A 57,671-nucleotide genomic window follows, 5' to 3' on the forward strand; every position below is an offset into this window, starting at 1 on the left:
GTCAGGCTGAAGCGCTTGCGCAGCCGCTCGTGCACCTGCAGGACCAGCAGCGAGTGGCCGCCCACCTCGAAGAAGTTGCTGTCGGGGCCGAAGGCGTCGCTGCCCAGCGCCTCGCGCCAGGCCTGGGTGACGAGCCGGGAGATCTCGCGGCCCGGCAGCTGCCTGGGCGCCTCGTCCCCGCGCATCGCCGCGGCGAGAACCTGCTGGAGGTCGGCCACCAGGCCGCGGATCGTGCCCGACTGAAACAGGTCCGTGTTGTACTCCACGAGCCCGTCCAGAGTCTCGCGGACCCCCACGGTCAGGTCGAACTTGGCCGTGCGCTCGGGGATCTCCACGGGGGTGACCGCCAGCCCGGCCAGCTCCAACGCCGCCGTGGCCTCGGGCAACATGTTGAACATCGTCTGGAACACCGGGCTGCGGTCCAGGTGGCGCTCCGGATTGAGCTCCTCCACCAGCCGCTCGAAGGGCATCCCCTGGTGGTCGTGGGCGTCGAGCACCGCCTCCTTGACCCGCTCGACCACCTCGGGGAACGACGGCTCGCCCGACAGGTCGGCGCGGATGGCCAGGGTGTTGGTGAAGAACCCGATCAGGCCCTCGTACTCGACCCTGTCCCGGTTGGCGATGGGCGTGCCCACCACCAGGTCCAGCCGGCCGGAGCGCCGGGAGAGCACCACCAGGTAGGCCGCGAACAGCACCATGTACGGCGTGGCGCCCAGGCTCCGGCAGTATGCCTTGAACTCCTCGCGCGGCAGGTCGAGGGAGAAGGGCACCTCGGCGCCCGCGTACGTCTGGACCGCCGGACGGGGCAGGTCCGCCGGCAGCTCGGTGACCGGCGGCGCGTCCGCCAGCGCCCCGCGCCAGTAGTCCAGTTCCCGGCTGTAGTCATTCTCCTGCTGCCAGATCGCGTAGTCGGCGTACTGCCGGGACAACGCCGGCAGTGCCTGGCCGTTGTAGAGCGCGCCGAGCTCCCGGCGCAGCACGTCCAGCGACCAGGCGTCGGCGACGATGTGGTGGAGCGTGAGATGCAGGACGTGCCGCTCGGCGCCTTCGCGCACCAGGTGCGCGCGGATGAGCGGGCCGGTGGTCAGGTCCATCGGCGTGCCGTCCGGGGCGTCCGCCAGGTCGATCGTGAGCGATTCGGCCACGATCTGGTAGGGGCCGTCCTCGTCCATGGCGAACGTGGTGCGCAGGCTCTCGTGCCTGGCCACCAGGGCGTTCAGCGCGCGGTGCAGCGCTTCGCGGTCGAGCGGGCCCTCGATGCGAAAGGCGAGCGGAATCAGGTAGTGCGCGGCGCCGGGCGCCATCTTGTCCAGATACCAGGCGCGAACCTGGGTGAAAGACATCGGCAGCCGGCCGGGCCTCGTCCGCTCGGCCTGCTGCTGCTTCTTCTTCCGTAACGCGTCCAGGAGCTGGCGCTGCTGGGCTGACAGGCTCATGAATCACCTTCCATCGACCGCAACAGGGCCTCGGTCTCTTCCTCTGAATACATGGCGACCATGAGATAGAGCTCGGCGGCCGCCTCCACGTCCGGTGACGTGAGCTGCGCGCCGAGCTCGGCGACGGTCGGGTGCTCGAAGATCGTGCGCAGCGGCACCTGCACCTCGAGCGCCTCGCGCAGCCGGGAGGCGATCTGGGTCGCGTTGAGCGAGTGACCGCCCAGGTCGAAGAGGTTGTCGTGCCGTCCGACTTCCCCGCCCAGCACCTCCTGCCAGATGGCGGCGATGACCTGCTCCACCGGGGTGGCCGCAGGCGTGACGGTCCGCACGCTCTGGTCGGGGTCCGGCAGGGCGGTCCTGTCCACCTTGCCCGAAGGGTTCACCGGCAAGGAGTCCAGCGCGACGAACGTGCTCGGCACCATGTACTCGGGCAGCCGCTCGGCCAGGTAGGCACGCAGCTCGGGGGTGCCGTCGGCGACGACGTAACCCACCAGCCCGCCCTCCCGGGCCATGACGAACGCCTCGCGCACGGCGGGGTGCCCGGTCAGCACCGCGGCGATCTCTCCGGGCTCGACCCGGTAACCGCGGATCTTGACCTGGTCGTCCGCGCGGCCGAGGAACTCGATCTCCCCTGCCTCGTTGCGGCGGGCCAGGTCCCCGGTCCGGTAGAGCCTGCGCCCGTCCCGCCAGGTGATGAAACGTTCCCGCGTCAGCTCGGGCTGGCCGTAGTAGCCCCTGGCCAGGCAGGCGCCGCCGAGGTGCAGCTCGCCGGGCACGCCGTCGGGCGCCTCGTGGCCCAGGCGGTTCAGGATCAGCGCCTGGATGCCCGTGACCGGCTTGCCTATGGGCGGCAGCCGCGGCCAGTCCTGCGGAGGGCCGGTGAGCGTGTGGGCGATGTCGATGATCGCGCCTTCGGTCGGGCCGTACTGGTTGTGGAGCGTCATCCACGGCCTGATGAACCGCTCGAGCTGCGGGGTCACCTGGAGCTGCTCCCCCGCGGTGATCACCTCGCGCAGCGTGGCGGGCGGCTCGATCCCGGCGCCGGCCAGCGACTGCAGCGCCACGAACGGCAGGAAGATGCGTTCCACCCGGTTCCGGGCGATGTGGTCGAGCAGGGCAGCCGGGTCGCGCCGCATCTCGTCGCTGACCATGACCAGCGTCCCGCCGTACGCCCAGGTGCTGAAGATCTCCTGCACCGAGACGTCGAAGCCGAGCGCGGTGAACTGCAGGCTCCGGTACGCGCCGCTGTGCCAGGCCATGAGGTTGGCGACCGGGCGGTGCGGCATCGCCACGCCCTTCGGCTGGCCGGTCGAGCCCGAGGTGAACAGGATGTAGGCCAGGTTGTCGGGCGTGACGCCGCTGTCCGGCCGGTGTTCCGGCTGGCCGTCGAGCTCGCTGTCGACGTGGACGGGCCGCTCGTGCGGCAGGCCGCCGGCCAGCGCCCGGTGCGTCACCAGGACCGGCGTGTCGACCCGGTCGAGCACCTGGGTGAGGCGTCCCTCCGGGTAGAAGGGGTCGAGCGGCACGTACGCGCCGCCCGACTTCAGGATCCCCAGCAGCGCCACGGGCAGGTCGAGCGAGCGCCGTACGTGCAGGGCGACCGGCACCTCGGGGCCCACCCCCAACCCGCGCAGCAGATGAGCCAGCCTGTTGGCCCGCCGGTCGAGCTCGGCGTAGGTCAGCGTGGCGCCGTCGAACTCGACGGCGACCGCGTCGGGCGTCCTGTCGGCCTGCTGTTCGAAGAGCCGGTGCAGGCACTGGTCGGGACCGTGGCCTGGGGGCTCGTGCTCCCGGGCGAGCAAGGCGGAGATCGGCGCCGCCGGGTCGGCCGCCACCTGCTCCAGGACGCGCACGTAGTGCCCAAGCAGGCGCTCCGCCGTGGCGCGCTCGAACAGGTCGGTGGCGAACTCCAGGCTCATCTCCTGCCCTTCGGCGTAGAGCACCAGGTCGGCCTTGGCGCCGCCGTTCTCCACCTCCTCGAGCATCCGGAAGGTCACCCCGTCGCCCCGCTTGGCGCCCGGCGGCTCCTGCATCGCGAACATCACGTCGAAGGGCGGCCGGCCGTCAAGACAGAGCTCCCGTACGATCTCCTCGAGCGGCACGTCCGTGGGCGTGGCCAGGACCGTCGCCCGCACGTGTGACAGCAGGCGCTCGAAGGAGGGGTCGCCCGCCAGTCCGGTCCTGATCGGCAGCGTCTCCACGAAAAAGCCGATCGCGGAGTCCGCGCCCGGCGCCTCCCTACCGGAGAACGGCACGCCCGTCACGATGTCGTCCTGGCCGCTGTAGCGGTGCAGCAGTGCCTGGAAGGCCGCGAACAGCACCATGAACGGGCTGGCCTGAGCGCGCCTGCCCAGCGACTCCAGCTCGGCGAGCAGCCCGTCCGGCAGCGTGGCCCGGACGCGGGCGCCGCGCCGCAGCGGCTCCGCCGATCGCGGGCGGTCGGCGGGCAGCCCCAGCCGCTCGGGCGCCGGTTCCAGGGCCTTCCTCCAGTACGGCAGGCCGTCACGCCCCTGCCTGCGCACGTACGGCCCGTCCACCGGGGGCAGCTTCTCCCCCGCGTAGAGCCGCGCCAGCTCGTCCAGGAAGACCCCGGCCGACCAGCCGTCGAAGGCGATGTGGTGGACGTTCACCAGCAGCCGGTGCCTGTCGTCGGCGAGCCGGAGCAGCAGCGCCCGCAGCACGGGACCGTTCCGCAGGTCGAAGGGGTCACGGGCGGCGTGCTTGGCCAGCGCCTCCGCGCCACGCGGGGTGGCGTCCATGATCTTCAGCTGTACGGGCTGCGCCGGCATGACCACGGGCACCGGCTCGCCGTCGTGCTCTTCGTAGCGGGTACGCAGGGACGGATGCCTGTGCACGATCTCGTTGATCGCGTTCTCCAGACGCCCGGCGTCGAGGGGGCCGTCCAGGGCGAACAGGATGGGCACGTTGTACTGCGCGCCCGGCGCCACCTGGTCGATGAACCAGAGCCGGCGCTGTGCGGGCGTGAGGAAGCTCTCGACCGAGGTCTCCGCCGCCACCGCGGGTAGGACGTCGATCGCGCGGGCGAGCGCGGCGAGCGTGGAATGCTCGAAGAGCATCCGGGGCTCGACCGGCTTGTCCAGCCTTTCCCAGGCACGGGCGGCGATGCGCATCGCCAGCAGCGACTGCCCGCCCAGTGCCAGGAAGTCGTCGTCGGCGCCGATCGGCCCGGCGTCGAGGACGTCCTGCCAGATCTCGGCGAGCAGCGTCTCGGTCGGGGTGCCGGGCGGCGTGATCGAGCGGGGCGCGCGGACCGGGTCGGGCAGCGCGGAACGGTCCAGCTTGCCGTTGCCGGTCAGCGGGAGCTCGTCCAGGAAGACCCAGGCGGTGGGGATCATGTAGTCGGGCAGGAACGGGCGAAGGTGGGCGCGTACCTCCTGCTCGGTCGCCGTGCCCACGATGTAGGCGACCAGCTCGTGGCCGCGCACGGCGGTGGTGGCGGCCCGGACCCGCGGGTGACGGCCGAGCACGGTCTCGATCTCGCCGAGCTCCACCCGGTTGCCGCGGATCTTGACCTGGTCGTCCTCGCGGCCGAGGAACTCGATCTGCCCGGCCTGATCACGGCGGGCCAGGTCCCCGGTGCGGTAGAGGAGCCGCCCGTCCTGGTCGCGGACGAAGCGATCGGCCGTGAGGTCGGGCCGGTCGAGGTAGCCGAGGCCGACGCACACGCCGCCGAGGTAGATCTCGCCCTCCTCGACCGGGCGCATCGCCTCGTCCAGGAGGTGGACGGTGACGCCGGGCAGCGGCGAGCCGAGCGCGGGCGGGCGGCTCTGGCCGTCGTACACCGGCACCGTGCCGGCGATCGCGTTGACGGCGCATTCCGCCGGGCCGTAGAGGTTGATCAGCCGGAAAGGCAGCTCGGGTCGCGGGTAGGTGGTGAGCCGGTCGCCACCGGTGCTCAGCGTCGCCAGCTTGGTCCCCTCCGGCCAGGACAGGCCGAGCAGGCCCTCAGCGATGGGAGTGGGCGCGTAGCAGGTGGTCAGCTCCTGATCCACGATCCAGTCGCGTAACGCGGGCAGCGAGAGCCTGGTCTGCTCGCTGGGGATGACCATCGTGGTGCCCGCGGTCAGGTACATCCAGATCTCCCAGACCGACGGGTCGAAGTTGGGGCTGGTGAGCAGCGGGGCACGGCCGCCCAGCCCGAAGGTCTCGTGCGACCACCTGATCAGGTTGGTGAGCGCGCGGTGCGGGACGAGCACGCCCTTGGGGGTCCCCGTCGAGCCGGAGGTGTGGATGACGTACGCGAGATCGCCGGGCTCGACGTCGGGGGTGGGTGACGCGTCCGCCTCGGCGGGCGTGTCGATCACCGGGACGCCGTCGGGGACCAGGGATCTCCACTCCGGCGCCGTGACCACGGCCGCGGCCCCCGCCAGCATGGCGTGAATTCGCTCCGCGGGCGTGGCCGGGTCGATCGGTGCGAAGGCAACGCCTGCCTTCATCGCACCGAGCTGGCCCGCGACCAACCGGATCGATCGGCCCGCGAGCACAGCCACCCAGCTCTGCTTGGTCATCGTGAAGTGACGCAGCTGAGCGGCGATGCCGTTCGCCAGGCGATCTAGATCACGATACGTGAGGTGTTCTTGATCATCCGAAACCGCGATCCTTTCCGGGGTCGCAGCCAGCTGATCGTGGTAAAGCCGCAGAACAGATGCCAGGTTTGCCGCATCTGACGTCATTGTCACGCCTGCCGATTGTTGAGTTTTATGGGCCCTTATGGGCGCCGCGGAAAAGGATGACCTTGCCACCAGATCCGTGTCAACTCTGATTAATCCCGCAGAAGCGCCATAACAGAGCGCCCTATAATCCCGCTACAAGGCTGCTACAGAGACGAACTCCAGCCGGTGCGGGAGCGCCGCACGCTCGGCGCACCAACGGTTGCTCACCGTCGTCGGTAGCGGGAAGGCTCGGCGCCGACATGACGGAACGGGGAGCCGAGTTCGCCTCGACTCCCCGTTCTGAAGGGTTATTTCACGCCTTCACGGCGCACAGAACCGCTCAGCTGCAACCGCTCGTCGAGCCGCAGCCCTCGCAGACGTAGCAGCTTCCCGCCGGGCGCATCTTGGTGCCGCAGGTCATGCAGAGCGGCGCGTCGGCCGTGAAGCGCTGGTGGCTCTCCAGCGTCAGCTCCTTGACCGCCGGCTGCTGTGCCGCCTCCGCCTTCGGCTTCTCCTCGATGGGCGCCGACTGGGCCAGCGCCTCGCGGTCGACCGCCTCCTGCAGCGCCGCCGGGTCCTCGCCGCGCTGCTGCGCCGCGCGCTCGGCCGCCGAGAAGATGCCCAGGGCCGCCCTCTCCTCATAGGGGAGGTGGTCGAGGGCCAGGCGGCGGAAGATGTAGTCCATCACCGACGTCGCCATCCGGATGTCCGGGTCGTCCGTCATCCCGGCGGGCTCGAAGCGCATGTTGACGAACTTGCTCATGTACGTCTCCAGCGGCACGCCGTACTGGAGGCCGATGGAGATCGCGACGGAGAACGCGTCCATGACGCCCGCCAGCGTCGAGCCCTGCTTGGACATCTTGAGGAAGACCTCGCCGAGCCCGTCGTCAGGGTAGGACGAAGCGGTCATGTAGCCCTTTGCGCCGCCCACCGTGAAGCGGGTCGTCGTGCTCGGCCGCTGGTTGGGCATGCGCCGCCTGGTCGGCCGGTTGACCTCGATGACCTTGACCTCGGGCTCCTTGACCTCCTTGGCCTCTTCCTTCTTGGCGCCGTTGCCCGCCGACAGCGGCTGGCCGACCTTGCAGTTGTCACGGTAGACGGCCAGGGCCTTGAGCCCCAGCCTCCAGCCCTCCTGGTAGACCTGCTCGATGTCGTCGATCGTGGCCGACTCGGGCAGGTTGACCGTCTTGGAGATGGCCCCGGACAGGAACGGCTGGGTGGCCGCCATCATGCGCACGTGGCCCATGGGCGCGATCGCCCGCTCACCCATCGCGCAGTCGAACACCTCGTAGTGCTCCTGCCGCAGGCCCGGCGCCTCGACGACGTGGCCGTGCTCGGCGATGTACTCGACGATGGCCTCGATCTGCTCCTGCTGGTAGCCGAGCTGCTTGAGCGCCCTCGGGATCGTCTGGTTGACGATCTGCATGGAGCCGCCGCCGACGAGCTTCTTGAACTTGACCAGCGCCAGGTCCGGCTCGATGCCGGTGGTGTCGCAGTCCATCATCAGGCCGATGGTCCCCGTGGGGGCCAGCAGGCTGGCCTGGGCGTTGCGGTAGCCGTTCTTCTCGCCGAGCTTGAGGCACTCCGACCACTGGCGCGACGCCTCGGAGTGGATCTTCGCGTCCATGGAGCCGATCGTGCGCAGGTTGTCGTTGGCCGCCGCGTGCTTGCGCATGACGCGCTTGTGCGGCTCGGCGTTCCTGGCGTAACCGTCGTACGGCCCGACCACCCCGGCCAGCTCGGCGCTGCGGCGGTAGGACACGCCGGTCATCAGCGACGTGATCGCCGCCGCCACGGCGCGACCGCCGTCGGAGTCGTACGCGTGGCCCGTCGCCATGAGCAGGGCGCCGAGGTTGGCGTAGCCGATGCCGAGCTGCCGGTACGCCCGCGAGGTCTCGCCGATCTTCTCGGTCGGGAAGTCCGCGAACGTGATCGAGATGTCCATCGCGGTGATGATCAGCTCGGTCAGCTTGACGAAGTCGGCGACATTGAAGGAGTTGTCGTCCTTGAGGAACTTCAGCAGGTTGATGCTGGCCAGGTTGCAGGAGGAGTTGTCCAGGTGGACGTACTCGGAGCACGGGTTGCTGGCCGTGATCCGCCCCGTCTCGGGGGTGGTGTGCCAGTCGTTGATCGTGTCGTCGTACTGCAGACCCGGGTCGGCGCACTCCCAGGCGGCCTTGGCCATCTTGCGGAAGAGCTCCCTGGCGTCCACCGTCTCGATGACCTCGCCGGTCAGGCGGGCGCGCAAGCCGAACTCGCCGCCCTTCTCCACCGCGCGCATGAACTCGTCGGAGACGCGCACGGAGTTGTTGGCGTTCTGGTACTGGACGGAGACGATGTCCTTGCCGCCCAGGTCCATGTCGAAACCGGCGTCACGCAGCGCGCGGACCTTGTCCTCCTCGCGCGCCTTGGTCTCGATGAACTCCTCGATGTCGGGGTGGTCGACGTCGAGCACGACCATCTTGGCCGCCCTGCGGGTGGCGCCGCCGGACTTGATCGTCCCCGCCGACGCGTCCGCGCCGCGCATGAAGCTCACCGGGCCGCTGGCCGTGCCGCCGCTCGACAGCAACTCCTTCGACGAGCGGATGCGGGACAGGTTGACACCCGAGCCCGAGCCGCCCTTGAAGATCACACCCTCTTCCTTGTACCACTCGAGGATGGACTCCATCTGGTCGTCCACGGAAAGAATGAAACAAGCGCTCACTTGCTGGGGCGACTTGGTGCCCACGTTGAACCAGACCGGCGAGTTGAACGCGAACGCCTGGTGCGCCAGCGCGTGCTTGAGCTCGTGGTCGAAGATCTCGGCGTCCTCGTCGCTGGCGAAGTAGCCGTGCTCGATCCCGGTCTTGGTGTAGACGCCGACGACCCGGTCGATCAGCTGCTTCAGGCTCCACTCGCGCTGCGGGGTGCCCACCGCCCCGCGGAAGTATTTGGTCGTCACGATGTTGGCCGCGTTCACCGACCAGAACGCGGGGAACTCGACGCCCCGCTGCTCAAAATTGACCGAGCCGTCGCGCCAGTTCGTCATGACGACGTCGCGGCGCTCCCACTGGATCTCGTCATACGGGTGCACGCCAGGCTTGGTGAAGATCCGCTTCATCTTCAGCCCCTTGCGCGGACGCTTGCCACCCCGCGCGACTGAACCGCTGGCCGTCTCCGTCATGACTCCCCCTTCTCCGCCTTCAACTGTGAGATCTCGGCCTCGAAGTCCGCCAGGCTCTCGAAACCGCGATACACCGATGCGAACCGCAGGTAGGCCACCTCATCGAGGTCCCGCAGCGGGCCCAGGATGGCCAGGCCCACCTCGTTGGAGGGGATTTCGGCCGCGCCCTTGGCCCTGATGGCCTCTTCCACCCGCTGCCCGAGCTGCGCCAGTGAATCCTCACTTACCGGCCTGCCCTGACACGCCCGCCGCACGCCCGCGACGACCTTGTCTCTCGAGAACGGCTCCGTCACCCCGCTGCGCTTGCTCACCATGAGCAGTACGGTCTCCTGCGTGGTGAACCTGCGCCCGCACTCGGGACAGGTGCGGCGACGTCTGATGGCCGCACCGTCGTCCGTGGAGCGACTGTCGATGACCCTGGTGTCAGGGTGGCGACAGAACGGACAGTGCACGCTTTCGCCCTCCTAGACCTGCGGCCACCACACGCGCGAAACCGTCCTGACGGGACGCTCGCGCACGCCCCATAGTGCTGGCCATGGCGCGGTCACGAAAACACAAGGTGTGGTGAACTACATCGGTGTAACTACTAGATGTTGTGGTCCAACCGTAGAAGCGCGCGACCATGAACGCAAGTTGAGCGGCGGCATCGAAGTGAAGTCGCTGATCAGCCCGCCGTCACCACCAGGACCCGGGCGTGTCGCCCTCAGGGGTGATCTTTGCGCTGCTGGAGGCGTCACATGAGTTGCGCGGGGCCTCGTCCGTGAACGAACCTCACAAAGTTATCCGACGCCTCTACTCCCACGAACGTCACCCACCCACCGGACCGCGGCGCCCAGGCGATCAACGCAAGGCGGCGGCGTCGTCCGGGACGCAGAGTGGGGCGACCAACCGCGGAGACCGGCGACGCCACCGCACACACGGAGGCATCACCCGGCCCAAGGACGCACCGCCACCCTGCACACGGAGGCGCCACCCGACGCAAGGACGCACTGCCATCCTGGACACAGAGGCGGTCAGTCAACCCAAGCCCCCATGTCACCCCTGGACACGGAGGTGGGCGATCAGCCTTGGGACCCGACGCCACCCCCGAGGCCCAGAGGTGGGCGATCAGCGTAAAGCGGCGGTGTCACCTGGGACGTAGAGTCGGGTGCCGGGCCGGATGAGTGAGTCGGGCAGCCCGTTGAGACGCTTGATCTCCTCCACTACAGCACCCGGATCGTCCCCTTGGGTGAGCGCCTCGGCGATGCGCCACAACGTGTCACCCTCACGCACTTCAACCCACGGCAGGCCCGCATGGCTGGTCACGACGACCTGGACCGCCGCGTGCCCGACCGCGCGCGTGCCGAGCCAGAACCCGCCCAGTGACAGCAACGCCATCGCGACCACCAGCACGACGCGCCCGCGCCGGGTCAGCCGCAACGGCGGAGCGGACCGCCGGCGCACTCGCGCCAATGCCCGCCGCTCACGCCACCTCGCGGCCCGGCGACCCCACCGCCGGCCGCTCCGTCTCCCGACGCCTGCACCACGCCGCGGTCGCCCACCCCGCACGACGTCTTCCCCTGCGCCATGAGCGCCTCCCCGCACACCGCCAGTCACACGTTGCCGCATGCCTCGGGTCGCGCCTCCCCGCGCACCACCGGCCACACGTTCCCGCATGCCGCCGACCGTGCTGCCCCGCGCACCGCCGGTCACGCCTCCCCGCGCTCCGGCGACACCTCCGCGCCCGCCCCGAAGATCCTCCGAAGCGCCCTCGCCACCACCCCGCAAACCAGCGACCCCGCGGCTACCCGCCGTCGTCCTTGCCCCGGAAACTCCCAGACCACCCCCTTTCGCAGCTTTCCGCGGCCGTGCGTCGGCGGCCGGCGCGCGTGCCACCCCTCGATCGTTCATCCCCATCCCCCGATCCGCGTCGGCACCACCCCTGGGGCGCCGTTGCCGCCGGCCCTCGCCGGAGCGCCGGCCGGCGGCGGTTTCGTCGCCTGCGTCCGCACGGGCCCCTCCCCTGCCCGGCGGTACGGTCGCGGCCGCGTCGGCGCCAGGACGCGGCGGCGGGACCAATCGCAAATGGGGCCTTCCCCTGCGACTCGAACGGGACCCCAACCTCTTCCCGGAATTCCCGCGGAAACCGGCCTCCGTCCGCGTATTGTCTCGTCGATCGTTACTCTGCGTGGCATCGGCGATGAGTGTGAGTCGTTTGGCGTCTTGGCTGGTCGTGTCCGCTTTTGTGGGCGTTCGCATGGTTGACCTCCTGCCGTGCGGCCTGAGGGAAAGGCCAAATAAAGATCAGCAAATCGAACACGATGTCGATCGAACTCCCGTACGATGTTGTACACCACGCAGGCGACAATTTCGAGGAAGACTCGAACAATTGTTTGAAGATGATCTTCAACGGCGATACGGTCGCTGTGTGCGACATGAGGACCACAGACCGGGAGGTTCGCCGGTGAGGCGGGCCGCCAGGCGAGGAGGAGGAAGAGCATGAGTGAGCGGGATGGCGCAAACGGGGTCAGCGACCTCGCGGTGCGCCGGCGCGATTCCCTGGGCCTGACGCCCAGGCAGCGCAAGATCCTCGAAGTCATCCGCGACTCGGTGCAACAGCGCGGCTATCCGCCCTCCATGCGCGAGATCGGCGAGGCGGTTCAGCTGACCAGCACGTCGAGCGTGTCGCACCAGTTGACGGCGCTGCAGCGCAAGGGCTACCTGCGACGCGACCCGCACCGGCCGCGCGCGCTCGAGGTGCGCCTCCCGGGCGAGCCCGTGCTGTGGGTCGACCCCGACGCGAGCGACGAAGAGCCGACGATCAACCGTCCCACGGCGGCTTACGTCCCGCTCGTCGGCCGCATCGCCGCCGGTGGTCCGATCCTGGCCGAGGAGAGCGTCGAAGACGTCTTCGCACTGCCCAAGCAGCTCGTCGGCGAGGGCACGCTGTTCCTGTTGCAGGTCACCGGTGACTCGATGATCGAGGCCGCCATCGCCGACGGCGACTGGGTGGTCGTGCGGCAGCAGCCGGTGGCGGAGAGCGGCGACATCGTGGCCGCGATGATCGAGGGCGAGGCCACCGTCAAGACCTTCAAGCGCAAGGACGGCCACGTCTGGCTCGTCCCGCACAACTCCAATTACGAGCCCATCCCCGGCGACGAGGCCAGCGTCCTGGGCAAGGTCGTAGCAGTCCTGCGCCGGTTGTAACCAGGCAAGGCTCGTAGGGCCTCGGCGCGCGTCATATCGCACGCGCCGCGCTCCGGCGCGCGCCAAACACACCACCCGCGGGGTACGACAACCTCGCGGGCGCTACCGTGTCGCCACCAACGGCACGCCTTGGCACCGGCTCCGGCGTCCCACGATGCCGTCCGGCTGCACCGTGGTCCGAGTGGGCGGCACTTCGCCGGTGCCCGTCTCGGGCGCCCGGTGCCCGGCCGCTGCCGGGAAGCTCGGCTGCGCCGTCTCACGATGCCGCCGACTGGGCAATGCGCCGCCTCCAACGTCCGCTTCGCGCTCGGCCTCGTCTGAGGCTGTGGCATCGACGGAGTCAGTGGGCCTGGGACGGAAGCTGCGCCGAGGCGGACGTTGTGGCATGGGCGACTGTTCTGGCATTGGCGGACGTTGTGGCATGAGTGGCGTTGTGGCATTGGCGGACGGTGTGGCATAGGTGGCTTTGTGGGTGGGCGCCATCGTGCCGCGAACCGCATGCGACGATCACCCGCAGACGGCGGCCAGTCGCTCACTCCAGTACGAAGCTCGCATTCCCCTTGAAGGCGCTGGTGCCGTCGTTCTGCTCCACCCACACCAGCCCCGCCCGATGCCGCAGGAAATACCCGGGAAAGTTCACGGACTCCAGCGACACCGTGCCCGAACCCGCCAGCCCCGCGCGGCGCGCGAAACTGGCGTCCGCGTCGAAAAGGCCGGTCCCGTCCCGCCGTTCCACCCATGCCTCGAAATTCCGGTGCCGCAGGTAGTACCCGGGGAAGTTGGCCGACTCCAGCGAGACCGTCCCCGCGCCCGACAGCCCCGTGACCAGCCGGAACTGGGAGTCGGCCAGCGGTGAGACGTTGCCCTCGAGCCGCACCCGGTAGTCCCAGTGCCGCAGCGCCTGCCCCGGCGTGTCGTACGACATCAGCCGCACCGGCGTCGCCCCGTCGGGCACCGGGATGCCGAAGTCGGGCGTCCCGTCCGCCCGCCAGTACACCTTCTGCACCCGTGTACGCCGATTCGGGTCGTTCAGCGGGTCGCCTGAGATGTCGCGGTAGTTCCGGTCGTGGTAGACGAGGATGTCGCTCTGCCCGTCCTCCGAGGTCGTGAAGGAGTTGTGGCCGGGCCCGTACTGGCTGGTCGCGGCGCTGCTGGCGAAGACCGGGTTCGGGCTCTTCGTCCAGGAGGACGCCTGCAGCGGGTCAGCCGAGGCGGAGGCGGTCAGCATGCCGAGGCAGTAGTTGGCGTCCGTGGCACTCGCGGAGTACGTCAGGAAGAGCCGGCCGTTGCGCTGCAGCACCGAAGGGCCCTCGGCCACCTTGTAGCCGCGCGTCTCCCAGGCCAGCGTCGGCACGGCAAGGCGGGTCGTGGCGCCGGTGATCGTCCACGGGTTTGCGCCCATGCGGGCGATGTACAGGTTGGAGTTGGTGGCGGTGCCCGGCTCCTGCTGGGCCCAGAGCAGGTAGCGCACGCCGTTCGCGACGAACGTGGTGGCGTCCAGCGAGAAGGTGTCCCAGGGCGTGGCGATGCGGCCACGCTCGGTCCAGGAACCGGTCAGCGGGTTGGCGGCGGTGCTCTCCAGCACGTACATCCGGATCCGCCAGACGTCGTCGGCCCGCCCTGCCGCGAAGTACACGTACCACCTGCCGTTGATGAAGTGGATCTCCGGCGCCCAGATGTGCGCGCCCATCTCGCCGGTGGCGTGCTTGCGCCAGATGACCGTCTCGGGGGCGCTCGCCAGGCCCTGGATGGTGGTGGCGCGGCGCAGCACGATGCGGTCGTATTCGGGGGCGGTGGCGGTGAAGTAGTAGTAGCCGTCGGTGTGGCGGTAGATGTGCGGGTCGGCGCGCTGGGCGGCCAGCGGGTTGGTGTACTGCACGGCGGGCGAGGCGTGCGCGGCGCCCGGCGACAGCAGGTTGGCGAACACGATGAGCAGCGTAGCCACGGCGACGAAGGCCGGTCTCACGGGCATGGGCTCGTCCTCCCGGTCCAGGTTCAGGCCAGCGGCGAGGCGACCGTGAACGAGGCGTCGGAGGCGAACACCGACGTCGACTCGCGCAGGTCCAGCCGCATCTCGTAGTTGTAGTGGCGCAGGTAGCGCCCGGGCAGGTTGTACGACTCGAACGAGGTGCTCCCCCCGCCCGCCAGCCCCGCCCGCCCGCAGAACGTGGCGTCGCCCTTGAAGATCGCTGAGCCGTCGTCGCGCTGCAGGGTCAGCCGCAGGTTGTAGTGCCGCAGGTAGTAACCGGGCTGGTTCACCGACTGGAAGGAGTAGCAGCCGGAATGGGCGAGCCCGGCGGTGACGGTGAACGTGCCGGACTGGCGGTCGGCCGGCGGGCTGGAGGCGGAGAGCGGGTCGAGGTAGGCGAGCTGGTCGCGGTGGCGTACGTACCGGTCGGGGAAGTTGGCCGAGCGCAACGACCGGTTGCCGGTGGGCACCGCCGTCGCGTCGCCGGAGTCCTCGCGCAGCACGGTGAAGTGCCTGGCCGTCCCGGACAGGCCGGGCAGCTCCACTTTGGCCCCGAACGACGACAGGTTCGAGCTGTCGGCGTAGTAGTAGCGCCCGCTGGTGTAGTTGTCGAAGTAGATCCGCCACCTGCCGTCGGGCAGCCGCGTCAACGCCGGGCCCTCCAGGCCCGAGCCCCAGCCCGCCCAGTTCCCCGTGCCGGTGAACGTCCACGGCCCGCTGAGTGAGCCGGCGGTGGCATGCTCGATGTACTTGGTCGTCTCGTTTTTCAGGAAATTGTGGTATGTGGAGCCGACCTTGACGACGAAGCTGTCGATGTAGTTCGCCGGGATGCCCAGCGTGACAGGGGCCGTCCAGGACGACAACGCGCTGTTGGTGGCAGTGATCCGGTACGGCCGGAACTGCCCTGCCGTGCCCGTCGTGGACGCCGAGAAGATCACGTGCACGCTGCCGTCGGAGTCCTTGAACCACTCCGGCGCCCAGGTGCTGCCGGTGGCGCCGTTCAGCCCCACGGTGACGTTACGCAGGAACGTCCAGGTCACGGCGTCGGCGCTGCGGGCGAACCCGATGGTGTCGCCGGTCCAGTTCGTCGTGTGAACGAGGTAGTAGTAGCCGTCGGTGTGCCGCATGACGCTCGGGTCGCGGATCAGCCCGGACGGCGGCGTGTAGGCGTTGGCCCTGATGAGGTTGTAGGTGGTGGCGTTCGCCGAGTCGTAGACGTACATGTTCGACTGACTCGCGTTGGTGAACGCGGTCATCAGGTAGTGGGGCGCGGGCCCGACGGCGTGGGCGGGCGGCGCGAAGGCGATGGCCGCGACGGCGACGAGCACCGCCACGAACGCCCGGCGAACGCTTCGAGGTGTACGCATCCAGCGGCCCTCCGCAGTGTTAGCGTTAACAGCCACGCATGCGCCGAGGATGGCGCGGTGCGGGCATTCGTATCCCGGGCCTCAGCGATCGTCAATGCCCGCATGCCGGACTTGCAGCCCGTGTGCAGTCCTACCGCGCGGCGTGCAGCTCGTGCGCGGCCCTGATCGCCTGGTCGGCGAAGGCGAGCACGTCGCGCCTGCGCTCGAACGGCGAGCCGTACATGGAGGCCCTGGGCGTGCCGAAGTGCTCGCCCAGCCCGCTGAGCGCGCTCGAGATCGTCGGCAGCGCGGTGTCCTCCTCGCGCAGGCGCAGCGCCTCGTTCACCACGCGGTGCCAGCGCTCGGGGAACGCCTCCAGCGCGTGCCTGCCGGCGCCCGTCTTGGACGTGATCTCGCCGGTCGCCAGCGTGTAGTGCAGCCGGGAGACGCCCGTCACGATCCACACGGTGCCGTAGCTCCCCAGGCAGGCCAGCCCCCAGGGCGCGGCCAGGCGGGAGGCCCGGGTCACCAGGCGTCGCCAGTAGCGGTCGAGGTTGCCGTCCGTCCAGGCGGCCAGGGCGGCTGGATCTTGCCAGATGTCCAGCTCGTCCGGCTTGGGGCCGCGACAGGTCAGGCCGTGCCTGGCCAGCGTGTGCCAGGTGACCGGGTTGAGGTAGCCCCGGGGGTGGAGCTTCCCGCCGTACGCCCGAGGGCGCGACCCCAGCTCGGAGGGGTCCCGGCGGAGGTCGTCCCAGGTGAGGTAGCAGCCCTCGAACGGGTACGCGCCCAGCCGGGTGTGAATGCGCTGGAGCACCTCGAACGACGGTTCGGCGGCCGTCACCGCGACGAAGTCCACGTCGCTCGTGCCGGGCCGGTAGTCGCCCAGCGCCGCGGAGCCCTCCAGGTAGAGACCCTCCACCAGCCCGGGAGCCTCCGCGTCGGCCACCGACAGGTAGGTCTCGACAATGGCATCGATCTTGGGGTAGGGCGTCATGGCCGCCCAGCCTGCCACAAGGGGGGTCGCCGCCTCATCACATTCCACAATCCTAGAATTGCCGGGTGAATGAGGCATACACCCCTGAAGACCTCAAGGCAACACACGATGGGATTAAGTGGGCAGATGTCCCGCCAGGTGTCATCCCCGCCTGGGTGGCCGACATGGACCTGCCCACCGCCCCCGAGGTGATCGAGGCCCTCCAGCGCCGGGCCTCCGGCGACCTCGGCTATCCCGCCTGGCTGGACAAGCCCACCGCGGGACCGCTGGCGGAGGCGTTCGCCGAACGCATGACGAACCGGTACGGCTGGCCGGCCGACCCCTCGCACGTGCGCTCGTTCAACGACCTCAACCAGGCGCTCCAGGTTCTCCTCCAAGTCTGGACCCGGCCCGGCGACGGCGTCGCCCTGCACACCCCGGCCTACCACCCGTTCCTGACGACGCTGAACGTCATGGAACGCCCCCTGCGCCCCATCCAGGTCGAGCCCGACGGGGACTCGTGGCGCTTCGAGGTGCCGGATCTCGCGGGCTGCCGCGTGCTCCTCCTCGTCAACCCGCACAACCCGACCGGGCGCGCCTTCACCCGCGAGGAGCTGACCGCGCTGGCCGAGCAGGCCGAACGCCACGACCTGCTGGTCCTCGCGGACGAGATCCACGCGGACCTCACCTTCGAGCCGAACCGGCACATCCCGTTCGCCACGATCCTCCCCGAACGCACCGTCACGCTGACGTCCGCCACGAAGGCGTTCAACCTGGGCGGCATCCGCTGCTCGGTCGCCCACGTGGGGCACGCGGGAGTCCGCAAGGCCCTGGAGGCGCAGCCGCCCTTCGTGTACGGCTCGGCGAACCTGTTCGGCGTGGAGGCAACGGTGGCGGCGTGGCGGCACGGGGACGCCTGGCTGGAGTCCACCCGCGCCCTGCTGGACCGCAACCGCCACACGATCGCCTCCCGCCTGCCCTCGGCCGTCGGCTACCGGATCCCGGAGGCGACGTACCTGGCGTGGCTGCACGTGGGCCGGCCGGGCATGGCCGAGGTGTACGAGCGGGAGGCCAGGGTGCGCCTGGTCGACGGCTCGGTCTTCGGGCCGGGCGGCGAGGACTACGTCCGCCTGAACTTCGCCACGACGGAGTCGATCCTCGCCGAGATCCTCGACCGTATGGCCCGCGTGACCTGAGCCGGCCAGGTCAGGGAAGGGGCGGGAGGTCGGGCGGGGTGGCGGCGGGCTGCTGCTCCAGCGCGGCCAGCGCCAGCTCGACCGCCTTGTCCAGCTGCGGATCCCGCCCCGCCGCCCGGTCCTGCGGCGTGATCACCACCTCGACGTCCGGCTCCACCCCGTGATTCTCCATCCCCCAGCCCTGGCCCTCGATCCAGAACGAGTAGCGGGGCTGGGTGACCCGGGTCCCGTCCACCAGCGAGTACCGTGAGTCGATCCCGATCACGCCGCCCCACGTCCGCGTGCCCACCAGCGGCCCGATCTCGCGGGCCTTGATGCCGGCGCTGACGATGTCCCCGTCGGAGGCCGCGAACTCGTCGGTGACCGTCACGACCGGCCCCCTGGGCGAGTCCTCCGGGTAGCGCATCGGTTCATACCCGCGGGCCCGCTGCCATCCCGTGACCTTGCGCGACAGCTTCTCCAGCACGAGCTCCGACAGGTGCCCGCCGCCGTTCCCCCGCACGTCCACGACGAGCCCGTCGTAGGCCATCTCGGTACGCAGGTCGCGGTGGAACTGCGCCCACCCCGACGCCACCATGTCGGGCACGTGCAGGTAGCCGAGCTTGCCGCCGGAAGCCTCACGGACGCGGGCCCGGCGGCTCTCCACCCAGTCGTGGTAGCGCAACTGGGCCTCGTCCGCGATCGGGGTGACCACGACGCGGCGCGGGTCCCCGCCGGAGGCGGGCCGCACGGTCAGCTCGATGGGCTGGTTCGCCGTGCCCGCCAGGAGGGCGAGCGGGCCGCGTACCGGATCCACCGGGCGCCCGCCCACCGCGACGATCGCGTCGCCGGGACGGACGGCCACCCCTGGCGCGAGCAGCGGCGAGCGGGCGGCGTGGTCGGAGGTCTCGCCCGGCAGGATGCGCGCGACCCGCCACACCCCGTCGTCGTCCCTGGACAGGTCCGCGCCGAGCAGGCCCTGGCGGCGGCGGAAGTCGTAGCCGCCGCCGTTGAAGGAGGCGTAGGCGTGGGAGGTGGCCAGCTCGCCCTGCGTCTCCCAGAGCAGGTCGATCAGCTCCGAGTGTGCGCCGATGCGCTCCACCAGGGGCTCGTAGCGCTCGAGCACGGCCTGCCAGTCGACGCCGTTCATGTCCTCGCGCCAGAAGTGGTCGCGCATGAGACGGCCCGCCTCGCGGAAGCCCTGCCGCCATTCGGCGACCGGGTCGATCTGGACGGTGACCCGGTCGAGGTCGATGTTGGTCACCTCGTCGCCCTCGGTGGCGGCGCGGGTCTGCAGACCGTTCTTGCCGTTGGTGACCAGCCTGCTGCCGTCCCCGCTGACCTCGAACGCCCGCACCTCCCTGCCCAGCTCGGCCCTGGCACGCTTCTTGAGGTCGTAGCGCTCCAGCACGATCTCGCCGGTGGACTCGGTGCCGTCGCCGAGCTGCCCGGCGAGCGGGTAGCGCAGCCAGAGCAGGGCGTCCTTGGCGCTACGCAGGTTGCCGTAGCGACCGGCGGGCACGGGCACCGGCACCACGCGCGAGGAGAGCCCGTCGGGATCGACCTCGGTCCGCGGCGCCTCGTCGTCCTTCTTGTCGTCCTTGGCGGCCTTGTCGTCCTCGCCGTTGAACCCCCGCCCCTGCAACGAGGGGTCGAACGGCGACGGCGTGGTGGCCTGCAGGGGCACGATGTACGGCTTGCACCCGACGGGGAACGACAGGTCGAAGACGTGCGCGTCGTAAATCGGATCGAACGTCCGGACCGACAGGAACGCCAGATGCTTCCCGTCCTTGGTGAAAACCGGGTTGTAATCGGCGAACCGCTCCGGCGTCACGTCGATCACCGACGTCCCGTCGACCCGTCCGATCTTGATCTGCGACAGCGGATCGTGATGCGGATGCACCCAGGCCAGCCAGCCCGAGTCGGGCGAGAACGTCAGCCCGTGGACGTCCCCCTGAGTGGTCCGGTCGAGCTCCCGGACGTTCCCCGATTCGAGGTCGACCACCAGCAGCCGCCCGTCGTGCGTGGCGAGCGCCGCGTGCTTGCCGTCGGGCGCGGCCTCGAGCTCGAGCACCCGCCCGAGCTGACCGGCGGCCAGCGTCCTGATCTCGCCGCCCGGCGTGCCGAGCTCCAGCCCGTCCTCCCCGCTGGCGTCCGACACCCACACGGCACGCCCGTCGGCGCCGAGCGCGCGCGGCAGGCGTACCCGCACGCCCGGCTGCACCCGCAGGGCGCCCGCGGGCCCGTCGCGGTGGGTAACCCAGTGCGCGGTGCCGCGGATCTCCACGGCGCTGGCCCGCCCGGTCGCGTCCGGCGAGAACGAGCCGACCCGCGTGGGCGCGGGGCGCCTGGCCCGCCCCGGTCGCGGCCCGCCCAGCTTCACCTCCAGCCGGTACGGCTCCGCGTCCAGGCTCTCCAGCAACCACAGGTCACCGGCGTGGCTGTAGATGACGCGCTCCCCGTCGCTCACGGCGTGACGGGCGTAGAACTCCTCATGAGAGCTGTGCCGGCGCAGGTCGGAGCCGTCGGGCAGGGCGGAGTAGAGGTTGCCGACGCCGTCGATGTCGGCCAGGAAGACGATCCTGTCCCCCACCCAGCTGACCGACCAGTACTGCGCCGCGCTGTCGGCGAACAACCGGGTGAACTCGCCGTTCCCCTCGGCGTCGACCCAGATCTTGCCGGCAGTGCCGCCCCGGTACCGCTTCCACTGGGACGGCTCGCGCCACAGCGATGACACGGTCGCCACCTGAGCGCCGTTCAGTGCCGCCTCGCTGACCCACCCGTACGGCAGGCGTGTGGCCGGTCCCCCGTCGAGCGGCACCGCGTACGCCCAGTTCCTGGTGCGCTCGCTCTCCCCCGCCGAGCTGATCGCGAGCACGTCGCCCTCGGCCGTCCACCCGCGCACCCCGGTCGTGCCGCTGCCCCAGTAGGTCAGCCGCTCGCCCTCGGGACCGTCGATCTCCGCGGCGAACACCTCGGGCGCGCCCTCCTTGCCGCTCGTCCAGGCGATGCGCGTGCCGTCGGGCGAGAGCCTCGGGTGCGACACCGGCGCCCGGTCGGCGGTGAACCGCCAGGCCCTGCCCCCGGACAGGGGAGCCAGCCAGATATCGTCGTCGGCGACGAAGGTCACCACGTCACCGTGCAAATGCGGGTATCTCAGGTATGCGCCATTTGTCACATGTGCACACTAATGCCAGACGCGAAAAGCCAACCCAAGAATTGTCCCCCGGAGAGCCCCGCCACGTCCCGCGAAAGGCCAAGTGCGGGGAGGTGCCAGAAATGCACGGCAAGGGCGTGCCGTCGCCGGCGGCGGGCGCCGTGCCGACGGAGATCTCCGGTCTGCCGCCGCTAAGGCGGACAAACCCGGGTAGCTCGGGACGCATGGTACAAATCGGCTACACCTTGATGTCCGAACAGACTCCGGCACGGGAGCTGGTCGACTACGCCGCGGCTGCCGAGCGGATCGGTTTCGACTACGCGGTCATCTCCGACCACTACTTCCCGTGGGTCGAGGAGATGGGGCACTCGCCGTACTGCTGGTCGGTGCTCGGCGCCGCGGCCCAGGTCACCGAGCGGATGCCGCTCATGACGTACGTGACCTGCCCGATCATGCGTTACCACCCGGCAGTCGTGGCGCAGAAGGCGGCCACGATGGGCGTGCTGAGCAAGGGCCGGTTCACGCTGGGCCTCGGCGCGGGCGAGAACCTCAACGAGCACGTCATCGGCGAGGGCTGGCCGCCGGTGGACACCAGGCACCGGATGTTCGCCGAGGCCATCGAGATCATCAAGGAGCTGTTCAGCGGCGACTATGTCACCTACCAGGGCGAGTTCTACGACGTGGACTCGGCCAAGCTCTACGACCTGCCGGACCGCCCGGTGCCCCTCGCCATCGCCGCCTCGGGCGGCGAGTCCGCGGAGATCGCGGCCGAGTACGGCGACGTGCTGGTGGTCAACGAGCCGATGCCGGACGTGGTCAACCTGTTCAACGCCGCGGGCGGGCAGGGCAAGCCCGTCTACGGGCAGCTGGCACTCGCGTACGACACCGACGCCGAGGCGGCCAGGCAGCGGGCGCACAAGCTCTGGCGGTGGGCGGCGTGCGGCGGCTGGAAGGTCATGGCGGAGCTGCCAGGCCCGGTGAACTTCGCCGCCGCCGCCAGCACGGTGCGTCCCGAGGACGTGGCCCAGAGCGTGCCGTGCGGCAACGACGTGAACGCGGTGGTGGAGGGTGTCAGAAAGTACGCCGACGCCGGGTACACGCACGTGGCGCTCGTCCAGGTCGGGCACGACCAGCAGCAGCCGTTCTTCGACTGGGCGGAGAAGGAGCTCCTCCCGGCCCTCCGCGACCTCTGACCATCCGCCACTGCCCGCCCGTGGACACCTGCGCGTGGGCGGGGCCGCCCGCGCGCAGGACGCTCTCCAGCCGGTCAGGCCGCCTGCGTGCAGGACGTGCGACCGGACCGGCGGGAGTGGTGGTTACGGGACGATGTTGACCAGCTTGGGCGCCCGGACGATCACCTTGCGGGGCGTGTTCGTCAGGTAGGGCGCCACCTTCTCCGAGGCCAGGGCCAGCTCCCGCAGCTCGTCCTCGCTGATGTCCGGCGAGACCTCCAGCCGGTCGCGCACCTTGCCCGCCACCTGCACGACGCACGTGACCGACTCCTGCACCAGCTGCTCGGGCACGGCCACCGGCCATCCGGCGAAGGCGACGGGACCGGTGCGGCCCAGCCGCTCCCAGCCCTCCTCGGCGGTGTACGGGGCCACCAGCGACAACATGATCGACAGCGTCTCCGCGGCCTCGCGCACCGCCGGGTCCCCTGCGCCGGGACCGGAGTCGATGGCCTTGCGCGTGGCCGAGGTCAGCTCCATCATGCGCGCCACCGCGACGTTGAAGCGCTGCGACTCGATCAGCTTGGTGACCTCGTCGATCGTGCGGTGGGTGACCTTGCGCAGCTCCACGTCGCCGCTCTCGAACGGCACGCCGGGCGCGCTGTCCACCTCCGACATGACGCGCAGCGCGCGGGCCAGGAACTTCTGCGACGCGGCCGGCGAGACGTCGGCCCAGTCGATGTCGTCCTCCGGCGGCCCGGCGAAGATCATGGTCAGGCGCACGGCGTCGACGCCGAAGTCGTCGATCTGCTGACCCAGGTCCACGCCGTTGCCCAGCGACTTCGACATGGCCTTGCCGCCGTTGATCACCTGGCCCTGGTTCAGCATGCGCCTGAACGGCTCGGTGAAGTCGACCATGCCCATGTCATGCAGGACCTTGGTGAAGAACCGCGAGTACAGCAGGTGCAGCACGGCGTGCTCGATGCCGCCGACGTACTGGTCGATCGGGCCCCACTTGCGCACCTGCTCGGGGTCGAACGGGCCGTCGGTGTAGCCGGGCGAGCAGTAGCGCAGGTAGTACCACGACGAGTCGACGAACGTGTCCATCGTGTCGGTGTCGCGCTTGGCCGCGCCGCCGCACTTGGGGCACTCGACGTTGACCCACTCGGTGGCGCTGGCCAGCGGGGAGACACCCTTGGGCGCCAGCGCCTCGCCGCGCATGTCGGGCAGCGCGACCGGCAGCTGGTCGTCGGGGACGGGCACCTCGCCGCAGTCGGCGCAGTGGATGATCGGGATCGGCGTGCCCCAGAACCGCTGGCGGGACAGCAGCCAGTCGCGCAGCCGGAAGTTGACCGCGCCCGTGCCCCGGCCCTCGCGCTCCAGGATCTCGATTATCTTGGCGATGGCCTCGGCCTTGGACAGCCCGTCCAGCGGCCCCGAGTTGACCAGCGAGCCCTCGCCCGGCGTGGCCTCGCCGGTCTCGCCCGGGTCGGCCAGACCGGTGTGCACGACCACCTTCACCGGCAGCCCGAACTTCAGCGCGAAGTCCAGGTCGCGCTGGTCGTGGGCGGGCACGGCCATGATGGCGCCGTGGCCGTAGTCGGACAGCACGTAGTCGGCCGCCCAGACCGGGATGCGCTCGCCGTTGACCGGGTTGATCGCGTAGCGGCCCAGGAAGACGCCGGTCTTCTCCTTGTCGGTGGCCAGCCGCTCGATGTCGCTCAGCTTGGCGACCTCGGCGCGGTAGGCCTCGAAGTCGGCGCGGTGCTCGTCGGTGACGATCTCGTCGGCCAGCTTGGCGTCCACGGCGACCACGAAGAACGTGGCGCCGAACAGCGTGTCGGGCCGCGTGGTGTAGACGTGGACCGGCTCGTCGCGGCCCTCGATCTGGAACAGCACGTCGGCGCCCTCGGAGCGGCCGATCCAGTTGCGCTGCATGGTCAGCAGCCGCTCCGGCCAGGCGTCCAGCTGGTCCATGTCGTCCAGCAGGCGCTGCGCGTAGTCAGTGATCTTGAAGTACCACTGCGTCAGCTCGCGGCGGATGACGTCGGCGCCGCAGCGCTCACACTTGCCCGCCACGACCTGCTCGTTGGCCAGCACGGTCTGGTCGTTGGGGCACCAGTTGACCAGGCCGCCCTTGCGGTAGGCCAGGCCACGCTCGTAGAACCGGTTGAACAGCCACTGGTTCCACCGGTAGTAGTCGGGGTCGCTGGTGTGCAGGCGGCGCGACCAGTCGAAGGAGATGCCGTAGCGCCTGAACGAGTGGGCCTGCGTCTCGATGTTGGCGTAGGTCCACTCGGCCGGGTGGGCGTTCCGCTTGATCGCGGCGTTCTCCGCCGGCAGTCCGAAGGAGTCCCAGCCGATCGGGTGCAGGACGTTGTAGCCCTTCTGCATCCAGTAGCGCGCGACGACGTCGCCGATGGCGAACACCTCGCCGTGGCCCATGTGCAGGTCGCCGGACGGGTAGGGGAACATGTCGAGCATGTAGCGACGCTCGCGCGGGTCCGCCGGGTCTTCGTTCGCCCGGTAGGGTTCCTGCTCCTCCCATCGCTGCTGCCACTTGGCCTGCAGCGCCTGCGGATCGTACTCACTCACGGCTACTGTCCTTCTGGCTTGATTCGGACCCATAAGAAAACCCCCCGTGCACACAACGAGGGGTAGCCGCGACGGCGAGAGACTTCAGGGCCGTCGCGGCCCGCTAAGAAGCAGGGTCGCGGAACGCACGTGTCAAGCGTAGCGCACGTCTTCGGCTGAATGCAGATCCTCGCCTGGGGTCTCCAGGCACAATGGGTTCTTCAGGTCCAGCGAGACCTGATGGTGATGTACCCGTTGTGCCTCATTCGTCCCTGAAGAATACCCTTGTCACCGTGGTGTACCCAGCTGAGCCCGATCGACCGGAGGTAGGCCTGCCGATGCAGGACCCGCCTACGGATCCTCATGGCTTCGCTAGTTTCGCTGCGGAACCACCTGCATCTCCTGGAAAATCCCATGAGATCATGCCTGGCACGTCAAATCCGGATATAACGGGTTATCCGGACACAACCTCGGGAGGCGCGGCAGCAATGGCAGTGGAGAATTCCGGACCCCACCTGCCACCGTCCTGGCCTGACGCGCCTCGCCGCGACGTATCCGGCTCCCCGGCGGACGAGGTCCCCATGTCATGGCCCGAGGCCCCGCGGCCCGCCCACCAGGATCCGTCGTGGCCCGAGCCGCCGCGCAACGACGACGTCTGGCCTGAGCCACCGCGCCGCTCCCGCTCCGAGCCCGCCCGCCACGAGGCCACGGGGCCTTCGTCGTGGCCCGACCTGCCCCCCGGCCCTTCCTCCTGGCCGGAGCCTTCTTCGCCGAGCACCTCTGGACCGTCCTCCTGGCCGGAGCCCTCTTCGCCGAGCACCTCCGGCCCGTCCTCCTGGGCGGACACGCCGCCGCAGGGCAGCACCGAGCCGTCCTTGCTGCCGGGAACGCCGCCACAGGGCGGCACCGGGCCGTCCTCCTGGCCGGACCTGCCGCCGCAGGGCGGACCCGGGGTGCCGGCCTGGCCTGACGCGCCGCGCCGGGACTCCGACCTGCCCGAGGCGCCGCACCGGGAGCCCGGCCTGCATGAGGCATCCCGCTGGGAGCCCGGCCTGCATGAGGCATCCCGCTGGGAGCCCGGCCTGCATGAGGCATCCCGCTGGGAGCCCGGCCTGCATGAGGCGCCCCGCCGGGACTCCGGACTGCACGAAGCGCCGCGCCGGGACTCCGACCTGGCTGACGTGCCGATGTCATGGCCGGATGCGTCCCCGCAGGACGTCCCCACCTCCTGGCCCGAAGCGCCGCCGCAGGGCGCCGCCGAACCCACTTCCCGAGTCGACGACCACCCTCCGGTCCCGGATCCGGTCCCGGCGTGGGCGCAACCGCCGGTCCCGTCCTCCGACTCCTGGTCGAACCTCTCCTCCCCCGCCCCCTGGCCGCCCGCCGAGCGGAACGCGGCCGACTCGCAGGAGGAGCGCACGGCGATGTACCAGATCGACGACCTCCCCCAGGGGGCGCACGCGCCGCCCCAGACCCACCGCGCCGAAGAGCGGACGGTCACGCACGCCCAGCACTCTGAGAACCCGCTCAACGACCGCGCCGCCCACGCAGCATCCCCCACCATGGACTCATCGAACGCCAGCACCACACCCCCCGCCGAGGACCAGAGCGCCCCGCGCCCCGGCTCCAATCTGAGCCGCGACCCCTCGGACCCCGACCGCCCGTTCGTGACCGCCGGCCAGATCAGCGGCTCCCGCACCCCGCCGCCCGAGCGCCAGCAGGAGCTCTGGAACACCGTCTTCGGCGACAACTACCAGGCCATGGGCGAGCAGGACTCCCTGGACGAGGAGCAGGGCAAGCCCATCTGGATCTACGCGCTCGGCGGTTCCGTGGCGATCGCGCTGGTCGCCGCGTTGCTGTGGGCGTTCCTCGCGGGCCCGCTGGCCAGCGAGGACCCCGCGTCCAACGCCGTGGCGGAGAACCCCACGACGTCGCCGAAGCCGTCCACCACCAGGTCCTCGACCACGATCGGCGCGCTGCCGAGATACGCGGGCAAGGCCGCCCCGGTCATCGGCCGGGTGCCCGACCCCGGGGCCGGCATCTCGCTGCCGCGTCTGGGCGGCACCTGGCGGCTGGACCAGCGCGTCACCGTCAAGGGCACGTACGGCTACGACACCCGCCAGTACGTCCAGGTCGCGCCGGAGAAGTACGCCCAGGTCCTGTCGGGCCCGCTGTCGCCGAAGCTGGCCTCGTACTACGAGAAGGACAACCTGGAGCCGGTCATCAAGCAGGTGGTGCTGGATGCCCGCAGGCGCTTCTTCCCCAACGGCAACAAGGTCAAGAAGATCGCCCAGCAGCCCATCAAGGTGGGCAACTCGACGGGACGCCTGATCGCGTACTCGCTGACGTCGGCGACCGAGCAGGCGACGATCGTGACGATGGCCGTCAACACCGGCGGCAGCGTCCCGGCCATCGTCTACATGTCGATCCCGTCGGAGAGCAAGCAGCTCATGCCCGACATCCACACGGTGAAGAACCAGCTGAGGCTGGGCACCCAGGGCTAGAAGCGGCACTCCATGTGCTTGATCCCGTTGATGAACATGGAGTGCAACCGGTCCGGGCTGCCGCCCTCGATGTGCGGCACCCGGCGCAGCAGCTCGCGGAACATCACCGTGATCTCCCGTCTGGCCAGGTGAGCGCCGAGGCAGAAGTGCGGACCGGGGCCGCCGAAGCCGACGTGCGGGTTGGGGTCACGGGTGACGTCGAAGCGGTACGGGTCGGCGAAGACGGCCTCGTCCCTGTTGGCCGCCCAGTAGAACAGGACCGCCTTCTCCCCCTTGCGGTAGAGGTGCCCGTTCATCTCGTAGTCCCTGGTGAGCTTGCGGCGCATGAAGTTCACCGGGGAGGCGAGCCGGACGATCTCCTCCACGGCCCTGGGCGCGCGCCCGTCGAGGTCCTCCAGCCAGAGCGCGCGCTGGTCGGGGTTGTTGGTGAGCAGGCGCAGGCCGTACGAGATGGCGTTCCTGGTGGTCTCGTTGCCGGCCACCACCAGCAGGATGAAGAACGACCCCAGCTCCTGCATCGTCAGCCGCTCGCCGTCGATGTTGGCGTTGACCAGGGCGGAGGTCAGGTCGTTCGTGGGGTGATCGGCGCGATGGGCGGCGAGGTCCTGGACGAGCTGCTGCAGCTCCATGCCGGCGCTGAGCAGGCGCTCGGCGAGCTGGTCGAGGTCGGCGCCGCCGTATTCGGGGTCGAAGCCGCCGAGGATGACGTTCGAGCGCTCGAAGACGAACTGGTAGTCCCGCTCGGGGATGCCCATCATGTCGCAGATGATCTTCAGTGGGAGGCGGGCCGCGACCTCGGTCACGAAGTCGCAGCCGGGCCCCTTGGCCAGCAGGTCGTCCACGATGGCGGTGGCCGCCGCCGCCACGTCCGCCTCGAACTGCTTGATCATCTTGGGGGTGAACGCCCGTGAGACGATCCTGCGCAGCCTGGCGTGGCGCGGGTCGTCCATGTTGATCATCGAGCCGAAGTACTCGGTGAACTCGGCGGGCATGTCGGGCACGTTCGTCGCGCCGCCGTCGCCCGAGCAGAAGACCTCGGGGGTGCGGCTGGCCTCGAGGATGTCGGCGTGCTTGACCAGCGCGTGGTAGCCGGGACCCTTGGGCGCGAAGTCGATCTCCATCTCCTCGAAGAAGACCGGGGCCTCCAGGGAGCGGAGCCGCTCGAACGCCTCCTCCCGCTCTCTCATGGGCCTGGCCCAGAAGTCGCGGTCCGACAGGTCGAAGTCAAGGACGCTCATGAGGCCATCATTCGAAAAAGCGACCACTTACGTCAATGGGTAGGACGTACACCGTACGTGCGAATCCGAAAAACCTGTGACCCACGGTGGCGCGCGGGCTGCCGGCGCCGGACCTCGGCCCGCTGTGGCGGGAGGTCCGGCGGGTGCCGGCCTACGACGGCGTCCTCAGGAGGCGAACCCCCGCGGGCGGACCTGGGTCATCTCGGCCGCCGAGGAGGTGCCGAGCCAGTCCAGGATGAGGCGGTTGACCTCGGCAGGGCGCTCCAGGTGGAGGAAGTGCCCGGCGCCCGCCACCTGCTCGGCCCGCGATCCGGCGGGAAGGTGGCTCAGCGCGCTCTTGGCCAGCTCCGCGCTCAGGCAGCCGTCCTGGGCGCCGTGCAGGTAGAGGACCGGGCCGGTGATCCCGCCTTCCAGGGCCGGGTAGCGGCCGGAGGGCGGCGTGGTGCCGAGCATGGCGCGGTAGTAGCCGAGGGCCGCCCTCAGGTTGGCGGGCTCGCCGATGCTGCGCCGTACGAACTCCAGGTCCTCGCGCGGGTCGTGCCCCGGCGACCAGTCGCGCCAGAGGTTCTCGAGGAAGCCGGGGCTCGCGACGGCCGCCTCACCCAGGTACGTCTGGAAGAGGAAGACGTAGAAGGACCGCTTGAGCTGCTCGTACTCGAGGAAGCCGGCGCCGAGGGCGGCGGGCGGCGGCACGGCGAGCGTGACGGCGCGGCGGAAGCGGCCGGCCAGGTGGTACACGGGGAAGGCGCCCCAGTCGTGCCCGATGACGACCGCGTCCTGGTCGCCGCCGAGCTCCTCGTGCAGCGCGCGGACGTCGGCGACCAGCGCGGCGTCCTCGTACGCGTTGTCGGCCGGCACCTCGGTGGGCGCGTAGCCGCGCATGAACGGCGCTACCGCGCGGTAGCCGCGCGCCGCCAGCGCGGGCATCAGGTGCCGCCAGGTGTGTGCGGTGTCGGGGAAGCCGTGCAGGCACAGCGCCAGCGGCCCCTCGCCCACTGTCAGATACGCGAACTCCACACCGTTGGCGTGGATAGTCCTGATCTCCATGACTGCGAAACCTAGCATTCGGCCCGCCCCAGGAGTACCACTACGGAAGGTGCCCCTCTTGCTGAGGAGATCGCATGCGACGGGGATGGGTGCTCGCGCTGGCGTCACTGACCATCGTGCTCGTCGTGGTCGACCTGACCGCCGTCACGATCGCGTTACCCGACATCCGCTCCGACCTGCGGGCGAGCCTGCCCGAAGTGCAGTGGGTGGTGGACGCGTACGCGCTCACCCTGGCCGCAGTGCTGCTGCCCGCGGGGGTGCTGGCCGACCGGTACGGCAGGCGCAGGCTCCTGGTCGTCGGCGTGTCGGTCTTCACGCTGGCGCCGCTGGCCTGCGCGCTCGCCCCCACGGCGCCCCTGCTCGACCTGGCCAGAGGCGTGCTTCAGGCCGGGGAGGAATTGGACTCCTGCGGAGCAGGGCAGGAACAGTTGATGTGCCCCCAGGGCGGATCAGCGTCCGGTAGAGTCGCGTCCGCGGGGTGCGAGAACCAAGCCACTCGCGCGTGCTGATCGAGAACCAAGACAGCACATGCGTTTCCAAGCTTGCCGTACCAAACCGGGCAGGTTCCGTCCCGGCTGGTGTTGATGGAGTAAGACCTGGCTGGTCGCTGACCTGCGGGGCTTCCGGAGCCAGGAATCCCCCTGCTTCAGCTGGGGAGGGTTCAAGTACCTCACCCTGTACGTGCAGGGCCCTCTTCACGCCAGCCCTGTGGAGGCGGGCACCCGCTTCCTGGCCTTCAGCGTGGCGGCCGTCATCGGGCCGGTCGCGATCGGGCGGGTGCTGCACCGGTGGCCGATGGGCGTGCTCATCGCCGCCGGCCCCGCGCTGATCGCGCTCGCGCTGCTGGTCATGAGCGTCCCGGCGGCCGACCCGTGGACACCGATCATGTTCGGGCTGTTCCTGGGCGGGCTCGGCCTGGGCGCGGGGAACGTCGTGGCCAACCAGGTCGGCCTGACCGCGCCGATGGCGCGCGTGGGGATGGCGACCGGCGTCGTGAACACGGTCAAGCAGGTCGGCACGGCCGTCGGCGTCGCCGTGCTGGCGGCCCCGTACCGGGCGGGGGTCACCTCGATGCTGCTGGTGGCGGCCGGACTGGCGCTGGCAGGCGCGCTGCTGCCGCTGGCGCTGGTCCGGCGCGCCGCCGGTCAGAAGGTGTAGTTCATGTGCTTGATGCCGTTGATGAAGTTGGACAGCAGGTAGTCGGGCTCCCCCACCGACCTGATGTGGGGCATCCGGGTGAACAGCTCCCGGAACATCACGGTCATCTCCCTGCGCGCCAGATGCGCCCCCAGGCAGTAGTGCGGCCCCGGGCCACCGAACCCGACGTGCGGGTTGGGGTCGCGGGTGATGTCGAACATGTCCGCGTCCGGGAAGACGGCCTCGTCGCGGTTGGCGGAGTTGTAGAAGAGCAGCACCTTGTCGCCCTTCTTGTACCGCGTGCCGTTCATCTCGTGGTCCTGCTTCACCGTGCGGCGGAACTGGATCACCGGCGTCGAGTACCGGATGATCTCGTCGCAGGCGGTGACGATGTGGCCGTCGAAGTTGTTCAGCAGGATCGCGCGCTGCTCGGGGTTGTCGGTGAAGAGCTTGAGCCCGTGCGCGATGGCGTTGCGGGTGGTCTCGCTGCCCGCCACCACGAGCAGGATGAAGAACGACCCCAGTTGCTGCGGGGTGAGCCGTTCCTCACCGTTGACCAGCAGGCTCACCAGGTCGCCCGTGGGCCGCTTGCGCCGCTCGTCGCCCAGGCGGGCGGCCAGCCGGTTGAGCGAGAATCCGGCACGCAGCAGCTTGACCAGGCCCCTGGCGACGTTGCTGCGGGTGAGCTCGGGGCCGACTCCGGTGTACTCGGAGTCGGCGTTGCCGAGGATGATGTTGGTCTGGCGCAGCACCATGTCATGGAATTTCGCCGGAACGCCCATCATGTCGCAGATGACCCGTACGGGGAGCATGGCGGCCACCTGCGCGACGAAGTCACCCGGCCCCTCCTCGATCGCCTGGTCCACGATCTCGGCGGCGGCCCGCGCCAGGTCCTCCTCCATCTTCTGCAGGATGCGCGGCGTGAACGCCCTGGACACGATCCGGCGCAGCTTGGCGTGCCGCGGGTCGTCCATGTTGATCATCGAGCCGAAGTACACGCTCAGCCAGCGCGGCATGTCCGGGATGCTGTTGGAGCACGGCTCGCTGCTGAACACGGCAGCATTCCTGCTGGCCTCGATCACGTCGGTGTGGCGGACGAGCGCGTAGAAGCCCTTGCCGCCGCCGACGAACGGGATGGACTGTTCCCGCATGAAGACCGGGTGGTCCATCTGCCTCAGCCTGCGAAAGGCCTCCGTGCGCTCGGCCTGCGGCAACCCCCAGAACGGGATCTGCGACAGGTCCAGGTCAGCGGTCAGCGTCATATCTCCCAAGCCTTCTGCAAGTGAGCACTTACGTCAAGGGACTTAAGGCGCCTTCCTTATCAAATCAGCGCCTTTCTCGCCGATCATAATGGCCGGTGCGTGGGTGTGTCCGCGATTCAGCGTAGGCATGATTGAAACATCAATCACCCTCAGCCCCTCGACGCCGCGTACCCGCAGCGAGGGGTCCACCACTGAGGCGTCGTCCGCCCCCATGCGGCAGGTGCCGACCGGGTGGTAGAGCGTCTCGCCGCGCTCGCGTACCCACCGCGCCAGCTCCTCGTCGCTCTCCGGCGCCCAGTACGGCGCCATCGGCGCGCCCGCGTACGGCTTCATCGCCGCGGTGGCGAACACCTGCTTGGCCGTCTTCAGCCCCGCGACCAGGCGCTTGACGTCGGCCTCCGCGGTCAGGTAGGCGGGGTCGATGACGACGTCCCTGCCGTTGAGCCCGACCCTGCCGCGGCTCTCCGGCTGCAGCAGCACGACCCCGACGGTGAGCCCGTGGCCGGTCGGCGGGGCGAGACCGTGGTCGACGAACGGCACGGGCGCGAAGATCAGCTCGACGTCCGGCGCCGGCTCCTCCTCCGAGGTCCTGATGAACGCGACCGCCTCCCCCACGTTCGTGGTGAGCATGCCGGAACGCAGGACGATGTAGCGCAGCAGGTTGCCGATCGACTCGGCCTTGGTCAGCGTCACCGGCTGCTTGCACTCGACGAACACGCCGGACGAGAGGTGGTCCTGCAGGTTCTTGCCGACCTCGGGCAACTCGTGCACGATCGCGACCCCGGCGTCGCGCAGCTCGGCGGGCGCGCCCACGCCGGAGCGCATCAGCAGGTACGGCGAGCCGATCGCGCCCGCGGACAGGACGACCTCCCTCCTGGCCCTGATCTGGGCGCCACCGCTGTGCTCGATGCCGGTCGCGCGCCTGCCGTCGAACACCACCCGGTCCACCGTCGCCCCGGTGATCACGTGGAGGTTCGGCCGCGACGTGGCCGGGCGCAGGTAGGCGTCGGCCGAGCTCCATCTGCGGCCGCGGTACTGCGTGACGGGCGTGGGGCAGTAGCCCTCGTTGGAACGCCCGTTCAGCTCGCCGAGCCGGGTGAAGCCGAGCTCCTCGCAGGCCTGGAGGAACGCGGCGGTGGTGACGTTGGGGCTGCGCAGCTCGGAGACGTAGAGGGGGCCCGAGGTGCCGTAGACACCGCCCTCGTTGCTGCCGACGCGGTGCTCGGCCTTGGTGAAGTACGGCAGGACGTCGTCGTACGACCAGCCGGGGACGTCCCACTGGTCGTAGTCGTGCTGGCAGCCGCGCACCCACATCTGGGCGTTGAGCGAGGACGAGCCGCCGATCACGCGGCCTCTCGGCCAGTAGAGCTCGCGGCCGGACATCTCGCTCTGTTTGGCCGTGGTGTAGTTCCAGTCGTAGCCGGTCTTGAAGAGCTTGGCGAAACCCGCGGGCATGCGGATCTCCAGCTTGTCATCCCGCCCACCCGCCTCGACCAGCGCGACCGACACGCCGGGATCTTCCGAGAGCCGATTGGCCAGCACACATCCCGCGGACCCCGCCCCTACGATCACGTAGTCGTACTCCATGGCTCCTCCAGGTAACTTGGTACTTGCTTACTCCAGGTGAGCGGACGCGTCCATATCCAGTTGTGACCTCGGCTACCTACCAGTCGGTATGCGGTGGTGCTTAGAGTGGCGCTCGAAGCCCGGCTTTGAGGAGGAAGGCGTCATGCTCAACCTGTCGATCGTGCTGGAGGACAGCGCGAGGAACACCCCCGACGGCACGGCCATCGTCTTCGGGGACATGCGGCTCCCGTACTCCATGATCGACACCGTCGCCAACCAGGTCGCGAACCTGCTGGTGTCACGCGGTGTCGGCAAGGGGGACAAGGTGGCGCTGGCGTGCCCCAACCTGCCGTACTTCCCGTTCGTCTACTTCGGCATCCTGAAGGCAGGGGCCACGGTGGTGCCGCTCAACGTGCTGCTGCAGTCGCGGGAGATCGCCTACCACCTCGACGACAGCGACGCCAAGGCGCTGTTCTGCTTCGAGGGCACGCCCGAGCTGCCGCTCGGTGAACGCGGCAAGGCGGGCTTCGAGGCGGCGTCCGGCTGCGAGCACTTCTTCGTCCTGCCCGCCACCCCGCTCGCGACCGAATCCCCGTACGGCGAGTCGATCTGGGCGGCGCTGGGCGGCATGGCGAGCGAGTTCGAGACCGTGCAGACGGCACCCGACGACACCGCGGTGATCCTCTACACCTCGGGCACCACGGGCCAGCCCAAGGGCGCCGAGCTCAGCCACCAGAACATGCTGCTGAACGCCATGGTCAACGACAAGATGTTCCCCCGCACCGAGGGCGGGGACACCTACCTGGCAGTGCTGCCGCTGTTCCACTCCTTCGGCCAGACCGTGGTCATGAACACCGGCTTCCTGCGCGGCTCCACCATCGTGCTGATGCCGCGCTTCGACCCGGGCGACGCGCTCGCGCTCATGGCCAAGGAGGGCGTCACGTTCTTCGCCGGGGTGCCGACGATGTACTGGGGCCTGCTCACCAAGATCCACGCGGACGGCGTGGAGGCGCCGCGCACCCTGCGCGTCGCCGTCGCGGGCGGCGCGTCCTCGCCGGTGGAGGTGCTGAAGGACTTCGAGCGCACCTTCGGCATCGGCATCCTGGAGGGGTACGGCCTGTCCGAGACGTCCCCGGTGGCCAGCTTCAACCAGGTCCACCGCCCCACCAAGCCCGGCACGGTCGGCTTCCCGATCTGGGGCGTGGAGATGAAGCTGATCGACGGCGACTGGAAAACCATCGAGGGCGAGGGTCCCGGCGAGATCGCCATCCGCGGCCACAACATCATGAAGGGCTACTACGGCCGCCCGCAGGCGACGGCCGAGGTGATGAAGGACGGCTGGTTCCGCACGGGCGACATCGCGACGCGTGACGCGGACGGCTACTACTCCATCGTCGACCGGGCCAAGGACATGATCATCCGCGGCGGCTTCAACGTCTATCCGCGTGAGCTCGAAGAGGTCCTGCTGTCCCACAAGGCCGTGTCGCTGGCCGCCGTGGTGGGAGTCCCGCACGAGTCCCACGGCGAGGAGATCAAGGCGTACGTCATCCGCACGCCCGGTTCGACGATCACCGAGGACGAGCTGATCGAGTGGGCCAAGGAGAACATGGCCGCCTACAAGTACCCCCGGATCATCGAGTTCCGCGAGTCGCTGCCGATGACGGCCACGGGCAAGATCCTCAAGCGCGAGCTCCGGTAACCGGTCGCCGCGCCCGTCCGCTCGGAGCGGAGCGGGCACGCATGACGCGGCCCCTCGCGCTCTTCGACCTGGACAACACGCTGATCGACCGGCTGGCCGCGTTCAAGCTGTGGGCCGCCGAGTTCGCCGCCTCGCGGAGGCTGGGCGAGGAGGCGGTGCCGTGGCTGGTGGAGCTGGACGCGGACGGGTCCTTGCCCATGGACACCTTCTTCGGGCTGGTGCGCGAGCGGTTCGGGCTGGCCGAGCCGGTCGAGGTGTTGTGGGCGGCGTACCGGGCGCGGCTGCCGCACCTGGTCTCATGCCCCGCCGAAGTGCTTGACGGGCTCGATCGGTTGCGGGCTGCCGGATGGGCCGTGGGGATCGCGACGAACGGGATGGCCGACAACCAGACGGGCAAGATTCGGCGGACCGGGCTCGCGGCGCGGGTGGACGGGTGGGCGATCTCGGAGGCGGAGGGCGTACGGAAGCCCGACGTGCGGCTGTTCGAGATCGCCGCACATCGGTGCGGCGCGTCGCTGGACTCCGGCGGATGGGTCGTCGGAGACGACCCCGAGAAGGACATCGCGGGCGGACGGAAAGCGGGCCTGCGAACCATCTGGATCGACCGGGGCGTCACGGGCGAAGGGACCGTGGCGGATCATGTCGTGACCGATGTGATGTCCGCCATCGACCTCATCCTCCGCATGGCGCAGGTCTCGACCATCTGACACATGGCCCACCCCCCGGTTAATGCGGGTGAAGCGAGCCGCCGAGGTCGATAGCGTGGCCGCATGCGAGATCGGCCGGATTCGTTCGACGAGGGGTTGCTGCGGCCCGCGCTCGGCGCGTGGGGCATCGAGGCGCGCACGCTGGACTACGCGCCCGTGGGGTTCGGCGACTACCACTGGGTCGCCGACGGGCGGTGGTTCATCACGGTCGCGGACGTACGGCGCCGGAGCTTCGACGGGCTCCGGCTGGCCATGGACACAGCGGCGGCGCTGCGCGACGAGGCGGGGCTGGACTTCGTGGTGGCGCCGCTGCGCGCGACCGACGGCGCGACGCTGCTTCGGCTCGACCGCCACCGATGGGCGATGAGCATCTTCCCCTTCTCGGACGGGACCTCCGGCGAGTTCGGGCAGGAGCAGACGGCCGAGGACCGGGCCGCGATCATCGACCTGCTCGCCGCCCTCCACGCCACCCCGCCACCCCTCCCCACTCCCCTGCGCCCGCTGGAGCTCTCGGACCGATCCGGCCTGGAGCAGGCGCTCCAGGACTCGCGCCTGCCCTGGTTGGGCGGCCCGTACTCGGAGCCCGCCAGGGAGCTGATCGCCGAGCACGCCGGGGTGCTGCGCCGCATGCTTTCGGAGTTCGACGACATGGCGGCGAACGCCGGCGAGCCGGTCGTGACGCACGGCGAGCCGCACCCGGGCAACCTGCTGCGTTCCGGCGACCGGCGGCTGCTGGTCGACTGGGACACGGTCGGGCTGGCCCCGCCCGAGCGCGACCTGTGGCTGGTGGCCAGGGACCCCGACGACCTCGCCCGGTACGCCGACGCCACCGGCCGCACGCCCAACCTCGCGACCCTGGAGCTCTACCGGCTGCGGTGGGCGCTCGACGACGTGGCCGAGTTCGTGGCGTGGTTCCGCTCGCCGCACGGGCACACGCCGGACGCCGAGCAGAGCTGGGCGGGCCTCAAGGGCACCCTCCAAGCGCTGGCCGCCGCCTCTCCCGAGGGCCAGGCCCCGTGACGTCCGACCCGCCGTCGGACCGGAGCCAGTCCTGCACGCATGACATCGAGATCCGCGGCGAGACCGTGATCAAGCGCTACCGTACGTGGGGCCGCCGCGAGCCCCATCGCGAATGGACCGCGCTCAACGTGCTCGCCGAGCACGCCCCCGGCCTCGCACCCGCCCGGCACCCTCGACCGCCAGGCAGAACGCGTTCTCACGCTCCTGGACGGGTGAGCCGCCGCTTGCCTCAATGCATACTGTAGCCATAAAGTTACTCTTGGCGATTACGTCCGGCAGTTCGGCAACTTTGGCAGTTCGGCAAAGGAGAGCACGTGGGCAGGCATGCCAAGCCCCATAACCCCAAGGACGAGCTACCGGAGCCCCAAGAGGACTCCGGCGAGGACGAAGTCCACACCAGCCGCGGCAAACACGCCAAGGACAAACAACCATCACAGTAGCGGCGCATCTCCCCTATCGAGCCGGCGCGCCACCGTACCGGAAGGGCAACGCCACATCCGGCCCCGGGTGCGGCGTTGCATGGACATGCATGATGAGTGTTGTTCTCCAGATTCGTGACGTGCCCGAATCGGTGCGGGACGCGCTGGCCGCGCGGGCACGAGCCCAGGGTAAGAGCCTTCAGTCTTAATGCGATGCGGCGTTCGTTGCTGCAGCCGAGGACGAAGAATGTGTGCTTGTAACCGGTGACAGCCGGTTGGCCACCGCCCCGGGGGTCCGTTGTGCCGTGAACGTCATCTGACACACGGCGGGCCACTTTTCGAAACTGCACCGGCGTGCGACTCGGCTCGCCGCATCCACACGCTTCAAGCCCGAACGCTCTGGCCGCGGAAGCGGGATTTCAACGAGCTTTCGGATGTCCCAGCAGCCCGACCCCTACGCTGAACAAGCGTCGGGCACTCAAGCGAGCGAAGCGAGCGGGGTTTTCGGGGGATCGAAGGGGGGGCGGAGCCCCCCTTGGGAGGCGCTGCCTGGAACTCTCCGCGCGAAGCGCCCTGCGTGGAAGCCCTTGCTTGGGGGCGAGGGGCCTTGGGAGGCGCTGCCTGGACCCCCTTGCTTTTCAGGGGCCCGGGGAGGGGCTGGCGGAGCGCCTCCCCGGGCGAAGACCTCGGTTACGGCCAGTCGATGGCCGGGCGGAGGGAGACGCCGGAGCGGCCGTTCCTGTCGAGCTTCACGCCCAGGACCTGGTGGAGCTGGACCTTGTTGCGCTCGAAGCCGACGATGCAGCCCGCCATGTACAGGGCCCAGACGCGGGCCGTGCCCATGCCCACCTCCTCGACCGCGTCGTCCCAGTTGGCGTCGAGGTTGTCGCACCAGTGGCGCAGCGTCTTGGCGTAATGCTCCCTGAGGTTCTCCTCGTGGCGGATTTCGAAGCCCACGTCCTCCATCTGCCTGATCAGCCAGCCGACCGACTCCAGCTCGCCGTCGGGGAAGACGTACCGGTTGATGAAGCCGCCCTTGTTGAACGTCCTCTCCTTTCCGGTCGGCCGGGTGATGCAGTGGTTGAGGAGCCGCCCGCCCGGTTTGAGCTTGCTGTACAGGAAGGAGAAGTACGAGGGGAGGTTCGCCTTGCCGATGTGCTCCGTCAGGCCGATCGAGCTGACCGCGTCGAAGCTCGTCTCCTTGACGTCCCGGTAGTCCATGAAGCGGACTTCCGCGAGCTCCTGCAGGCCCGCCTCGGCGATCGCCTTCTGGGCCCATTCGGCCTGCTGCCGGCTCAGCGTCACCCCGACGGCCTTGACGCCGTAGTGCTTGGCGGCGTGCATGACCATGCCGCCCCAGCCGCAGCCGACGTCCAGCAGGCGCATGCCCGGCTTGAGGTCGAGCTTGCGGGCGACCAGGTCGAACTTGGCGAACTGGGCGTCCTCCAGCGTCGCCTCCTCCGAGGGGAACACCGCGCACGTGTACGCCATGGACGGCCCGAGGACCCACTCGTAGAAGCGGTTGGAGACGTCGTAGTGGTGGTGGATGGCCTCCGCGTCGCGCTGCTTGGCGTGGCGGGAGCCCAGCCTCGCCAGGGCGCTCTGGCGCATCTCCTGCGGGGGCGGCGGCACGCGCATGAGGAGCGGCTTGACACCCAGGGCGCGGACGGCGGCGATCTTCTCCTGGGTGGTCAGGTCGTTGGTGGTGATGTTCCACATGCGGTCGAGCAACGTGTACAGGTCGCCGTGCACGTCGAGGTGGCCGGAGATGTACGCCCTGGCCAGGCCCAGCTCGCCCGGCGCGTGCGCCAGGTAGGCGACCGCGATCGGGGACTTGACCTCGAGGGCCAGATCGGCCCCGTCCGGCCCGGCTTTGCTGCCGTCATAGGCCTGGAACGCGACGTTCGCTTCCGCGCCGACGATCTTCTCAAAGATGCTTGCGAGAGCCAATCTGCTCACCTTCCCCGTACACATTTTTCGTACAGGTCCAGCAGGCGACCGTTCGGGTCGTATTCCCGCTTGACCGACCAGTAGGCATCGCCGTTATACAGCTGCCAGAACTGCTCGCGAGCGTAGAAAGAGGTCGAATAGAGCGACTTGTGGCCGTCGAGCTCGTGCACTTCACGCTCGATCAGCCGGTTGTAGTAGCCGTCGAACTGCCCTCGCGGCAGCGGCACCATGCCCCAGAATCCGAAGTTGACGTACAGCTTGCCCGGCTCGAGGGGGTAGAGCGGCCAGCGGGAGCCGGCTCGCAGCGGGCACATCCACACCGGAGTCATGCCCACCTGGTCGTGGAAGAACTCCAGGAACTCCGCCCCTCGCTCGACCGGCGTCTCGACGTCCTGGATCACGGACTCCTGCACGGGCTGGTCACGCCACCTGTCGATGCGGGCGGTCAGTCCGTACTTCCGGTCGAGCGCCACCAGGCGGCGGTAGACGTCGGAGCGCATCCAGCGGCGCGGCATGAGCGAGCGGACGACGGGCTGCTGCACCCCGAACGCGCGCGAGCACCAGAACCAGTCGGTGTCCCAGCGCCACAGGTAGTCGCGGATGGTCAGCCAGTCTCGGTTGCGCTGCCTGATCGACTGGTAGTAGATGCGCATCCCGGTGTAGTCGGAGACGTAGGGGGCGCGCTCGGCGAAGCGGCCGAGCGTGATGTACATCTCGCCCGGGCTGAAGAAGACGCCGTCCACGAAGTCGACGCTCTCGCCGTCGTGGACCATGCTTTCGCAGATCTCCTGCATGGCCAGCATGCACTTGGCCGCGTCGGTGAACTTGACGTGCGTGAGGTGCACGTACGGCTGGACCTTACGCAATTTGATCTTGATGCGCAGTGCGTAGCCGAGCGTGCCGTAGGAGTTGGGGAACGACCGGAAGAGCTCGCGGTGCTCGTTGTCGTCGCGCGCCACGATGACGCGACCGTCGCCGGTGAGGATCTCCAGCTCTTCCACCGACTCGTGCGGCAGGCCGTCCCTGAAGCTGCTCGACTCGATGCCGAGCCCCGTCACGGCGCCGCCGAGCGTGATCGTCTTGAGCTGCGGCACCACGTACGGCATGAGCCCGTACGGCAGCGTCGCGTCCACCAGATTCTCGTACGTCGTCATGCCCTGGACCTCGGCCGTCATGGTCTCAGGGTCGACGCTGATGACCTCGTCGAGATCCCTGGCCGAGAGTTTGGCCGTCCTGCCGGAGTCGCGGAACCTGAAGAGGTTGGACGTGGACTTGGCCAGGCGCGGGGCGGCACCGCCCGGAATCTCGGCGTACGACTGCCGGATCTGCTCTACTGCCCGCTGGTGTGTCGACATCGTCGTCGCCACGGAAGCACCCCCTTGAGCTGGTAGAGATCGTCGCGTAAGACGGTATCTCTCACGAGCTACTCGGAACAGACCGGGGTCGTTAAAGACACGAAAACTGTTCATAGTGCCAGGTGAAATGCCTACGTGGTAGGTGATTGAGTAAACTTCCTGGAGATCGTCGGAGATACGCCGTTGAGCACGTTGTCCACCTCGCGGCCCTCGAGGGCGGCGGTGAGGTTGTCCAGGGTGGCCGTGAGCAGGCGGCCGGTGGCCTCCGGCGTGACGCCCGCGACGTGCGGCGACAGCAGGACATTCGGGAGGTCCCGCAGCGGGTCATCCGCGGGCAGGGGCTCCTCGTCGAAGACGTCCAGCGCGGCGCCGCCCAGATGGCCGTCGCGCAGGGCCGCGACCAGCGCCTGCTGGTTGACGACGCCGCCCCGCGCGGCGTTCACGAGCAGCGCGCCCCGCTTCATCTCGCCGGGATCGACCAGGCCCCGGGTCTCGTCCGAGAGCGCGATCACCACGACCACGACGTCACTCGAGGAGATGAGCGCGGGCAGGTCCGCGAAGGCGGGGTCCTCGCGGGGCGTGCGGGTCCAGTACGAGACCTCGCAGCCGAGCGCGCGGAACATCTCCGCACTGGTGGCGCCGATCGGTCCGTAGCCGACGATGCCGACCCGCAGGCCGCGCAGTTCGCGGGGCTGCAGGCCCTGCTGCGGCCACTCGCCCGCGCGTACGGCGGCGTCGGCGGCGGCCAGCTTGCGCGACAGGGAGAGGGTGGCGGCCAGGCACCATTCAGAGACCGCCACCGCGCTGACGCCCGGCGTGTTGGCGAGCGGCACTCCGGCCGCCGCCAGAGCGTCCACGTCGTGGCCGTCCACGCCCACGGACGGCTGCTGCACGAACGCCAGCAGCGGCGCGGCCTTGACCGCCTCGGCGTCCAGCGCCAGGGTGCCCGTCCAGTCGCCGAGCACGATCTCCGCCTCGGGCAGCGCGGCCAGGAGCGCGTCCTTGTCGCGGGCCGCGGGCACGTGCACGGTCACCTGGTCGCCGAGCGGGGCGAGCAGGTGACGCAGGAGCTCCTCGGGGAGCGGGGGCAGGGCGAGCAGGTTCCAGGGGGTCATGCCCCCACAGTAAAGCTGCTGATCACCTGCCGCATAAGCCCCTTGTTACGCATCCACTGGGCCTCGGTGGCCGTCCAGGACAGGATGTACGCGGCGTCGCCGATCGCCACGACCCGCCGTACCTCGTGGTACCTGGTGCCCGGCGTGGCCCAGCGGGCGTCGCCCCCGGTGCCCGCGGTCCAGGAGAACTCCCACTCCGCCGCCTTGGTGCCCTGGTGCACGACCATCCTGCGGCCGCGGTTGACGATGTCCTGGGCGTTCTGCTTGAACGTCTCCTCCGAGTCGCGCAGGACCTGGTTCGGGTCGTTGCTGGAGTAGACGGCCTGGACGCCGAAGTGCGCGCTCTTGTCCCTGCGGGTCCACTCGGTGTACGCCTCGCTGAGCGCACCCTGCCAGCCGGTCGGCCGCATGATCGACCAGCCGTCGCGCGACTTCCACGCCCGTACGAGCGGGACGGCCCTCGTCACGGTCGGCGTCGGGGTGGGCGTCGCGCTCGGCTGCGTGGTCTGCGCAGCCGGCGTGAGGGGACTGGTCGCCGCGGCGGGCTGGGCGGTGGCGCGCGGGGTGCCCTCCGCCGGGGAAGCGAGCTTGAAGTACGCCACCGCGCCGCCCGCGATCACCACCACCGCGGCCGCGGCCGCCGCGAGCACGGCCCGGCCCCGGCCGCCGCCCGGCTTCTTGTCCGGCACGTCCCGGTCGTGGTACGCGGGCCTGGTCGCGAGGATGTCCGCGAGCAGCCGATCGGCCTGTTCGGCGTTGACCCGCTGCTCCGGCTCCTTCTGCAGCAGGCCTTTCAGGATCGGGTGCATGATCGGCGGGATCCTGCGATAGTCGGGCTCCTCGCTGAGCAGCGCGTTGAGCGTCGACATGGGATCGCCCCGCTCGAACGGCGAGCGCCCCACCATGCACGCGTACAGCGTGGCGCCCAGCGACCACAGGTCGGAGGGCGGTCCCGCGTTCTCGGCGCGGACCCGCTCGGGGGCGAGGAAGCTCGGCGAGCCGGTCACCATGCCGGTCTTGGTGAGCGAGGGGTCGCCCTCGACCTGGGCGATGCCGAAGTCCATGAGCACGGCCCGGCCGTCGTCAGCCAGCAGGATGTTGGACGGCTTGACGTCCCGGTGCAGAATGCCCGCCTCGTGGGCGGTCTTCAGCGCGGACAGCACCTGCCGGCCCAGCTCCGCCGCCTCCCGCACCGGAAGCGCGCCCGAGGTGAGCACGACCTCCTCGACCGTGGGATGGCGCAGCAACTCCATCACGATCCACGGACGGCCGCCCTCCTCGACGACGTCGTAGATCGCGACGACGGACGAGTGGCTCAGCTTGGCCGCGGTACGGGCCTCACGGGCGGTCCTCAAGAGCTGGCGCTCCTGCTCCCCCGGCGACAGCCCATCGGGCAACAGCACCTCTTTGATGGCGACCTGCCGGTTGAGCAGGGTGTCCTGCCCTTCCCAGACCACGCCCATGCCACCGCGGCCCAGCTCACGCACTAACTGGTAGCGGCCTGCGATGAGCCGGTTGCTATCCGAAACCATGTCCTACCCCTGTAGACCACCCGAACATAGTGGGCAAGTTTCCCATACCTCCCACGCCTTCGCCGGAAGGTCGGGAAGGCGGCTTGCGACAGATCACCGAAGGTTGTTCTACTGGGGGGATGCCTGAAGTTCGAAGAGGCCCGTTGGCCGGGGTGCGCGTGCTGGAGCTGGCCGGGCTCGCCCCGGGGCCGTTCGCCGGGATGATGCTGGCCGACCATGGCGCCGAGGTGCTGCGGATCGACCGGGTCAAGGCGGTCTCCGACCGGCTGCGCAGCGACGTCATGGACCGCGGCAAGCACACGATCGGGCTGGATCTGAAGGCGCCCGAGGGCATGGCGGCGTTCAAGGAGCTGGCGCGGCACGCCGACGTGGTGATCGAGGTGTTCCGGCCGGGCGTCGCCGAGCGGCTCGGGATCGGTCCCGAGGACCTGCGTGCCGTCAACGAGCGGCTGATCTACGGCCGGATGACCGGCTGGGGGCAGGACGGGCCGCTGGCGCCCACGGCCGGGCACGACATCGACTACATCGCCGTCTCCGGCGTCCTGTCGATGCTGGGCCGCGAGGGCGGCAAGCCGACCCCGCCGATCAACATCCTCGGCGACTTCGCCGGGGGCGGGCTCATGCTCGCGTACGGGGTGCTGCTGGCCCTGTTCGAGCGCGAGCGCACCGGCAAGGGGCGGGTGATCGACGCGGCCATGGTGGACGGGGCGTCGATCCTGTTCTCGATGTTCTACCAGGCCGCGCAGAGCGGCCACTGGGGGCCGCGCGGCACCAATCTGCTCGACACCGGCGCCCCGCAGTACGACACGTACGAGACGGCCGACGGCCTGTTCGTGGCGGTGGGGTCGCTGGAGCCGCAGTTCTGGGACGCGATGGTCACCCTGATGGGGCTGAGCGGCCTGCCCGACAGGAACGACAGGGCGCAGTGGCCCGCGCTGAAGGCCCGCCTGGCGGAGGAGTTCAGGAAGCGGACGCGGGCGGAGTGGGAGGCGTTGTTCGAGGGCTCGGACGCGTGCGTCTCGCCCGTGCTGTCCATGGCCGAGGCCGCCTCCCACCCGCACAACACCGCCAGGGGCTCCTTCGTCGACATCGGCGGCGTCACCCAGCCGGTGCCCGCGCCCCGCCTGCTCGGCGTCCCCGCGCAGGACCTCTCCCCCGCCACGCGCCTCACCGACCTTTCCCCGTGGGGACTGTCCCAAGAGGAGGCGGAGAAGCTGCGCGGGCAGGGCGTGCTCGCATAGTCCTACAGGACCTCTAGACCGCTATATACAGGTCCACACCCTCCGGGTGGTGCACCTCGAGGTCCGTGGTGAACGCCCGCGACGGCGTGCCCCCCGACTCGGTGTGCTTCCACACCTGCTGCCACGCGTCGAGCAGGGCCTGCGGCATCGGGCCGCGGGCCTCGAGCTTGAGCGACCGCCCGGCCGGCACGCGCACGGCCACCATGCCCTCCGGCAGCCGCGGCACGGTGCGCACTCCGGTGCCGACGATCTGCGTGTAGGCCCCGTTGTGGTCGCTCTCGTAATCGGTCAGCACGGCGTAGAGGTTTTCGTCGACGCGCCCCGGCACATGCGCGAAAGCCCCAGGAGCGCCCGCCCGCTGCCACAGCGCGGGCAGCTTGGCCCGCGCCGGATCCATCTCATCGGCATTCGTGGTGCGTACGGCGAAGCCGACCACGATCAGCTCGGCCCGATCTATGACGTCCACAGGCCCTCCTCCCCCAAAAGTGTCCCGGCCGATCATAAGCCCCCGCGAAACGCGGAACCGCTCGTTGCGCGTTACCGCATAAGATGGACGAACGTGAAGTTTCTCAACGGCCTCGAGCCTCACCACGATCTGACCTACAGCGACGTGTTCATGGTGCCGTCGCGCTCCTCGGTCGGTTCCCGGCTCGAAGTCGACCTCTCCACGCACGACGGCACGGGCACCACCATTCCCGTCGTCGTCGCCAACATGACCGCGGTCGCCGGCCGTCGCATGGCCGAGACCGTGGCACGGCGGGGCGGCATGGCCGTGATCCCGCAGGACATCCCGCTGGACGTCGTGACGGACGTCGTCGACTGGGTCAAGAAGCGCGACCTCGTACACGACACTCCGCTCACCCTCACCCCCCACGACACGGTCGGCGAGGCGCTGCAACTGCTGCCCAAGCGGGCGCACGGCGCGATCATCGTGGTCGACTGGGAGAACCGGCCGGTCGGCGTCGTGACCGACGCCGACTGCCAGGGCGTCGACATGTACACCCAGCTCTCCCAGGTCATGTCGAGCGAGCTGCTGACACTGCCCGCCGGGCTCGACCCGCGGGCCGCCTTCGACCGGCTGCACGAAGGGCGGCACCGGCTGGCGCCCATCGTGGACGGGAACGGGCGGCTGGTGGGCATCCTCACCCGGCTGGGCGCGCTGCGCGCCACCCTCTACCAGCCCGCCGTCGACGCCCGAGGGCGGCTGCGCGTCGCGGCCGCGGTCGGCGTGAACGGCGACGTGGTGGCCAAGGCCAAGGAACTGCTGGAGGCCGGGATCGACTGCCTGGTCGTCGACACCGCGCACGGCCACCAGGAGAAGATGCTCTCAGCTCTGCGCGCCGTCAGGGCGCTCGATCCCGGCGTGCCCGTCGCGGCGGGCAACGTGGTGACGGCGGAGGGCGTGCGCGACCTGGTGGACGCGGGGGCCGACATCCTCAAGGTCGGGGTCGGGCCCGGCGCGATGTGCACGACGCGGATGATGACCGGGGTCGGACGGCCGCAGTTCTCGGCCGTGCTGGAGTGCTCGGCCGAGGCCCGGCGGCTGGGACGGCACGTGTGGGCGGACGGCGGGGTGCGCCATCCGCGCGACGTGGCGCTGGCGCTGGCCGCGGGGGCGTCCAACGTGATGATCGGCTCGTGGTTCGCGGGGACGTACGAGTCGCCCGGCGACACCCATACCGATGCGAACGGGCGCAAATACAAGGAGAACTTCGGCATGGCCTCCGCACGGGCCGTGCGGCTGCGGACGGCCGAGGACTCGGCGTTCGAGCGGGCCAGGAAAGCGCTGTTCGAGGAGGGCATCTCGACCTCCCGCATGTACCTGGATCCGAAGCGGCCGAGCGTGGAGGACCAGATCGACGGCATCGTGGCGGGGCTCCGGTCGGCGTGCACGTACGCGGGCGCGTCGAACCTGGAGGAGTTCCACGCGCAGGCCGTCATCGGGATCCAGAGCTCGTCCGGGTACGCCGAGGGGATGCCGCTGCACCAGAGCTGGTAGTCAGGTCCTTCGCCAGCCGCCGGCCGCGTGGATGCCGCCGTCCACGTGCAGCGTCGTCCCCGTGACGAACCTGGCCAGGTCGCCGGCCAGGAACACGGCCGCGCCCGCGGCGTCCCCCGGGCCGCCGAGGTGGCCGAGCGGCGGGACGCGTACCGGGTCATAGGGCAGCGGGCGGGCCAGCATGCGTTCGCGCACGCCTGCCTCACCCTCGGTCTGGACGGCGTCGGGCGCGATCGCGTTCACCCTGATGCCCCTGGGGGCCAGCTCCAGCGCGAGCGTCTTCGTCAGGCTCTCCAGGCCCGCCTTCATCGCCGCGTACACGGCGAAGCCCGGCGCGGCCTGGTGGGCCTCGCTCGACGTCACGTTGATGATCGAGGCGCCCGGCGACATCAGCGGCAGCAGCTGCCGGATCATGCCGGTGACCTGTGTGAAGTTCTCCTCGATGAGGATCTGCTCGCCGCGGGGCGAGGTGTCGGCGAACGAGGCGTGGAAGGTGCCGCCCGCGTTGTTGACCAGGACGTCCACGCGGCCCCAGCGCTCGCGTACGGCCTGGGCGAAGATCTCCACCGCCACGTGGTCGCGTACGTCGAGGGTCATCGCCAGCTCGGCGCGCGGCCTGTCGCGGTCGCAGACGGCGACGTGGGCGCCGAACTCGGCGAACGCCTCGGCGATCGCCAGCCCGATGCCCCTGGCCGCCCCGGTGACGACCGCCACGCGGTCGGTGAGCAGAATCGCATCGGGAGAAAGGGCGACCATGAACGATGACGATATCCCGACCGCATAGAGTCGTCGGGTCTCATTGTCATCAACAGTCAACTGGAGCACTTCGTGGCACTCGAAAAGCCCGAGATCGACTTCCCCGAGGGCAACCCGCCCGCCGACCTGGAGATCGTCGACCTGACCGTGGGTGACGGCCCGGAGGCCAAGCCCGGCCATCACGTACGCGTCCACTATGTGGGCGTGGCCTTCTCGACCGGGGAGGAGTTCGACGCGTCGTGGAACCGCGGCGAGGCGTTCGAGTTCCCGCTCGGCGCCGGGCGCGTCATCGCGGGCTGGGACCAGGGGGTCGCGGGCATGAAGGTCGGCGGGCGGCGCAAGCTGGTCATCCCGCCGCATCTCGGCTACGGCAGCCGGGGGGCCGGCGCCCGCATCAAGCCGAACGAGACGCTCATCTTCGTCGTCGACCTGCTCGGCGTGAGCTAGCGGCTCTCGCGGGGGCGGGCCACCCACCACGGCCTCTCGCGGCCTTCACGGCGGCCCGCCCCTCACACGACGGCCTTTTGCGGTAGGGCCGTGCCGGGAACAAGGCAGACACTTGGTCGATATCGGGTGGGGAAATGTCGGCGGCGTGAGGCACCATAGGCGTGTGCTTCTGATCGACGTGGTCCGGGTTTCCGAGGCGGTGACGCGCACGTCCGCCCGGCTCGGCAAAGTGGGCCATCTGGCGGAGCTGCTCGGCCGGGTCGGCCCCGAGGAGGCGGAGATCGCGATCTCGTACCTCTCGGGTGAGCTGCCCCAGCGGCAGGTGGGCGTGGGCTGGCGCACGCTGGAGGACATCCCCCAGCCCAAGCTGGCCGCCACCGCCACGCTGAGCGCCGTCGACGAGCTGCTGAGCAGGATCAAGGCGGTTTCCGGGGCGGGCTCGCAGGCAGCGCGCAAGGCTCTGGTGGCCGAGCTGTTCGCGGGGCTGACGAGCCAGGAGCAGCAGTTCATGCGCCGGTTGTTCTTCGGCGAGCTGCGGCAGGGCGCGCTCGACGGCGTCATGATCGAGGCGGTGGCCAAGGCGTCCGGCGCGCCATCGGCCGACGTGCGGCGCGCGCTCACGCTGCGCGGCTGGCTCCCCGCCGTGGGTGCGGCCGCGCTGAGCGGCGGGGTCGAGGCGTTGCGCGCGTTCCGGCTCGAGGTGGGGCGGGCGGTCTCGCCCATGCTGGCGGGCAGCGCGCCCAACGTGGCCGCCGCGCTGGAGAAGGCCGGAGCCCCCGCGGCGCTGGAGTGGAAGCTCGACGGCATCCGCGTGCAGACCCACCGCTCGGGCTCGGTGGTGAAGGTCTTCACGCGCACGCTCGACGACATCACGTCGCAGGTCCCCGAGCTGGTCGAGGCCGTGCTCGAGACGCCGTACGACGATCTCGTGCTGGACGGCGAGGTGATCGCGCTGCGTCCCGACGGGCGGCCGCACCCGTTCCAGGTGACGGCGAGCAGGGTCACCAGCAAGACCAACGTGGCGCAGCTGCGCGAGCAGACGCCGCTCAGCGTGTTCTTCTTCGACGCCCTGCGGGTGGACGGCGCCGACCTGCTCGACCTGCCCTATTCGCAGCGCCAGGAGGTCCTGGTGCGCGCGGTCCCCCAGGGCCTGCTGACGCCGCGGCTCGTGACGGGGGATGTGGCGGAGGCGGAGAAGTTCTTCACCGACGTGGTGAAGGCGGGCCACGAGGGCCTGGTGGTCAAGTCCCCGGCCTCCCCCTACGCGGCGGGCCGCCGGGGCGCCGGATGGATCAAGGTCAAGCCGCGTCACACGCTCGACCTGGTGGTCCTGGCCGCCGAGTGGGGCCATGGGCGGCGCGAGGGCAAGCTCTCCAACCTCCACCTCGGGGCGCGTGACCCCGCCGGTGGGTTCGTGATGCTCGGCAAGACGTTCAAGGGGCTGACGGACGAGCTGCTGACCTGGCAGACCGAGCGCTTCCTCGAGCTGGCCGAAGGGCCGACCGATCGGTGGACGGTGACGTTGCGGCCCGAGCTCGTGGTGGAGATCGCCTTCGACGGGGTCCAGCGCTCACCGCGCTATCCCGGTGGCATGGCCCTCCGTTTCGCGCGCGTCCTCCGTTACCGCCCGGACAAGCGGGTCGAAGACGCCGACACTGTCGATACGGTGCGCTCGCTGATGTTCTAGGCCCTGCCGACGTCGCCGGCCCGAGTTTTTGGCGCCATCCGGTCGGGCGCCAAGGACGCCGCCGGCCGGCTGCCTTTCGGAGATCACCACCACCGAGGATCAGCATTCATCGAACCCTCGGCGATCTCTATCACGGAAGATCAGCATTTTGATCGGCCGGCAGCGACATTTCCTCCCAGCCGATCAAGCCACCTTTCCCCGTTTTCCCGGTATTCCAAAGATCCATGGCTTGAGCTGGGCATATAGCGATCTTGTTACCTAAGTGAGATATATCACTGGAGGTCGCATTAAGTTGCCTTTACCTCGCCTTTGTCGCATATCTTCTTCCCCATCGCGCGGGAACCCCCATCCCGCCTGAGGATCGGCCGCTGGATGCCCTCCACCCCAAGGGTCGCGGCCTTTCCCTGTCTTATCCCCTACCTAGGACTGTGGTTTACCTTGGGTCAGCATTCCCTCAAGCCATCCCCTCAGGATCGCAAGCTCACCGCAGGCAAGCGCTGGATCACGGCCGCAGCCGGCGCCGCCGTCGTGGCCGCCGCCTCCACCACCGCCTGGGCCGCCATCGGCAACACCGACTCCCCCGAACCCGCCGCGGCCGCTCCCACTCCGTCCCAGGCCAAGCCCCTGAACGAAGCCGCCCGCCAGCCAGCTCCCCAATCGCCCTCCCCGGCCCCCAAGCCCGCGGCGGCCCGCCCGAAGACGACCAAGTCCCCGGCAACAGCGCGGCCGAACCCCACCAAGTCCCCGGCGACGAGCCCCTCGAAGTCGGCCACCGATTCCGCGGCGACCCCGAAGACCACCAGGTCCCCCTCGACCACCAAGTCCTCGTCGCCCAAGCCGAAGGCCCGCGTACTCGCCTCCGGAACCTGCGGCGCCTCCTACTATGACGAGGGCCAGATGACGGCCAGCGGCGAACGCTTCAACCCCTCCGCCATGACCGCCGCCCACAAGACCCTCCCCCTGGGCAGCAAGGTCCGCGTCACCAACCCGGACAACGGCGAATCCGTCACGGTCCGCATCAACGACCGCGGCCCGTACGTGGGCGGCCGCTGCCTCGACCTCTCACGAGCCGCCTTCGCCGCCATCGGCAACACCGGCGCCGGGGTGATGCGCGTCAAGTACGAGGTCCTGTCCCGCTGACCACCCGCCGCCCCTGCTGCTCGGCCCCCTGAAACACCCTGTTGGGGGGCGGGGGGTGTCGCCCGCGGCCCTGCGGGCGGTCGGACCCACGACACGTAACCGCACGTGCATACCGCGACGGCGAGTCGATCCACTCGCTCGCCCAGGTGCTCTGCCGCAGTTACGGGTTCGTGCACCAGCTCATCGAGGAGGCCGGCGTCGAACTGCGACACTGCGGCGGCGTCCACCGGCCCAAGAACGCGACGACGGACACGACCGCCTCGACGGGAGCGCCTCGACGGGAGCGGAGCAGTGAGCCCAGACCAGACCGCCGACAAGACCGCAGCTCTCCTCGGCGACGCCTCCGCACATCTCCTCGACAACGCGTATGTGCAGCCCTGTGTCGCCGTGGCGGACGCGTGGATGCGGCTGCACCTGACCCTGGGGACCGGCGAGCGATACGCCCCTCATCCGTCGAGGTGCCCAACCATGTCGTGACCAACGACGTGTGGGACGGCTGCACGTGCGCCGGCAGCGGCTCGACAAGCTCAGCGTTCCTTCCAGCAACGGTGGGAAGGTGCCCCCGCCGCAAGCTCACCGCAAGGGGCACCTCCGTTGAGATGACGGTTGTGCTGAACCGCCTGGCGTCAGCCTTGAGGCTACGTCGACGTCTTTCCGGGTAGCTTCAGCGTTGCCACGACTCCTGCGTGGTCGGACGGCCACAACCCCGACGGTGTACGGTCGCTCTCCTCCTCTCCAACGAGGTGGATGTCCTTCACGTCGAAGTCACCGCGGAGCAGCACCAGATCAATTCGCAAGCTCAAGGCGGAGACTGGATTGCGTAGGTCGGGCGCCTGGCAGCAGGTGGAGCCCGGTTCGCTGGGATGCTCTTTGCTCCAGGCATCGATGAGACCCGAATTGAGCAGGAATTGGTACGTCGGGAATGTCGGGTTCTGTTGGCCATTAGCAGTGGTATTGAAATCGCCCGCGAACACCACAGGAAGCTTGGTGTTCGCTGCACTCGCGACAAGCTCTTGCGCCTGCGCCCGCTGGATGGTGAATGGCGGTGTCGGCTCCAAGTGCGTCGTGACGAATCGGAAGGTGCGACCGCAGACGGTGGCGTCGACCGACGCCCAACCAGCCCGAGAGGCAATCGGGCCGACTGGCGATCGGAGCACCTGCTGGATCGCGTACGTCTGTACCTGCATGTTCGACACCTTGACGCGCCTGAACGCATCGACCCGAGCAAGGACCACGCTTCGCTCGCTGATGCGCACGTCGAAGCCAAGCGTGCTTGGGGCCTCGGCATCGAGTTCGGGCACGATCGCCACTGCCTCGTAATGTTGGCCCAGCCGGTTGAGCGCGGCGAGGAGGGCATTGAGCTGATCTGATTTCACGTTTGTCGCGGGCGGCGACCCGGTGCGCAGGATGTCGGCCTCCTGCAGGCCCACGAGATCGGGCTTGTCCCGGGCGATTTCGCGGGCCACCGCGGCGGCCCGCTCATCCGGATTTGAGGCCAGAATGTTCTGATAGGTCAGCGTGACTGCCGCGACGAACTCCGCTGGTGTCTTCGCGTTGGAAATGGCCTGGAAATCACTTCCCACGTACATGTTCTGCGTCATGACGCGCACGTCCGGATCGGTGCAGCCGTTCGCGGTTGCGGCCGACTCGCCTTTACGCGAATCAACCCTTTGCAGGCCGTGGGCATCCTGCGAGCTCTGCCGGCTCGATCGGTTCTGCGTGTCCGAAACGGACTCGTTAAGGTTGACGACGCGCAGCAGCTTCTGGCTCTGGCTCTTGTGCTGCCGCTGCCTGTTCCTGCCCGTGTGCTTGTTGCGACTGACGGCGGGGTCGGGGGAAGTGGGGCGGATGGCCTCGCGACCGGGAACGCCACCCATGTCGGCATGGGCGGAAGCGGCGGTGACAGTGCCGCCCACGGCGGCGCCGCTGCCGGTCAGCAGAACGCCGGTCGCGAGAAGCGCGACGAGAGTGTTTGACTTGGGCAATTAGGTTCACCTTTGCGCGGATTTCCGACATCCCCCATAGTTCGGCGAGGAATGCCCTATTAATGACCCGTCCCATGGATCATCCCATGCCGCCTTAGTTCTCCTTGGCGCGCCAGACGCAAACGATCTCCCTCTTTCTCTTTCCATCTTTATGAGCATCGGTTACCATTCGCCACCCGACGTCACCTGTTTTCTCCTGGCATTCCCTTCGATGCGCCATAATCGCGCCGCTTATGCCGCAATGAGAGGCTCATAGAGCCCTTTCCGTGGCAGCGCCGCTCCCGTTCCCCATGCAGGCAGCGTCGTACTCCTCCACCAGGCGTAGTTGTAGGCAGCCGTAAAGGTCCGCCGGTTTGGTCGGCCGGCACGCGGCCCACCGCCACGCTGGAGGTCAGGACTGGTCATGGTCAGTGTGGTCGGTATCGGTTCTCGCCCTGCTCATCAGGTCAGTGCTGTCGACCGTGACCCGCACGCAGCTCGTCAAGATGTGGGGCGCTGAGACCTCCACCACCGGCCCGCACCATCACCACCCAGCCGCGCGGACATGACGTGGCGCCACCCCACCCGCACACAGCTCGGGCCGTTGCAGGGCTGTCAAGCGTCGCCGAAACGGCTCTCCCCCGGCGCCCACGGCCGACTTGACGGATGCTCATGAGGGTGATGGGATCCGTCGTCAGCGTCGCGGTGTACCCGGCAAGCAGACCGCCGAGGGCATGGAGGCGCCGGAACATGGGACCCCCATGGAAACACCCACCACCCCCGACGAACGTCTCAAAGCGTTCGGCAACCAGTTGATCAACGTGCATGCCTGGCTCCGCGAAGAGCTGGCCAAACTACGCGACGACGTCGACGCCCACCTGGCGGGCAACCCCGCACGACCCCGCGAACTGCCAGCCCATTGCCTGGCGTTCTGCTCGGCGCTGGAGCGTCACCACACCGGCGAGGACGCCGCGGCCTTCCCAGCGCTGGCCGAGCAGTTCCCCGAGCTGCGGCCGGTGCTTCAGGAGCTGACCCGCGACCACCAGTTCGTCAGTGACATCCTGCGCAGACTGCAGAAGCTCCTGGACGACCTCGGCAATAACAACGCCGCCGTCCAGCCCCGGCACGTGCAAGCCGAACTGGACGGCCTGGCAGCCCTCCTGGAATCACACTTCACCTACGAAGAGCGGAAGATCGTCGCAGCCCTCAACGCGCTGGACGCCCCCGGCTGGGAAGACGCACCGCCCGCCTTCCTGCTCGCCGCTCCCGTCGAGCAGGACACGTGAGCGACAACGCCTGTCACCCCTGACCAGGCTGGCGTCGGAGTGGCCGCGACCCCGGGGCACGCCAAACAGACCAAGCCCAGGTGCCGTAATTGCACGGGGGCGGCGTGTCCCTCGGGGATGTTGTCATGATCGCTCCCATCGCGGGGTGGACACTCCCCCGCCGGAGCCGGTACCCGCACTGAGTGGCGCGATCCCCGTGCTGGGCGATGCGATCCGCGTGCTGGGGCAAGTGGCGTCACCTCGCCGCTGACGTCACTTCACCAGGCGCAGCGTCAAGGGGTAGCGGAAGTTGCCTTCCGCCAAGGATGAGATGCCGCCGACGATGGCGAGGACGACGGCCGCGACCCAGATGATCGGCAGCAGCACGACGCCGATGACCGTGAGCGGCAGGAGGACCGTCGCCCCCACCACCGTGATCTGGAAGTTGAGCGCCTCCAGCGCCTGCCTCCGGATGTAGGGCGAGGTCTTGCCTCCGGTGAGCAACAGGATGAGCGGGCCAATGATCGGGATGCCGACGACCATCAGCAGGTGGCCGACGGCGGCGCCGAGTCGTTCGTTGCTCTCCGGCGCACGCTCAGGGCGGCCCGGGGGCGGGAGCGGCGCCAGCCGGGGCACGGCCTGGGTGCCGTACAGCTCGGCCATGATGGGCATCAGATCACCGTGCGTGCGCGCCGTCATCGCGCGCTCCAGCCGGTCGTCGAACTCGAGCTTGTCGAAGCGCCCCTCCGCGTAGGCGACCTTGACGTGCTCGACCACGTGCTCGCGGTCCTGGTTGGTGACGCGCAGATGAGCTGGCGGCACCTGTCCCGGCCCGGGGGTTTTGGGTACCCCAGCCATAATCGCCATGCCTCTCCCTAGCGAATCGAGTAGTCACCTCCATAGTGCGTTCTTCGGAACCCTCGGTGCCATCGGGAGAATCCCGGATGTGTCCCCTAGATCATCCCCGACGCGCGTCGGCTTCAGACGGTATAAAAAGGATTCATGAGATGGCGAGACCGCTACGGCATTCGTCGGCTTCGCGGCCCAAAGATCGCGAAGTTCGACCGCGAGGCGACAGACGCCGACATCGAAGCGCTTATCGCATTCGCCCGTTCGCGGCGCGGCGTCGAGTTCTACGTCGAACCGGAGACTTTCGCCACTGACACGACCGCTGTGGCGGTCGCCGACGACGGCGAATGGACGAGGCGGAGGGTCGGCTCTCCCCGCGTGATCCACAAGGTTGCTCGCGATCTTGCCCTCCCGGTGTACGACGTTCAGCTCACTGGATATCCGCCGCGCATGCGTGCTTACAACGAGCGTCGCCGCCGAGAGGAAGACAACCTGTAACCGACCCCAAACCCCGATCCCGGCCCCGGCTTCCCCACCCCGACCTCGGCCCGACCCCAACCCCGACGACCCCCGACCTCGGCCCCAACCCCGACGACCCGCGATCTCGACCCCAACCCCGACGACCCGCGATCTCGACCCCAACCCCGACGACCCGCGATCTCGACCCCAACGCGCTGGCGGCTGGCGGCTGGCGGCTGGCGGCTGGCGACCTGAGGTTACGCCCGGTGGGAGAAGTACGGGGCGATGGTGCGTCGAGATGAGTGTGCCTCGCGGCTGCAGGGTCAGCCGGATGGCATTTGCGGGTCGTCGTCGTCCAGCAGGTTGACCAAGGGGAGGAGCCAGGACGGGTGGGGTGGCCCCATGGCGGCGTCGAGCTCGGCCGGGGCAGGGAGGCGGCCCCGGAGGATGGTGGGCGAGAGCAGGTTCTGGAGGGCGTGCATGAGCAGGTTGGCCATCGAGTAGCTGGGGTCGATGGTCAGGGCGCGCTCCAGGGCGATGGTGGCCTGGACGCTGTTTCCGGCTCGCCAGGCGGCCATGGCCAGGAGGGATGCCGCCGGCGGGGTGAAGCGCGGCTCCAACCTGCGGGTCAGGTCCTTCCAGAGGAGCGCGTGGGAATCTTGCATGAGGGTCCAGGCCTCGTCGCGGACTCTGGTGATCGCCAGAGCGAGACCCAGCTTCGCGGCCTCCGCGTCGTCCAGGCGGCCGCCCTCCTCGTGGGTTTGCAGCGCTGATCGCACCCTGTCCAGGCTCTCTGTCACATAGTGGGTGGCGAAGTTGTCGAGGTTTGGGGTGGTTGTCAGGCCGGCTCGGAATTCTGTGATCGCGTCGGCTGTGGCGCGGCGCATCGCCATGCGTACGGGGCCGGCGAGGGGGGCGATGGTGCGTTCCAGGGATTCGCGGTCCGGGAGGGCGACCAGGCCGCGTACCGTCGCCTCGGCGGCGATCTGACTGGTGGACAGGTCGTACGGTGTGCCTTCGGCCGGGCAGCACGTCGGCAGGTCGCAGATATAGGACCAGTAGCGGCCTTCGTGGGCGCGTAGTGCTTCGCCCACGTGGACCTCGGCCTTCACCGCGAGGAGTCTCGCCTCGTCGACTGCCGGCGTGACCAGCTCTCCCGCGCCGTAGCCGACGACCACGATCTCCGTCACGCCCTCCCGGCCGAAGACGGGCTCCAATGCGGAGAGAGTGCCCGGCGGGAACGGGAGGCTCCACCTGGCCACCACCTTGGCCTGGCGGCGGTCGAGGCCGATCACGATGAGGCTGGACTTCGGGTGGAAGCCGACGAGGTACGGCACAGCGGCCAGGATGTCGGTGGGGCTGGTCAGGGTGAGGCAAGGCTCCAGAGTGAAGTCGGAGTTGGAGGCGGAAGTGGAGGTGGAGGTGCTGGCGAGGGAAGGGGTCGGTGCCGGGTGATCGGTCGTCATGGGGCCCTAGGGTGCCGGGGACGGTCGGCCGGGCGTCGGACCGAAGGCGGTTCTGGGGATAAGGGGCGGACGTACGGCCGCGGTTGTGGATAACGACTCCTGGCCGCCTGTGTGATGCGGCCCCAAGATCGTGTTCTCGATGAATGTGCCACCCCGGCATGGCGGCCCCCACGCCATACGACCCCGACGGGGTGTCCAGGAGGGGGCGTGCGTGGGAGTGGCCGAGGGTGGCAGCGGCTCGTCAGGGGTGCGGGCGCGCGGACGGCTAAGGAGTGGGGGCCAGGCGGCTGCGTACGAGGAGGGCGGCGCCCGCGACTGCGGCGGGCATCGCGATGACCGCCACGAACGGCACCAGGAACAGCAGGAACACCGCCACCCCGAACCCCAGCGCGCTGGCCTTGTTCGCGCGCAGCAGGGCGAAGCGTGCCTTGCGGGCCATCCCCCGGCGCTCCAGCGCCAGCGTGGTGAGCTCCACTGTCAGGAAAAATCCGGACACGAGGGCGCCGAGCACCGGCACCACCGTCTGCCCCACCACGGGCACGAAACCGAGGAAGAACAGCGGCACAGTGAAGAGGAGCACGTACAACAGGGTGATCAGGCTGTCCCTGATGGAGCGCGGCAACGTACGCCACCACGGCTGCTCGTCCGCCGACTCGAGCACGTCCACCGCCGCCGACAACCGCTCGTAGAACGGCTCCCCGATCGCCAGGGTGAGCGCGGCGAACGTCAGCACCGCCAGTGCCAGCCCGCCGAGGAACAGCGCGATCCCCACCAGCGTCCGGAACAGCTCCCGCCAGCTCCACGAATCCGCGAACGGCGTCAGGAACGTGGCCAGGTCAGTGGCGTTGTTGCCGAGAAAGATCAGCGCCGCAACGTACACGGCGAACGCGATCAGCGCCGGGATCAGCCCGAACAGCCACCACCGGCCGTTCCTGGCGACCCATCCCAACCCCTGGAAGAAGAAGCCGACGCCGGACGTGAAGTCGCGCATTGATCGCATGTCCGGCAGGCTAGCGCCAGAACGAC

42 protein-coding genes and 1 pseudogene (2 of these 43 running past the window's edge) are annotated in these 57,671 nt (G+C 69.5%); 18 read left to right on the forward strand and 25 right to left on the reverse strand.

Translation table 11 applies throughout. From position 1 onward, the window contains the following. The 5 genes from ACIBVN_RS25880 to ACIBVN_RS25900 all read right to left on the reverse strand — a co-directional run. Positions 1-1,436 carry the 5' end (the start) of an amino acid adenylation domain-containing protein gene (locus ACIBVN_RS25880; RefSeq protein ID WP_397140485.1) on the reverse strand. It extends 8,095 nt beyond the left edge of the window, so the window shows 1,436 of its 9,531 coding nt (coding positions 1-1,436); it begins with the start codon at positions 1,434-1,436; its stop codon lies off the left edge, out of view. Beyond that, positions 1,433-6,130: an amino acid adenylation domain-containing protein gene (locus ACIBVN_RS25885; RefSeq protein WP_397140637.1), complete on the reverse strand. Its 4,698-nt coding sequence runs from the start codon at positions 6,128-6,130 to the stop codon at positions 1,433-1,435. Before ACIBVN_RS25885 ends, ACIBVN_RS25880 begins: the two co-directional genes overlap by 4 nt. A 319-nt stretch (positions 6,131-6,449) precedes the next feature. Further along, on the reverse strand, positions 6,450-9,272 hold the full coding sequence (locus ACIBVN_RS25890) for a vitamin B12-dependent ribonucleotide reductase (RefSeq protein WP_397140487.1): 2,823 nt from the start codon (positions 9,270-9,272) through the stop codon (positions 6,450-6,452). Beyond that, complete coding sequence (gene nrdR / locus ACIBVN_RS25895) at positions 9,269-9,724, reverse strand: transcriptional regulator NrdR (protein WP_111183346.1); 456 nt, start codon at positions 9,722-9,724, stop codon at positions 9,269-9,271. Before nrdR ends, ACIBVN_RS25890 begins: the two co-directional genes overlap by 4 nt. Positions 9,725-10,379: 655 nt before the next feature. Further along, positions 10,380-10,691 (reverse strand): LysM peptidoglycan-binding domain-containing protein, encoded by a 312-nt coding sequence (locus ACIBVN_RS25900; protein WP_397140489.1) that lies wholly within the window; start codon positions 10,689-10,691, stop codon positions 10,380-10,382. A 1,059-nt stretch (positions 10,692-11,750) separates the two neighbouring features. On the opposite strand from ACIBVN_RS25900, the gene lexA reads away from it, so the two are divergent. Then, positions 11,751-12,458 carry a transcriptional repressor LexA gene (gene lexA / locus ACIBVN_RS25905; protein WP_397140491.1) on the forward strand — a complete coding sequence of 236 codons (708 nt, stop codon included), beginning with the start codon at positions 11,751-11,753 and terminating at the stop codon, positions 12,456-12,458. 532 nt (positions 12,459-12,990) lie between these two features. Here lexA and ACIBVN_RS25910 read toward each other — a convergent pair. The 3 genes from ACIBVN_RS25910 to ACIBVN_RS25920 form a co-directional block, all read right to left on the reverse strand. Then, a complete protein-coding gene (locus ACIBVN_RS25910) occupies positions 12,991-14,430 on the reverse strand; it encodes a family 43 glycosylhydrolase (protein ID WP_397140493.1) in 1,440 nt (479 codons plus the stop codon). Positions 14,431-14,453: 23 nt separating this feature from the next. Continuing rightward, positions 14,454-15,794, reverse strand: coding sequence for a glycoside hydrolase family 43 protein (locus ACIBVN_RS25915; protein ID WP_397140495.1), 1,341 nt, complete (start codon positions 15,792-15,794; stop codon positions 14,454-14,456). A 130-nt stretch (positions 15,795-15,924) separates the two neighbouring features. After that, entirely contained in the window at positions 15,925-16,767 is an 843-nt protein-coding gene (locus ACIBVN_RS25920; protein ID WP_397140497.1) for an aminoglycoside adenylyltransferase domain-containing protein, read from the reverse strand. Positions 16,768-16,931: 164 nt separating this feature from the next. Between ACIBVN_RS25920 and ACIBVN_RS25925 the strand changes: the two genes are divergently transcribed. Continuing rightward, positions 16,932-17,942: a MalY/PatB family protein gene (locus ACIBVN_RS25925; RefSeq protein ID WP_397140638.1), complete on the forward strand. Its 1,011-nt coding sequence runs from the start codon at positions 16,932-16,934 to the stop codon at positions 17,940-17,942. Positions 17,943-17,952: 10 nt separating this feature from the next. Here the strand turns inward: ACIBVN_RS25925 and ACIBVN_RS25930 are convergent, their stop codons facing one another. Then, positions 17,953-21,051 (reverse strand): S41 family peptidase, encoded by a 3,099-nt coding sequence (locus tag ACIBVN_RS25930; protein WP_397140499.1) that lies wholly within the window; start codon positions 21,049-21,051, stop codon positions 17,953-17,955. Positions 21,052-21,302: 251 nt separating this feature from the next. Between ACIBVN_RS25930 and ACIBVN_RS25935 the strand changes: the two genes are divergently transcribed. After that, positions 21,303-22,271, forward strand: a complete 969-nt coding sequence (locus ACIBVN_RS25935; RefSeq protein WP_397140501.1) for a TIGR03557 family F420-dependent LLM class oxidoreductase — start codon at positions 21,303-21,305, stop codon at positions 22,269-22,271. A 123-nt stretch (positions 22,272-22,394) separates the two neighbouring features. On the opposite strand, the gene leuS is transcribed toward ACIBVN_RS25935, so the two are convergent. Next, positions 22,395-24,842, reverse strand: a complete 2,448-nt coding sequence (gene leuS, locus ACIBVN_RS25940) for a leucine--tRNA ligase (protein ID WP_397140503.1) — start codon at positions 24,840-24,842, stop codon at positions 22,395-22,397. A 560-nt stretch (positions 24,843-25,402) separates the two neighbouring features. Between leuS and ACIBVN_RS25945 the strand changes: the two genes are divergently transcribed. After that, complete coding sequence (locus ACIBVN_RS25945) at positions 25,403-27,325, forward strand: hypothetical protein (RefSeq protein WP_397140505.1); 1,923 nt, start codon at positions 25,403-25,405, stop codon at positions 27,323-27,325. Here ACIBVN_RS25945 and ACIBVN_RS25950 read toward each other — a convergent pair. After that, positions 27,322-28,563: a cytochrome P450 gene (locus ACIBVN_RS25950; protein ID WP_397140507.1), complete on the reverse strand. Its 1,242-nt coding sequence runs from the start codon at positions 28,561-28,563 to the stop codon at positions 27,322-27,324. The genes ACIBVN_RS25945 and ACIBVN_RS25950 overlap by 4 nt on opposite strands. A 165-nt stretch (positions 28,564-28,728) precedes the next feature. Then, the gene (locus ACIBVN_RS25955) at positions 28,729-29,610 is read right to left on the reverse strand and encodes an alpha/beta fold hydrolase (RefSeq protein ID WP_397140509.1); all 882 of its coding nucleotides are present in this window, start codon (positions 29,608-29,610) and stop codon (positions 28,729-28,731) included. A gap of 74 nt (positions 29,611-29,684) precedes the next feature. On the opposite strand from ACIBVN_RS25955, the gene ACIBVN_RS25960 reads away from it, so the two are divergent. Beyond that, positions 29,685-30,119 carry an MFS transporter gene (locus ACIBVN_RS25960; RefSeq protein ID WP_397140511.1) on the forward strand — a complete coding sequence of 145 codons (435 nt, stop codon included), beginning with the start codon at positions 29,685-29,687 and terminating at the stop codon, positions 30,117-30,119. A gap of 172 nt (positions 30,120-30,291) precedes the next feature. Next, complete coding sequence (locus ACIBVN_RS25965) at positions 30,292-30,768, forward strand: MFS transporter (RefSeq protein WP_397140513.1); 477 nt, start codon at positions 30,292-30,294, stop codon at positions 30,766-30,768. On the opposite strand, the gene ACIBVN_RS25970 is transcribed toward ACIBVN_RS25965, so the two are convergent. Next, positions 30,756-32,009, reverse strand: coding sequence for a cytochrome P450 (locus ACIBVN_RS25970; protein WP_397140515.1), 1,254 nt, complete (start codon positions 32,007-32,009; stop codon positions 30,756-30,758). The two genes, ACIBVN_RS25965 and ACIBVN_RS25970, sit on opposite strands and share 13 nt — an antisense overlap. A gap of 42 nt (positions 32,010-32,051) precedes the next feature. After that, positions 32,052-33,596: a GMC family oxidoreductase gene (locus ACIBVN_RS25975; protein ID WP_397140517.1), complete on the reverse strand. Its 1,545-nt coding sequence runs from the start codon at positions 33,594-33,596 to the stop codon at positions 32,052-32,054. 142 nt (positions 33,597-33,738) lie between these two features. Between ACIBVN_RS25975 and ACIBVN_RS25980 the strand changes: the two genes are divergently transcribed. The 3 genes from ACIBVN_RS25980 (at position 33,739) to ACIBVN_RS25990 (ending at position 37,001) form a co-directional block, all read left to right on the forward strand. After that, positions 33,739-35,274, forward strand: a complete 1,536-nt coding sequence (locus ACIBVN_RS25980; protein WP_397140519.1) for a long-chain fatty acid--CoA ligase — start codon at positions 33,739-33,741, stop codon at positions 35,272-35,274. Between the two features lie 41 nt (positions 35,275-35,315). Then, complete coding sequence (locus tag ACIBVN_RS25985) at positions 35,316-35,981, forward strand: HAD family hydrolase (RefSeq protein ID WP_397140521.1); 666 nt, start codon at positions 35,316-35,318, stop codon at positions 35,979-35,981. Between the two features lie 63 nt (positions 35,982-36,044). Continuing rightward, entirely contained in the window at positions 36,045-37,001 is a 957-nt protein-coding gene (locus ACIBVN_RS25990; RefSeq protein ID WP_397140523.1) for a phosphotransferase, read from the forward strand. A 1,109-nt stretch (positions 37,002-38,110) separates the two neighbouring features. Here the strand turns inward: ACIBVN_RS25990 and ACIBVN_RS25995 are convergent. The 4 genes from ACIBVN_RS25995 to ACIBVN_RS26010 form a co-directional block, all read right to left on the reverse strand. Further along, positions 38,111-39,370, reverse strand: coding sequence for a class I SAM-dependent methyltransferase (locus ACIBVN_RS25995; RefSeq protein WP_397140525.1), 1,260 nt, complete (start codon positions 39,368-39,370; stop codon positions 38,111-38,113). A gap of 5 nt (positions 39,371-39,375) precedes the next feature. Continuing rightward, positions 39,376-40,725 carry an FAD-binding oxidoreductase gene (locus ACIBVN_RS26000; RefSeq protein WP_397140640.1) on the reverse strand — a complete coding sequence of 450 codons (1,350 nt, stop codon included), beginning with the start codon at positions 40,723-40,725 and terminating at the stop codon, positions 39,376-39,378. A 131-nt stretch (positions 40,726-40,856) separates the two neighbouring features. Beyond that, a complete protein-coding gene (locus tag ACIBVN_RS26005; protein ID WP_397140527.1) occupies positions 40,857-41,840 on the reverse strand; it encodes an NAD(P)-dependent oxidoreductase in 984 nt (327 codons plus the stop codon). Next, positions 41,837-43,372 carry a serine/threonine-protein kinase gene (locus ACIBVN_RS26010; RefSeq protein WP_397140529.1) on the reverse strand — a complete coding sequence of 512 codons (1,536 nt, stop codon included), beginning with the start codon at positions 43,370-43,372 and terminating at the stop codon, positions 41,837-41,839. The genes ACIBVN_RS26005 and ACIBVN_RS26010 overlap by 4 nt, the downstream gene beginning before the upstream one ends. 119 nt (positions 43,373-43,491) lie before the next feature. Between ACIBVN_RS26010 and ACIBVN_RS26015 the strand changes: the two genes are divergently transcribed. Continuing rightward, the gene (locus ACIBVN_RS26015; protein ID WP_397140531.1) at positions 43,492-44,613 is read left to right on the forward strand and encodes a CaiB/BaiF CoA transferase family protein; all 1,122 of its coding nucleotides are present in this window, start codon (positions 43,492-43,494) and stop codon (positions 44,611-44,613) included. 13 nt (positions 44,614-44,626) lie between these two features. Here ACIBVN_RS26015 and ACIBVN_RS26020 read toward each other — a convergent pair whose 3' ends face one another. Beyond that, positions 44,627-45,079 (reverse strand): GyrI-like domain-containing protein, encoded by a 453-nt coding sequence (locus ACIBVN_RS26020; RefSeq protein WP_397140533.1) that lies wholly within the window; start codon positions 45,077-45,079, stop codon positions 44,627-44,629. Between the two features lie 93 nt (positions 45,080-45,172). Between ACIBVN_RS26020 and ACIBVN_RS26025 the strand changes: the two genes are divergently transcribed. Next, on the forward strand, positions 45,173-46,612 hold the full coding sequence (locus ACIBVN_RS26025; protein WP_397140535.1) for a GuaB1 family IMP dehydrogenase-related protein: 1,440 nt from the start codon (positions 45,173-45,175) through the stop codon (positions 46,610-46,612). Here ACIBVN_RS26025 and ACIBVN_RS26030 read toward each other — a convergent pair whose 3' ends face one another. Next, positions 46,613-47,368: an SDR family NAD(P)-dependent oxidoreductase gene (locus ACIBVN_RS26030; protein WP_397140537.1), complete on the reverse strand. Its 756-nt coding sequence runs from the start codon at positions 47,366-47,368 to the stop codon at positions 46,613-46,615. Between the two features lie 72 nt (positions 47,369-47,440). Here ACIBVN_RS26030 and ACIBVN_RS26035 point away from each other — a divergent pair, with 72 nt between their 5' ends. The 5 genes and pseudogenes from ACIBVN_RS26035 (at position 47,441) to ACIBVN_RS26055 (ending at position 51,119) form a co-directional block, all read left to right on the forward strand. Then, complete coding sequence (locus ACIBVN_RS26035) at positions 47,441-47,815, forward strand: FKBP-type peptidyl-prolyl cis-trans isomerase (protein ID WP_397140539.1); 375 nt, start codon at positions 47,441-47,443, stop codon at positions 47,813-47,815. 163 nt (positions 47,816-47,978) lie between these two features. Beyond that, complete coding sequence (locus ACIBVN_RS26040) at positions 47,979-49,502, forward strand: ATP-dependent DNA ligase (RefSeq protein ID WP_397140541.1); 1,524 nt, start codon at positions 47,979-47,981, stop codon at positions 49,500-49,502. A 438-nt stretch (positions 49,503-49,940) separates the two neighbouring features. Further along, complete coding sequence (locus tag ACIBVN_RS26045; RefSeq protein ID WP_397140543.1) at positions 49,941-50,642, forward strand: septal ring lytic transglycosylase RlpA family protein; 702 nt, start codon at positions 49,941-49,943, stop codon at positions 50,640-50,642. Positions 50,643-50,683: 41 nt separating this feature from the next. Continuing rightward, a pseudogene (locus ACIBVN_RS26050) lies at positions 50,684-50,860 on the forward strand (helix-turn-helix domain-containing protein); the annotation flags it as partial. Positions 50,861-50,933: 73 nt separating this feature from the next. Continuing rightward, complete coding sequence (locus ACIBVN_RS26055) at positions 50,934-51,119, forward strand: hypothetical protein (RefSeq protein WP_397140645.1); 186 nt, start codon at positions 50,934-50,936, stop codon at positions 51,117-51,119. A gap of 161 nt (positions 51,120-51,280) precedes the next feature. On the opposite strand, the gene ACIBVN_RS26060 is transcribed toward ACIBVN_RS26055, so the two are convergent. Further along, positions 51,281-52,627 (reverse strand): endonuclease/exonuclease/phosphatase family protein, encoded by a 1,347-nt coding sequence (locus tag ACIBVN_RS26060; RefSeq protein WP_397140545.1) that lies wholly within the window; start codon positions 52,625-52,627, stop codon positions 51,281-51,283. Between the two features lie 740 nt (positions 52,628-53,367). Here ACIBVN_RS26060 and ACIBVN_RS26065 point away from each other — a divergent pair. Continuing rightward, positions 53,368-53,892: a hemerythrin domain-containing protein gene (locus ACIBVN_RS26065; RefSeq protein ID WP_397140547.1), complete on the forward strand. Its 525-nt coding sequence runs from the start codon at positions 53,368-53,370 to the stop codon at positions 53,890-53,892. Positions 53,893-54,144: 252 nt separating this feature from the next. On the opposite strand, the gene ACIBVN_RS26070 is transcribed toward ACIBVN_RS26065, so the two are convergent. Then, entirely contained in the window at positions 54,145-54,738 is a 594-nt protein-coding gene (locus tag ACIBVN_RS26070; RefSeq protein WP_397140549.1) for a DUF1707 and DUF4870 domain-containing protein, read from the reverse strand. Positions 54,739-54,873: 135 nt separating this feature from the next. On the opposite strand from ACIBVN_RS26070, the gene ACIBVN_RS26075 reads away from it, so the two are divergent. Then, on the forward strand, positions 54,874-55,218 hold the full coding sequence (locus ACIBVN_RS26075) for a hypothetical protein (RefSeq protein ID WP_397140551.1): 345 nt from the start codon (positions 54,874-54,876) through the stop codon (positions 55,216-55,218). Positions 55,219-55,502: 284 nt separating this feature from the next. On the opposite strand, the gene ACIBVN_RS26080 is transcribed toward ACIBVN_RS26075, so the two are convergent. From ACIBVN_RS26080 to ACIBVN_RS26090, 3 genes are all read right to left on the reverse strand, one after another. Next, the gene (locus ACIBVN_RS26080) at positions 55,503-56,645 is read right to left on the reverse strand and encodes a DUF4192 domain-containing protein (RefSeq protein ID WP_397140553.1); all 1,143 of its coding nucleotides are present in this window, start codon (positions 56,643-56,645) and stop codon (positions 55,503-55,505) included. 265 nt (positions 56,646-56,910) lie between these two features. Then, positions 56,911-57,645 (reverse strand): EI24 domain-containing protein, encoded by a 735-nt coding sequence (locus ACIBVN_RS26085; protein ID WP_397140555.1) that lies wholly within the window; start codon positions 57,643-57,645, stop codon positions 56,911-56,913. 10 nt (positions 57,646-57,655) lie between these two features. Beyond that, positions 57,656-57,671: the 3' portion of a Maf family protein gene (locus ACIBVN_RS26090; RefSeq protein WP_397140557.1), read on the reverse strand. The gene runs 566 nt beyond the window's last position; 16 of the gene's 582 nt are visible here — the last part of the coding sequence; the start codon falls outside the window, past its right edge; its stop codon occupies positions 57,656-57,658.

The organism is Nonomuraea sp. NPDC049400 (assembly GCF_044466425.1).
Taxonomy (GTDB): domain Bacteria; phylum Actinomycetota; class Actinomycetes; order Streptosporangiales; family Streptosporangiaceae; genus Nonomuraea.

Excerpts from the sequence above, each read along its gene's own strand:
- ACIBVN_RS26065 (WP_397140547.1), top strand. The coding sequence starts at position 53,368 with ATGGAAACACCCACCACCCCCGACGAACGTCTCAAAGCGTTCGGCAAC.
- ACIBVN_RS25890 (WP_397140487.1), bottom strand. The coding sequence starts at position 9,272 with ATGACGGAGACGGCCAGCGGTTCAGTCGCGCGGGGTGGCAAGCGTCCG.
- ACIBVN_RS25975 (WP_397140517.1), bottom strand. The coding sequence starts at position 33,596 with ATGGAGTACGACTACGTGATCGTAGGGGCGGGGTCCGCGGGATGTGTG.
- ACIBVN_RS26010 (WP_397140529.1), bottom strand. The coding sequence starts at position 43,372 with ATGGTTTCGGATAGCAACCGGCTCATCGCAGGCCGCTACCAGTTAGTG.
- ACIBVN_RS25920 (WP_397140497.1), bottom strand. The coding sequence starts at position 16,767 with ATGACGCCCTACCCCAAGATCGATGCCATTGTCGAGACCTACCTGTCG.
- ACIBVN_RS25935 (WP_397140501.1), top strand. The coding sequence starts at position 21,303 with ATGGTACAAATCGGCTACACCTTGATGTCCGAACAGACTCCGGCACGG.
- ACIBVN_RS26000 (WP_397140640.1), bottom strand. The coding sequence starts at position 40,725 with ATGTCGACACACCAGCGGGCAGTAGAGCAGATCCGGCAGTCGTACGCC.
- ACIBVN_RS25970 (WP_397140515.1), bottom strand. The coding sequence starts at position 32,009 with ATGACGCTGACCGCTGACCTGGACCTGTCGCAGATCCCGTTCTGGGGG.
- ACIBVN_RS26075 (WP_397140551.1), top strand. The coding sequence starts at position 54,874 with ATGAGATGGCGAGACCGCTACGGCATTCGTCGGCTTCGCGGCCCAAAG.
- ACIBVN_RS26080 (WP_397140553.1), bottom strand. The coding sequence starts at position 56,645 with ATGACGACCGATCACCCGGCACCGACCCCTTCCCTCGCCAGCACCTCC.
- ACIBVN_RS25955 (WP_397140509.1), bottom strand. The coding sequence starts at position 29,610 with ATGGAGATCAGGACTATCCACGCCAACGGTGTGGAGTTCGCGTATCTG.
- ACIBVN_RS25885 (WP_397140637.1), bottom strand. The coding sequence starts at position 6,130 with ATGACGTCAGATGCGGCAAACCTGGCATCTGTTCTGCGGCTTTACCAC.
- lexA (WP_397140491.1), top strand. The coding sequence starts at position 11,751 with ATGAGTGAGCGGGATGGCGCAAACGGGGTCAGCGACCTCGCGGTGCGC.
- ACIBVN_RS26015 (WP_397140531.1), top strand. The coding sequence starts at position 43,492 with ATGCCTGAAGTTCGAAGAGGCCCGTTGGCCGGGGTGCGCGTGCTGGAG.
- ACIBVN_RS25915 (WP_397140495.1), bottom strand. The coding sequence starts at position 15,794 with ATGCGTACACCTCGAAGCGTTCGCCGGGCGTTCGTGGCGGTGCTCGTC.
- ACIBVN_RS25960 (WP_397140511.1), top strand. The coding sequence starts at position 29,685 with ATGCGACGGGGATGGGTGCTCGCGCTGGCGTCACTGACCATCGTGCTC.
- ACIBVN_RS25925 (WP_397140638.1), top strand. The coding sequence starts at position 16,932 with ATGGACCTGCCCACCGCCCCCGAGGTGATCGAGGCCCTCCAGCGCCGG.
- ACIBVN_RS25910 (WP_397140493.1), bottom strand. The coding sequence starts at position 14,430 with ATGCCCGTGAGACCGGCCTTCGTCGCCGTGGCTACGCTGCTCATCGTG.
- ACIBVN_RS25985 (WP_397140521.1), top strand. The coding sequence starts at position 35,316 with ATGACGCGGCCCCTCGCGCTCTTCGACCTGGACAACACGCTGATCGAC.
- ACIBVN_RS25980 (WP_397140519.1), top strand. The coding sequence starts at position 33,739 with ATGCTCAACCTGTCGATCGTGCTGGAGGACAGCGCGAGGAACACCCCC.
- ACIBVN_RS26070 (WP_397140549.1), bottom strand. The coding sequence starts at position 54,738 with ATGGCGATTATGGCTGGGGTACCCAAAACCCCCGGGCCGGGACAGGTG.
- ACIBVN_RS25990 (WP_397140523.1), top strand. The coding sequence starts at position 36,045 with ATGCGAGATCGGCCGGATTCGTTCGACGAGGGGTTGCTGCGGCCCGCG.
- ACIBVN_RS26005 (WP_397140527.1), bottom strand. The coding sequence starts at position 41,840 with ATGACCCCCTGGAACCTGCTCGCCCTGCCCCCGCTCCCCGAGGAGCTC.
- ACIBVN_RS26030 (WP_397140537.1), bottom strand. The coding sequence starts at position 47,368 with ATGGTCGCCCTTTCTCCCGATGCGATTCTGCTCACCGACCGCGTGGCG.
- ACIBVN_RS25950 (WP_397140507.1), bottom strand. The coding sequence starts at position 28,563 with ATGAGCGTCCTTGACTTCGACCTGTCGGACCGCGACTTCTGGGCCAGG.
- ACIBVN_RS26085 (WP_397140555.1), bottom strand. The coding sequence starts at position 57,645 with ATGCGATCAATGCGCGACTTCACGTCCGGCGTCGGCTTCTTCTTCCAG.
- ACIBVN_RS25945 (WP_397140505.1), top strand. The coding sequence starts at position 25,403 with ATGTCATGGCCCGAGGCCCCGCGGCCCGCCCACCAGGATCCGTCGTGG.